Genomic DNA, 57,671 nt, shown 5'->3' on the forward strand with positions numbered 1-57,671 from the left:
TGAGCAGCGACACCGCCATCGTTGATAAAAACGGGGATAAAGTGGACAAAGCTGCACTCGTGAAGGGCGCTAATGTTATCGGTTTTTACGGCCCTGCCTTGACAAAAAGCCTGCCTCCAATCGGCAACGCGTGGAAAGTCATTGTAGCCGCTAAAGAAGAATAGGTCTTAGAGGAGAGAAACCTTCCACGCTTCTGCTGGGAGGTTTCTTTGTTTTTCTTCGTGCATGTTGGCGTATCGCACTGTCCAAATGGACTGATTTTTGATACAATAACTGAAAATTCATTCGAATAAGGGGACTCATATGGAATACATTAGCACACGTGGAAAAGTAGAACCCCTCGGCTTTATCGACGCTATCCTGATGGGATTGGCGAACGACGGCGGTTTGCTTGTACCTAAGAATATCCCGCAGCTCTCCAAGGAGACCTTGCAAAAGTGGCAAAACCTCTCCTACTCGGAGCTTGCGCTAGAAATCTTCTCCTTGTACGTGAACAACGAAATCCCGCGCGATGAACTGAAGCAGCTTGTTGACGATAGCTACGCGACGTTCCGCGACGAAGCGGTAACGCCTGTGAAGCGTCTGAACGACGGTACGTATGTGCTCGAATTGTTCCACGGCCCTACATTCGCTTTCAAAGATATTGCTTTGCAATTCTTAGGCAACCTCTATGCGTATGTATCCCGCAAAACGAACTCCATCATCCACATCCTGGGGGCAACCTCCGGCGATACCGGCGCTTCGGCCATTGAAGGCGTGCGCGGCAAAGAAGGCATTCGCATCTGTATCCTTCATCCGCACCAGAAGGTAAGCCAAGTTCAGGAATTGCAAATGACAACGGTTGACGATGCCAATGTGCTGAATCTATCCGTTGAAGGCACTTTCGATGACTGCCAGCGCATCATCAAAGAGCTTTTTGCCGATGTAGAGTTCAAGCATCGCTATCACCTGCGTGCCATTAACTCGATTAATATCGCGCGCATTTTGGCCCAAACGGTGTACTACTTCTACGCCTACTTCCAATTAGCGAAAAACAATCAAGCCGAGAAGGTCAACTTCAGCGTGCCAACAGGGAATTTCGGTGATATTTTTGCCGGTTATCTGGCCCAGAAGATGGGTCTTCCAATTCATAAGCTCATTCTTGCTACGAATGAAAACAACATTCTTGAGCGCTTCGTCCAAGAAGGCGTCTACCAACCGGGCGCATTCCGCGGCACCTACAGCCCATCCATGGATATTCAAGTGGCCAGCAATTTCGAGCGCTACTTGTTCTATCTCTACGGCGAAGATGCTGAAGCTGTCACTGCGATCATGGAGCAGTTCAAAGCCGAGGGCCGCGTCGTTATCCCTGCCGACAAGCTGCAAGTTGTGCAGTCTGATTTTGCCGCCTATGGCGTGAAGAACGAAGAGTGTCTGGATACGATCAGCGACTACTATGAGAAATATGCGTATCTGCTCGATCCGCATACGGCTTGCGGCGTCGCCGCTGCCGACAAAATTGTGGCAGACGGCGAAGTGACAGTCGCGTTATCGACGGCACATCCGGCGAAATTCGATGAGTCCATCCGTTTACGCAACATTAAACAAACGTACCCTGCGCAGATTCAGGCATTGTTCGATAAGCCCCAATTCCAAACGGTAGTTGGCGGCACGAATGACGAGATCAAGGATCAGCTCGTGAAGTTCTTCTAAAATAGCGAAAAGCCTCTAAGACACGATTGGTCTTGGAGGCTTTTCTTATTTAATCGGCTTAGGTGATTGTTGAGTGGTCCCTTGTAAAAAATCAGTCTTCCGACCGATATCCTTTCTCCCTTGAGTAGGAAGACAGGTGCAAGGCATCATGCTATCCTTAGGGTAGTGGATTACGCGAAAATATGATTAGGAGTTGAATATGTTGAATTTGAGTCGCAGCGCCTTTCTAGGCCCTATCTTGATTCTATTGGGGATTTTTATGTTTCTAAAAGGGGACGTTTCTTTCTCTACCGGAACGATCTTCGAGTATTTCTGGCCAACCCTATTCGTCATTCCCGTCGGCATATTCTTTCATTGGATGTATTTCTTCATCCTTCAGCGCAGAGGCGTAGGGCTCTTGGTCCCTGGCGGGATCGTGCTAACGGCGGGTATCGTTTGCCAAATCTCTACGTTGTTCGACATCTGGCATCTCATGTGGCCTGGATTCATGCTCGCCGTCGCCATCGGACTCTTCGAATTGTATTGGTTCGGCGGCCGCAATAGATGGCTGCTCATTCCGATTAACATTCTAGCTGTCATGTCGTTGTTATTCTTCGCCATTTTCTCCATCGGCTCCATTTTCGGCACTCTGTTCCACAACCAGTCCATCATTGCCATCGTGCTCATAATCGCAGGCGGGTTGATGATGGTTATGCGCAACCGCCAATCCTATTAGGATTTACGTAGCAGCCCCTGCTATGAAGTCACACATCTGCAAATAAGGAAAGAAGAAGCTGCCCATATGCCGAATTTAGTAAGTAAGCGTCGATAGATGTTGGGGTTGATTACTTTTCATGTGGGATGAAGGGGCTTCCTGATCAGGCTTCCTGATCAGTTCAGATCAGCTCAGTTCAGTTCCCCCGAGTGTAAAAGCCTGCAAAAATACAGGAATTCCTGGGCGAATTCGGTTAAAAAGTGGAAATGCCTGCAATTGCGCAGGCATTTTTATCTTTTTCGGCCGCTCATCCCGAAAAAGCCTCAAAAACCTGCACATACGCAGGAATTTAATCGTTGCGGCTATTTTATGAGCGAAAAAGATGTATAATTGCAGTTTAGAGAAAGCAACTCCCAGCTACAGGCCGAGGATGATAGTCTCCAATGTGTGAATGTACCTGTTTCGTCCGTGTACCGGTGCCCCGCAAAGTAACTGTTAGTGCTTTCCATCAATAAGCGGGTTTAGAGTTCCATTTACCAGCTGCTGCTCATTGCAGAGGGAACTACAGTCCGCTATTTGAGCCAAATTGGGGCATTCCGCTTGCCTAGCGGAACTACAGGGTCTTATATCTCCCAAATCTGCGCTTTCCTCGGTGAAACTGATGAAATAGCGGATCGTAGTTCCCTCTGAGGTGCAAAAGAGGCGATTTTGGCACAAATAGGGGAACGTAGTTCCCTTTGAGACGCTGGAGAGACGGTGTTCCGGGGTTCCGGCTCTCCGGGTATCCGCTTTTCCGCGTTTCCGGCTTTTCGGCTCTCCGGGTATCCTGCTCTCCTGCTCCCTGCTCTCCTGCTTCTCCTGCTTCTCCTGCTCTCCTGCTCTCCTGCTTCTCCTGCTTCTCCTGCTCTCCTGCTCTCCTGCTCTTCTGCTCTCCTGCTCTCCTGCTCTCCTGCTCCCTGCTCTCCTGCTTCTCCTGCTTCTCCTGCTTCTCCTGCTCTCCTGCTTCTCCTGCTTCTCCTGCTCTCCTGCTTCTCCTGCTTCTCCTGCTCTCCTGCTTCTCCTGCTTCTCCAGCTTCTCCTGCTATCCTGCTCTCCTGCTCTCCTGCTCTCCGGCTCTCCTGCTCTCCGCGTTTCCGGGCTTTCCGCTGTTCCACCAGCCAATAGCGGATTCTAATCCATCCCGCAACTGCATAAGCTTCATCCCTTATCTCGACACGAACGGGTTGCCCTCCACCCAGAACCGCCAAGGATACGCCTTGGCTTCTCCGCTATTCTCGATGCCGATTCTCGGTCCGGCAGCAATCGTTCCGGCAGCCCTTCCTTCGGCGATGTACAGCGGCTGCTCGCAGAGCAGCGTTCCGTAATCCGCCATCGTAATGCCCATCGCCTTAGTCAGCTTGCCTGGGCCGTTGGTAAGCTCCTTCAGCTTCTTGTCCTTGCCTCGGCGCTCCAACATGCTTTCCACGCCCACACTGGGCTCGACAGCCCTTATCAGCACCGCTTCGGGGCAGCCAGCCTCCCCGCTTACGACATTCACGAGGCAATGCGTGTGCATCGCATACGTGTACGCGTATCCAGGAGGACCGAACATCACTTCCGTTCGCGGCGTTCTGCGATGACCGAAACTGTGCGCTGCCCGGTCCCCTGGCCCGATGTAAGCTTCCGTTTCAACGATCCAACCAGATGCGATGCCAGTGGGGGTTTCCTTCACGAGCAGCATGCCGAGCAGCGCTCTGGCTAATTCAAGTGTGGGCTTCCTGAAAAAAGAAGCCTCCACGGGCTGATATAACACAACCAAACACCTCCTGTCTCATTGAAAAAAGAACCCAATCAGCGCGCTGATGGGTCCCCTATCTCGTCTTGCCAAAATCCCTTAATCCACAATCAACCAACCACTACTTGGCCCTGCCCAAGGTTATCCCCTGAGGATTGTTTAATCTGCTTGCTTCGCAGTTGTCCACAAGCGGCATCAATGTCTGTTCCGTGTTCAAGGCGAACGCTGCAGCTGATGCCTTGCTTTTTCAACGTGTCATAGAAAGCCCGCACAGATTCCCGCTCACTGCGTTGATATTGACTGTGTTCATCCACCGGATTGTAAGGAATTAAATTCACATTCGCCAGCTGCCGGATGTGCTGAATGAGCTCGGCGAGCTGAAGCGCGTGCTCTTTCCCGTCGTTGACATCCTTCAGCAGAATATATTCGAGCGTAATTCTCCGGTTCGTTTTGTCCAAATAATACTCGATCGCCTTCATCAGCTTCTCGATCGGAATCGCTTTGTTGATTTTCATGATTCGTGTACGAAGCTCGTTCGTTGGAGCATGCAAGGAAATCGCTAAATTTACCTTCAAATCCGAGTCGGCAAATTCGATAATTTTGTCAGCAAGACCGCTGGTTGAGACCGTAATATGACGCGCCGCGATATCGAGTCCTTTTTGATCCTTTACGACGCGGATGAAATCCACCATGTTTTTGAAATTGTCGAAAGGTTCACCGATGCCCATGACGACGATGTGACTGACGTGTTCGTTTTCGCCTTTTTTGTCCAAATGAAACTGAACCTTCATAATTTGTTCCACGATTTCGGCGCTGGTCAAATCACGGCTTTTGGCCAATAACCCGCTTGCGCAGAAGCTGCAGCCGATATTGCAGCCGACCTGCGTCGTCACACACACGGACAATCCATATTTGTGCCGCATCAACACGGTCTCGATCAAATTGCCATCATGCAGCTTAAAAAGAAATTTAATCGTGCCATCTGCTGATTCTTGTTTCAAATGTTCGGTCAAGGTTTCGGTGACGAAGTGGGCCTCCAACGTATTTAGGCAGTCCTGCTTCACCTCTGTCATTGCCGCGAAATCCGTGACCCGCTTCCGATATAAGCCGTCCCATACTTGCAGTGCGCGGGATTTTTTATGTCCATGTTCGGCCAGCGATGCGGCCAGCTGATCAAACGTTAATCCATAGATGGATTGTTTATTCATTGGTTTTCCTCTTTTCAAGACTTCCACGTTCAGTCCTAGTCTACTAAGCAGCCGAAGCATACCATCTGTTTATTATTGTGCCAAAAATCAGTCGCGAAAACAAGGGCAGTTCGCTGCCAACTCCTGCTTCCCTAACTCCTTCTCATTTTACCAGCAAGATTGTCAAAAATACGCTCATCTACTAATCTATCAATCCAAACGATCCGCACGTTTATCACATAGGATAAAGAAAAAGGAAGTGAGTACACATGGCATCCCAAACACAAAAAACACCCGTGTATTTCAACAAAAAAGTGACCTATTTAAATAAGCGCCGCTTCATTTCTGCACACATGCCTTTCACAACAGCCTCGTGGCGTATCCTTGCCCATCAGACAAAAGGTATTCTGATTACGAATGTCGCTCGCAGCGGTCTTGTAACCGGAACGGTATTCGGAAATCCGCTTCGCGGCTGGTATGATAAACATTCCGGCAAGATCGTATTTCTGCAATTTGTAAAAGGGAACCCAAGCACTGGCGGGAATCAGCCGTTCTATCAAGGCCAACTTCAAAAATCGCTTGCCGATAATAGTTTCACAATAACAGGAAGCTTGATGCCCGTTGGCGGAGACACCTCTGCCGGGCTCGCAACATGCCAATGGTCCGCTGATGCAATCATCTTATTATAGAAACGACCAAGCCTTTTTTAACCGCAGCAAGCCGCTTTCCATCTCCGCTTCACTAATCCCGCCAAATCCTAAGTAAACCTTGGGATCGCCCGCTGCATCAGCATTCTGATCCATCCATGCGCCGCGCATATCGTAGATGCGAACCCCATGGTCTGCAGCCATTTGAACTAATTGCTCAGCCTTAAGCTGTGTTTTGACACTAATTTGAATATGAAGCCCTGCGCTGTGTCCTGTAATTTCTACCTGATCGGCAAAATGGGCGCTTATCTTTTCCATCAATGTGCTATGCTTCTTCCGGTACGTATTGCGCATTCGCCGAATATGACGAAACCAATGTCCCTGCTCGATAAAAGACTGCATCGCCCACTGCTCGATACGCGAGGGACTGGACAGGAGCGCTTGCAGGCTTTCCATCTTGCGAATTAATGTCATCGGCAGCACCATGTAGTTCATTCGCAAGGCTGGCGTAAAAGCTTTGGAAAACGTTCCGATGTAAATAACTCTGCCCTGATGATCCAAGCTTTGCAGCGAAGGAATAGGCTTGCTGAAATAACGGAACTCACCGTCATAATCGTCTTCTATGATATAAGCTTTCCTTTCACTTGCCCAGTTAAGCAATTGTGCTCGTTCGGCGTATGGAATTACGCTGCCCGTAGGAAACTGATGGGAAGGCGTCACATAGACCAGTTGGGCAGAGCTCTTCTCAAGCTCATCTATCGAAAGCCCCTTATTTCCGATGGAAATCGGGGTGATCGCGAATCGACTTATACCGAAGTGATCCCGAACTTTGGGGAATCCCGGTTCCTCCATCGCTATATGCGGATACTCCGCAAGCAATTTGGTCAGAATACTCATGCTGTAAGAGATCCCCGAACCGATAATGATCTGTTCCGGCGAGCAGACCACCCCTCGTGCTTGTCTGATATAATCAGCGATTACGGCCCGGAAGGCGTACTCGCCTTGCGGGTCGCCGTACTGGCACAGGAGCTCTGCAGAGTTTTCCAGCGCTTCATTCAACATCTTTCTCCAGATGCGGAAAGGAAAGGTTTGAACATCCAAGCTGGTAGGGTTGAAGTCAATGACATGCGGCGCAGATGACATTCGTTGGCTCGATGGCCGCAAGGCTGCATCGATGTTGTGGGTTATAGGAGCTTGCACCAGGGCATGCTCAGGCTTAAACGCATTGATCGCATACAAGCCGGAACGCGGTTTGCTGACAACGTATCCCTCTGACGACAACATTTGATACGCTGTTTCGATGGGCGTTTTACTGATGTGCAGCTGCATTTGCAGCGTTCGGACAGAGGGCATGCGCGCGCCGTTCGCAATGGCTCCGCTTCGAATTTGCTGGCGAATTTGCGTATACAGCTGGAGATATAGGGGATCATGGCTTTGCTCGGACAGCCATATTTCGAACATAAACTCCCTCCTATCTGTCTTCTAAGAAAATCAAAAACTGACCATTTATAAGCGGTCAGTTTTATTATAAAGTTTACCTATAGATCAAACAATATTCACATGATCGAAAGAGGTGAATGCAGACCATGTTAACCAAATCCGAAATTCAAAGTTATTTAAACCGACTAGGCGTGAAAGATATCGAACTTCCGACCAAAGCTTACTTGTTCGAGCTGCATAGAGCTCATGTCGAGAAGATTCCTTGGCAGACTCTGGATACCTTCGCAGGAAAGCCTATGGGCATCGACTTCAAGGATTCCATCCAGTTGATGCTTAGTGGGCGCAGCGGTTACTGCTTTCACCTGAATGGTGCTTTCCTCACCTTGCTTCGTTCTTTGGGATACCGCGTCTCCATGCACCGCGCTGGTGTGCAGCCTCTTGGCGAAGAACCAAGAATCAACTCCTTCCACCTCGGCTTGACCGTGAACCTCGCGGCGGATCAAGAGGAAGAAGATCGCTGGATCATTGATGCCGGGCTTGGCGATATGCCTTATGAGCCGATTCCTCTAAGGCACGGAAGCTATGAGCAATCGTCTTTCCTATATAAGCTAGTAGAATCTCCCGTTGCTTCACGCGGCTGGCGGCTGGAACACGATGTCCTCGGCCCCTATACAGGCGTAGATTACGCTCCTGAAGTGGTTGACGATATCGGCCTATTTAAGCCTCAACATGCGCATTACTCCCTATCGCCGGAATCCCCATGGAGACGTATCTTCCTCCTTCGACAACGACATGCGACCGGAAGCAATGAGCTTCGGGGCTGCGTATGGGTGAAGCGTGAGCTTCAGCAGGTGGAGAAGATCGAGCTTCCAACCAAGTCACAGTGGCTTGAGGTGCTTGCGGATGTATTCGGCGAACATCTCGTCCATTACAGCAGCATTGAGCGCGATGAGCTGTGGCATAGAATCTATGAGGAGCACGAGGACTGGAAGAAACGACAAGATAGCCTTGCATCGGCGAATTAAACATATAAAAAGGATCCTCCTCTGCCGATAGATGGCTGCAGGAAGATCCTTTTTGGATACTCACACTAACGAATTATTTTCTCAAAGGAAGGGATTCGTACCCGCTCGCTGGTTTCCTCAATCGGCGAATCCGACTCATGAAAGTAGCGGTTCAGATACATTTTCTTCAGCTGAACATATAAGTTGGTACTTCGCAAGTAGGTAATGATTCTGCAAATCAGTTGCATATGCTTCGTGTCCTCAATGCCGGAGGAGATGTTGAACAAGGTATTCAAGCTCCCTATTCCTTGGTCCTTGTTGATGGTCCCGCTTTCCAAATCCTTCAAAACCCGTTCAATTTCACGGTCAATAAAAAAGACTGCCCCTATCTTGGTTCTATGATCTACCACTGACGGCACCTCCCAGACGATGTAACCAAATCGTACAACACCTAGCTTGTAATATCTGTCGAAGCAAGGGGTGTGAGATATACGTCTTTTTCAGGAAATACACGGGATCGTGTCACGTTTTGTAAAAGAGTAGACAAGAGGAACCTCCTTGTCCGTCCCTCCGTTCATTTCCTGGGAAAGCTAGGACATCATTTGCTTCACGAGTTCGCGGTTGCGCTGCTTGAAGACGTCATTATGCGATGAAACCATGCCATAACCTTTGGCATCAGGCTGTATATATTGTTTGGCTTTATTGACGGCATTGGCAGCATCTTGGAAAGCTCCGGCGATTAAATGTACTTTGCCTTCGTAGTTCAGAATATCGCCAGCCGCATAAATGCCCGGAATCGAGGATTCGCTGAATACATTTCCTGCGATGTAATAATCATCTTTGATAGCAATGTCCACTTCACTGTTCTCCAGCAAGGTAGTGTCTCGTTCATAGCCGTGATTAATGATCACTTCATCCACCGTTACATAGGAAGTTTCTCCCGTATCCGTGTTTACCAGCTCCACACGTTCAATCGCTTCATGATTGGCACCCGCGATCAGCTTGCTAATAGACGAGTTAAAGAAGCACTCAACCGAGCTCTCCATCAGCTGCCTAGCCTGCGCCTCATGACCAGCCAATCCGTCTTTGCGATACGTTAAATAAACCTTCGATGCAACAGGCTCCAGTTCGTTAGCCCAATCAATCGCCGAATTTCCTCCACCTGAAATAATGACTGTTTTACCTTTAAAATGCTCCAAGGACTTCACCGTATAGTTTAAATTCGAAACCTCGTAGCGCTCTGCGCCTTCGATTTCCAGCTTCTTAGGGTTCAAAATTCCTCCGCCCACGGCAACAATCACGGTTTTGGAATAGTGCTTCTGCCCTGACGATCCCAGCAATTCGAAAATGCCTTCTTCATTCCGTCTGATCGACTCGACCTTCTCATTAAGAACAACCTCAGGCTGGAACGTGAGACCTTGCTCGACCAGCTTCTCAATCAGCTTCGCGCCTGGAATTGGTGTATGACCACCGACATCCCAGATCATTTTCTCCGGATAAACATGGACTTTGCCACCCAATTGATCTTGATACTCAATAATCTTCGTTTTCATTTCTCGTAATCCGCTATAAAAACTGGAATAAAGTCCGGCCGGACCTCCTCCAATAACCGTCACATCGAATAATGCTGATTCATTCATTTCTGTTCACTCCTTATCATTATAGTGAAATTGATTATCATTATCATTTAAATATACGGTTATTTTTTTCATTTTACAACAGAAACCTGTTGACAACTCCTCTACGCTTGCCTTAAAGTGTTTGTGATATGATAATGATTATCAGTATCAAGATATAACGTGGAGGTGTTAACTTGGCTCGCCTATATATAAATGATCTCAACATTGGTTATGGAGAACGCCTGATTGTCAAAAATCTAAGCGTAGCTATTCCCGACCAGCAAATAACGACGATTATTGGGGCTAACGGCTGCGGTAAATCCACGCTTCTCAAAGCAACTACGCGCATTATTTCACATCAATCGGGGTCGATTGTTTTAGATGGAGCGCTGATTTCCAAAGAAAATACGAAAGCACTAGCCAAGAAAATGGCTATTCTTCCTCAAGCTCCAGAAAGCGCAAGTGGATTAACCGTAGGTGAGCTTGTCTCCTATGGCCGTTTTCCGTATCAATCCGGCTTAGGCCGTTTAACGAAAAAAGACTATGACGTCATCGAATGGGCCCTAGAAGTGACAGGCACGACAGATTTTAAATACCGTCCTGTTGATTTATTGTCCGGCGGCCAACGGCAGCGTGTTTGGATCGCAATGGCGCTTGCTCAAGAAACTGACATCATCTTCCTTGATGAGCCTACCACCTACTTGGATCTAGCTCATCAACTAGAGGTTCTCGAGCTGCTCCAAAGGCTCAATAGAGAACAAGGCCGCACGATTGTCATGGTGCTTCATGATTTGAATCAAGCCGCCCGCTTCGCGGACTATTTGATTGCGCTCAAAGATGGTGAAATCGTCAAAGCCGGCAATTGTGAAGAAGTGATGCAGCATGAAGTGCTTAAAGAAGTTTTTCAGATTGACGCTGAGATTGGGCGAGATCCTCGAACCAACAAACCGATGTGCGTAACCTACAATTTATTAAAAGGAGATTCCACCCATGAAAAAGCTACTGCTCCCGTTCCTGCTATGCTTGGTGCTGGCTCTTAGCGCTTGTTCTTCCACTACACCTAAAGAAACGACTTCACCGAAAGCAGCAGCCAATGCCAAAGCGGATACGAAAGCGGACAGCCCATCAGGGACAATCACTTATCAATCCGAAAATGGTCCCATTCAAGTTCCAGCCAACCCACAGCGTGTTATCGTTCTTTCTTCCTTTGCGGGGAATGTAATGGCGCTTAAAGTAAATCTGGTTGGTGTAGATTCCTGGTCCAAAATAAATCCAAACTTCGAGAAAACATTAAAAGATGTGCAAGAGGTTTCCGATGAAAATTTGGAAAAAATCATTGAATTGAAGCCGGATCTGATCATCGGTCTTTCCAATGTCAAAAACGCCGATAAATTAAAACAAATCGCTCCAACGGTTACGTATACATACGGAAAAGTGGACTATTTAAAACAACAATTGGAAATCGGCAAGCTTTTGAATAAAGAAAAAGAAGCTGCGGCTTGGGTAGACGACTTCAAGAAACGTGCAGGGCAAGCAGGTACGGAAATTAAAGCCAAAATCGGTGCTGACAAAACCATCTCGGTTATCGAAAGCTTTGACAAGCAGCTCTATGTCTTCGGCGACAATTGGGGCCGTGGCACGGAAATTCTTTATCAAGAAATGAAGCTGGCTATGCCGCAAAAGGTGAAAGAAATGGCTTTGAAAGAAGGCTACTATGCCTTGTCTGCGGAAGTGCTTCCTCAATACATGGGCGACTATGTCATTTTTAGTAAAAACCCGGATGCCGATAACAGCTTCCAAAAAACAGATACTTACAAAAATACGCCAGCAGCTAAAAATAATCATGTATACGAAGCCAATGCCAAAGAATTCTATTTCAATGATCCATTAACCCTAGAATTCCAATTGAATTTCTTTATCAAGAACCTACTCGGTAAATAATACGGCAAGGAGCGTTCTTGAATGAACCATTCCATTTCATTTGTCTTTAAACTCATTGTCAGTATAGTCGCATTCGTGGGCTGTTTTCTTGTAGCCATGGTATTCGGAGCAGCCGATACGACCGTCAAGGACGTCTGGCAGGCTCTAGCCACTAACTTGAGCGGAGATACGCTTACGATCATTCGCGAACTGCGATTGCCCCGTGAAGTCGCAGCGATCTTCGTTGGAGCGGCTTTGGCTGTCTCCGGCGCCATCATGCAGGGCATTACCCGAAATCCCCTTGCTGACCCTGGCTTGCTTGGGCTAACTGCCGGTGCCAATGCGGCGCTGGCTTTCACCATAGCCTTTATGCCATCTACCAATTACTTTGGTATTATGATTGTTTGTTTCATTGGAGCGGCGATAGGTGCTGTGATGGTTTTTGGGATAGGCGCTATGAAAAAAGGCGGCTTCTCGCCTCTTCGCATCGTATTAGCGGGGGCTGCGGTATCCGCATTCTTATACGCGGTGGCCGAAGGAATCGGTCTTTCCTTCAAAATCTCCAAAGAAGTGTCCATGTGGACGGCAGGCGGACTCGTGGGTACTTCGTGGGGGCAATTGCAAATTATTGTGCCTTTTATCATCGTCGGGACACTGATTGCCCTTTTTTTGTCCAGACAGCTGACTGTACTCAGCTTAAGCGAGGAAGTGGCCTTGGGCCTTGGGCAGAAGACCGTTCAAATCAAAGCCACGCTTTTTATCGTGATCATTTTACTTGCTGGCGCCTCCGTTGCCTTGGTTGGAAACATGGCCTTCATAGGCTTGATGATCCCTCACATTGTTCGGGCGATCGTTGGCACCGACTATCGTTTCATTATTCCGATGTCAGCGATTCTGGGCGCTGCCTTCATGCTCCTGGCGGATACGCTTGGACGCACAATCCACGCTCCTTATGAAACACCTGTGGCCGCGATTGTGGCCATGCTGGGGCTGCCTTTCTTCCTGTTTATCGTACGTAGAGGGGGCAAAGCATTGCCATGATACATCCGGCTGTTCTTAGAAAGCAAAGGCTGCTCATTCTTGGGGGCTTCGTGTTTATTATTCTCACCATCATTATCGGTATGGGGATGGGCTACTCTTCGCTATCGTATAACCGATTAATTCCAACCCTGCTTGGTCATGGAACGTTCAAAGAGGAGTTCGTCCTCTTCTCGATCCGCTTGCCGCGTATTGCGATAACCTTGCTGTCCGGCATGGCCCTTGCCTTATCGGGCTCAATCTTGCAAGGCATTACCCGCAATGACTTGGCAGATCCCGGCATTATTGGCATCAATGCGGGTGCTGGTGTTGCCGTTGCCGTATTCTTTCTTTATTTTCCAATCAAAGCAGGCACCTTTGTCTACCTGCTTCCGCTAGTCGCATTCATTGGCGCTGTCCTTACGGCAGCATGCATTTACGTGCTATCCTATAGCCGAAAAACAGGTCTTCAGCCCGTTCGGTTGGTCCTTATCGGGGTTGGCTTTTCCTTGGCGCTATCAGGCATTATGATTGTCGTAATCTCCTCGGCCGAGCGCTCCAAAGTGGATTTTATCGCCAAATGGCTGGCAGGGAATATTTGGGGAGCTGACTGGCCATTTGTATGGGCGCTGCTCCCATGGCTGATTATTTTGATTCCTTTTACGCTGTATAAAGCGAATCGTTTGAACCTGCTCGGGCTGAACGAACCTGTAGCTGTCGGCGTTGGCGTATCCGTCGAAAAAGAGCGCATTGTGCTGCTTTTGACCGCAGTCGCCCTTGCCGCTTCCGCGGTTTCCGTCACAGGCGGCATCAGCTTTATTGGCTTGATGGCCCCCCACATTGCCAAAGCTTTCGTGGGACCGAGAAACCAATTATTCATTCCGCTCGCTATCCTGATTGGCGGCTGGCTGCTCCTGCTGGCAGATACGATTGGCCGCAATATTATTGGACCTGACGGCATTCCCGCGGGGATTATGGTTGCCCTGATTGGAGCCCCATACTTTATGTATCTGCTGTTGAAAAAGTAAGTGAGTGAGTGAGTGAGCCCTTTCTAGAGGGCTTAGCTTAGATCAACAAACCTCTTAAAAGGCTTCACAGACTGGAAAAGGCGTCCGAATGGGCGCCTTTTTGCAGTTCATATGGGGGGGCTGGCTCTCCCTATAGGGAGAGTTCTTGAATGCTTCCTCCTTAGTCGCTCCGCGGCGAGTCGCATCTTACTTCCCAGGACATCAATATATTGGAGAAGCAGAAGGTCATAACCTGATCCCGCTGCAATTGGAGCAGCGAGGTGGAGCAGCAAGATAACTTGCTCCGCTGTGTGGTCTGCGAAGCAAGGCCCGCTGTAGATGATCGCCAGCTTCTTCTGGACCTCTCGGGAAGCGGTAGTTGTTCTTCTCATTGGAATTTCTCCAATGAATCTTCCTTCAAAAAGCAGAGAGCAAGCTTTCATTGGAAATAATCCAATAGAAATGTCCATTCAAACCTCAAAATGCTGCTTTTGGATTATCCATTGGAGTTTTTCCAATGAAACCGTCCTTCAAGCTCTTCAAACTAGCTTTCATTGGAATTAATCCAATGAAACCAGTTCTTCACTTCATCCCCTTTTCTATCAATGTGAAAAAAGACCAGTTTAGGCATTTGCCTTCCGGTCTTTTTTCGTTCTATTGGCCGTGAATGAACATCGGCGCAATCTGATTCAGCAGAATTTGCACATCGTCTTGGTTGAACTGACCGTCTCCGTTAAGATCACTATTTCCGTAGGGAGCGTTCATGTACGCTACAATTTCGTTGATGTGAATACCATTTCCGTCCGTATCCAATAGATGCAGTCGATATTCCATTTGCTCTAGGGGTGTGCCGTAGTCGATGGTCTGAGTTGCAGCCACATTACTTTTTCCCCCTATACTTGTCACCGCGCCTGCTTGTATCTTGAATTCCAGCTTATCCGTTGGCCTAGGCAACTGGCTGAAGGATAAAATCACCTGAGAGGAGCCAGCGCTGTAGACGATCCCCGTAACAGTCAGCGGGGTTTGGGTCGTTGTATTGTAGACTGTGTAGTACGTCACATCCGTGACGGATTGCAGTAATGGCTCTGAGAAGTTAAGTGTAGCTTGCGCACCTATCATCTTAATTTGCAGTAGCTCCAAAGTAGTCGGATCACTGTTGGGTTTGCGAACCACGATGATCGTATACGTCTTCTTAATACTGGCTTCCTCGGCCTTGACTTCTACCTTAATCAAATTAACTCCGACTTGCAGCGGGATATCTGTCCCTTCACCACTTGATAGCGGCATATACTCGCCATTATTAACATTTATTCGGACACTGGCTCCTGCCGCTGTATCTAATAACATTGGCGTCACTCTTAAGGAGGATGTCGCGTTGCCTAGATCAGCCATCGTATAGTTCAGATTATCGCTGGAGAAGTGCTGTTCAAGGCTGCCTGGGGATACGGCCAGACTTTGTAAGCCGGCTTCCTTGTTCGCTTGACGATTTACTGTAATCGTATACGTCTTCTTAATACTGGCTTCCTCGGCTGTGACTTCTACCTTAATCAAATTAACTCCGACTTGCAGCGGGATATCTGTCCCTTCACCACTTGATAGCGACGACATATACTCGCCATTATTAACATTTATTCGGACACTGGCTCCTGCTGCTGTATCTAATAACGTTGGCGTCACTCTTAAGGAGGATGTCGCGTTGCCTACATCAGCCATCGTATAGTTCAGATTATCGCTGGAGAAGTGCTGTTCAAGGCTGCCTGGGGATACCTCCAGACTTTTTAAGCCGGCTTCCTTATTCGCTTGACGATTTACTGTAATCGTATACGTCTTCTTAATACTGGCTTCCTCGGCTGTGACTTCTACCTTAATCACATTAACTCCGACTTGCAGCGGGATATCTGTCCCTTCACCACTTGATAGCGGCGGCATATACTCGCCATTATTAACATTTATTCGGACACTGGCTCCTGCCGCTGTATCTAATAACATTGGCGTCACTCTTAAAGCGGATGTCGCGTTGTCTACATCAGCCATCGTATAGTTCAGTTTATCGCTCGAGAAGAATGGCTCAAGGCTGCCTGGGGATATCTCCAGACTTTTTAATCCAGCCTCCGTATTCAGTTGACGATTTACTGTAATCGTATACGTCATCTCTACAGCCAAATTACTAGATTTGGTTTGAACCGTAATCACATTGGCTCCCAAGTTCAAAGGGATTTGGCCAGATGGCATACCAGTACTTGCAGCATTTCCGTTAATCTTGAAGGTGGCTGCCGGATCATTGAGCACACCTGTCAGTGAGATACTGCTCGTTGTGTAAGGTACGCTTGCTGAATACGTATACTTATCCGCTTGAAAGGCCGGGCTTATGGTTGTTCCATTCACATATAAGTCTGCCAAACTAGCATCATTCACTTGCGGATAATAAACATGGATCTTATACGTTTTGGTCGTTGTTAAATCTGTTGCCGTTACTTTAATTTGAAATGTATTATTCCCGCGATTCGTCTGAAGAAACCCTGTTGAAACATTATAAGGGATCGTTACCCAATTACTTTCACTATTCATGGAGTATTCCATCGTTGCACTCGGGTTCGAAGGTATTGCAGCCGTATAATATCCTGAAACAGAACTGCTCATTCTTACTGTATACTCCGTTACGGAAGGCGAAAAATTTGGTGACAAAGCCCCCGCTTCTTGATAAATACTACTCAAATCTGCATTGGAATCACCGTTCGCCTGAGCATTCCAGGGAAAAACAGTCATTACCACGAATATCGTCAAACTAAAAAACAACCATTTTGCTATTCTCACAATTCCCCTCCTGTAGTTCTCGATTCCTCGTCGAAAAATGTTATTATTTGTCTATTATTATAGCATATGTACTCAAAATAAAATTGATAAATTTAACAGTTTTATAGAGGACTGTGTGAGTGTTAACCGGTCGTAAGCTCTTTTTTTAGGGCTTGATACAGCTTCAACGATGCCTGCGATAGCGGATATTCCGACGGCTGGGAGAGTATGCCGAAGGTCATATCAATCAGATCGCCGCTCAATGTCCGAACCGTCGTTCCCGCGGGAACTGGCTTCAGTGTAATTTCTGGTACAAGTGCAATACCGAGTCCGCTCTCTACATAAAATTGCAAAGCTGTCATGCTGCCAATTTCCATTGTATCTAATGGATAGCTTCCTGTTTCCTGCAGCACCCTCTCCAGCTTTCTGCGGTAAGGACAGGTTGCGGCCGTTATCAGCAGTCGATGCCCTCGAAGATGCTCCGGTGTGATGAACGGTTGTTGCGAAAGCTCATGGTTTTCGGGCATCAAGACCACAAATGATTCTTTAAATAACGGCTCAAAATAGAGCTCCGAGCTCCAATCAGGTGCAGAACAAAGAGCAAGATCAATGTCTCCTCTATACAGCCGCTCAGCTAGTGTGGGGGTATTGCCAAACTCCACTGAGATCCGAATCTTCGGATGCTCGGACAGAAAGCTGCCCAGAATAGCAGGCAAGCGATAGCTCGCCGTAGGCTCCGTCACCCCTAAGCGAATATCTCCGGCATCGCCCATTTGCAAATCGGATAAATGGGTTTGCAATTGATCCATATGCTTAACGATTTGCAGGCTTTGTTCATGGAACAGCCGACCCGCTTCGGTAAGGCGGAATTTTTTGCCGCGCTCAATCAGCAGAATACCTAATTCAGCTTCCAACTTTTGCATTTGCATGGTCACTGTCGATTGCACATAATTCATTTCCTCCGCCGCGCGGATAAAACTGCCGTATTTCACAATGGTCTGGAACGTTTTTAATGTTTTAAAATCCATTCGATCCCCATCTCTTCATTCAATTATTTTGAACATGATCATCAATTCATTCAATTATACAAATTACTATGAACCTTATACAATTATTTGTATACGAAACCTCAGAGGAGATGACTGATCATGCATTTGGCTAATAAGGCAGCCCTTGTTACAGGCGGAGGAACAGGAATTGGCCGAGCAACCTGCTTGGCACTGGCAGAACGAGGGGTCGCGGTAGCCGTTAACTATTCGCGTTCTCAAGATGAGGCGGAAGAAACTGTCCAAATGATTAGCAAGCGAGGCGGCCAAGCAATGGCCATTCAAGCCGATGTTTCGCAAGACGCGCAGGTTAGGGAGATGTCCGCTTCCGTCGTCCAGCGCTTCGGGACAATCGACTTGCTTGTGAATAACGCCAGTATCACGCGGCACATTCCCTTCGATGATCTGGATGCCGCAACGGAGGAGGTGTGGGATGAACTTTTTGATGTGAATGTAAAAGGGATGTATTTCTGCGCGCGAGCTGTTGCTCCTTTCATGAAAAAGAACCAGCAAGGCGCGATCGTGAATCTCGGCAGCATCGCAGGTCAGACGGGACTTGGCTCGTCGCTTCCCTATGCGGTATCCAAAGCCGCTGTTCACGGTTTGACGAAGTCGCTGGCCCGCGCTTTGGCACCGGATATACGCGTCAACTGCGTGGTACCGGGGGCTGTCTCGACAAGATGGTGGACCGGTCGGGAAGAACAGATGAAGAAGTTAGCCCCTAACCTTCTCTTACAGCGCATTTCCACACCTGAAGACATCGCTGCTTTTATTTGTGCAGCCTTGGAGCAGGAAGCAATGACGGGACAGATGATTACCGTGGACAGCGGTCAAACGCTGTGACAATCAGCCTTTTCGTCAGATAAAAGCAGCGATGTGTGGCGGAAGTGCCACCACCTAGGCTTCGTCCGTCGCCGTCGATTAATGAAATGCCTGCATTAGTGCAGGCTTTTCCGATCAAATCGCGTGAAAATAACAGAAAGCCTGCGATTATGCAGGCTTTCTAAGCTTTTTCGCCCTGGAATCGATCAATGCTCTCAAAAGGATGCATAATCGCAGGCTTTTCACCATTTTCCTTATTCCCAAGGCCAAAAGGATGCATATTTGCAGGAATTATCCCGAAAATACAAACCGAACCTGACTCTGACGCAAACTGCCCAGTAGCTTAGGCAAATCAAGCCACAGGCCCCCTAATCTCAGACTGAAGTAGGCATAAAGAAAGCTGCCCTCAAGTAGATTCATCTACGATTTGGGACAGCCTCTACTCATTAGTCTATACTTACAAGCTCGGCATCTCTAGGATTCAGTTCATTTTCTTCTAATACAGCGAATTTATCCCCATATTCTTTGATAATATGTCTTTCTCCCCAAGCGCACAGGGAATCCAGAATGGACTTCAGACTTTCGCCGTATTCGCTGAGCTCATATTCCACTTTGGGCGGAACTTGATTATAGCTAATCCGATTTACAATCCCATCTTGTTCTAGCTCTCTTAGCTGCTGGGTTAACATTTTTTGCGTAATCCCGGGCATAATACGTTTCAAATCACTGGTACGCCTTTTGCCGTGCGTCAAATGACAGAGGATCACACACTTCCATTTCCCGCCGATCACTTCGAGTGTGGCTTCTACGGAAATATTATATTTCTTTTTCGTCATGACTTTCCCTCCCCTATGAAGAACTATCGCTAGTACATTACTTTTTGGTACCTATAGCACTAAAAAGTGCGTACTGTTCATGAACGTATGAATAGTTCATAATAGCATTTGCCGGCCGGTAAATCCACACAATGGGGGTAACGCGAATGTTATTAGACAAAAAAAGAAGCACGCTAGCACTCCTTGCGTTAGCCATCAGCGCATTTGCCATTGGGACAACAGAGTTCATTAGTGTGGGGCTGCTGCCTCTTATCGCTGATGACTTACAAATATCTGTAACAACCGCAGGACTCACGGTTACTTTATATGCGCTGGGCGTCATGTTCGGCGCGCCGATTCTGACCTCAATGACTTCCCGGGTCTCGCGCAAAACTTTACTGTTCTGGATTATGCTCATTTTCATCGCAGGGAATAGTCTTGCTGCCGCTTCTCACGGGATCGTCCTATTGCTGGTGGCGCGGATCATTTCCTCGCTGTCTCATGGCGTATTCATGTCGATTGGTTCCACCATCGCGGCGGATATTGTGCCAGAGAACCGCAGAGCCAGCGCGATTGCGATTATGTTCTCTGGACTTACCGTGGCTACTGTGACTGGAGTCCCTCTTGGAACTTTGATCGGCCAACAATTCGGGTGGAGAATGGCTTTTATTTTAATCATAGCTATTGGTATACTCGCTCTTATCGCCAATATGATATTGGTGCCGTCCAACTTGCAAAAAGGAGTCAGAACGCCATTTCGCGATCAGCTTAAATTAATCACCAACGGACGCCTGCTGCTTGCTTTCTCCATTACGGCCATTGGGTACGGGGGGACCTTTGTTGTCTTTACTTATTTATCCCCGTTACTTCACGACATAACCGGATTCAAGGAAAAAACCGTTGCCGTCATTCTTCTCGTCTACGGAATCGCCATTGCTATCGGCAATATCATTGGCGGGAAAGCGGCGAATCGCAAGCCAATCAAAGCTCTATTCTACATGTTTGCTCTGCAAGCTATCGTGCTGTTCGTCTTAACGTTTACAGCACCGTTCAAAGTAGCTGGGTTAATCACCATTTTGTTAATGGGACTGCTTGCCTTTATGAACGTTCCCGGCTTACAAGTGTATGTCGTGATGCTGGCTGAACGCTTCGCACCAAAAGCCAAAGACGTCGCTTCAGCCTTCAACATCGCCGCATTTAACGCAGGTATCGCTATTGGAGCCTATCTTGGCGGTATAGTCACAGACTCCATTGGACTTATTCATACAGCATGGGTGGGCGCTTTAATGGTTCTCTTGGCCGTTATTTTGTCCGGCTGGGCGCGTATTTTAGAGAAAAAAGAGAAAACTACCGTATAACATTCTAAGGAGGATTTTATGATGACAACACATTTACAAGACACTACTGCACTGCACAACGGGGTTAAAATGCCATGGTTCGGCCTTGGCGTATTTAAAGTAGAGGAAGGCGCTGAATTAGTGAATGCGGTCAAGTCGGCTATTCGTCACGGTTACCGCAGTATCGATACGGCTGCTATTTATAACAATGAGACTAGCGTAGGGCAAGGTATTCGTGAGGCGCTTGAGGAAACAAAGCTGTCCAGAGAGGACCTCTTCGTGACTTCCAAAGTTTGGAATGCCGATCTGGGGTATGAAGCAACGATTGCCGCTTATGAGACTAGCCTCAGCAAGCTTGGTCTGGATTACCTTGATCTGTATCTGATTCATTGGCCTGTAAAAGGCAAATATAAAGAAGCTTGGAGAGCTCTGGAAACCTTATATAAAGAAGGACGAGTGAAGGCGATCGGCGTTAGCAATTTTCAAATTCATCACTTGGAGGACGTTATCGAGGGTGCTGAAATTAAGCCTATGGTGAACCAGGTTGAATATCATCCGCTTTTATCCCAGAAGCCGCTGCTACAGTTCTGCAAGGAGACAGGCATTCAATTCGAGGCGTGGTCCCCTTTGATGCAAGGCCAGCTGATGGACAATGCGGTGTTGAAAGAAATTGCTGCCAAACATGGCAAATCCGTTGCTCAGGTAATTCTTCGTTGGGATCTGCAGAACGGTGTCGTCACCATTCCCAAGTCCACTAAGGAACATCGCATTATCGAAAATGCCTCCGTGTTTGATTTTGCTTTAACCGAGACAGATATGGCGCATATCGATGGGTTAAACCAAGATCAAAGGGTTGGCCCAGATCCAGACAATTTTGATTTCTAAAATGCTAGAGAGCGAAGACGCTATTTCTTTCTGACGAAAGGAATGGCGTCTTTCTCATTTCTGCATATTTTGTCCTTGAATGGCAAAAAGTACTAGAAGCTAATTGCGAAAGGATGAATATAGTACGCCATGGACAAAGAACAAAGCCAAGATATGACCCTAACTAATCGACAAGGCCACCCCATATCCGATAATCAAAACATCCGAACAATAGGCAGCAGCGGTCCATCGACACTGGAAAATTATCATTATATCGAGAAAATATCGCATTTTGATCGGGAGCGAATTCCCGAACGGGTTGTGCATGCCCGCGGCGCCGGAGCCCACGGCTATTTCGAAGCTTACGGGAAAGTAGGCAATGAGCCTGTTTCCACCTATACGCGAGCGAAGCTGTTTCAGGAACAGGGCAAACGCACGCCGGTCTTTGTCCGCTTCTCTACCGTTGTTCATGGCGGCCACTCTCCCGAAACACTGCGGGACCCTCGAGGCTTCGCCACCAAGTTTTATACGGAAGATGGGAACTGGGATTTGGTCGGAAATAACTTGAAAATCTTCTTCATCCGCGATCCGCTGAAGTTTCCTGACATGGTTCACGCCTTTAAGCCAGATCCCGTTACGAACTTGCAGAACCCGGAGAGAATGTTCGACTTCGTCTCCAACAGCCCGGAAGCTACGCACATGATCACCTTTCTCTTCTCCCCATGGGGCATCCCGGCGAATTACCGGCAGATGCAGGGGTCTGGTGTGAACACCTACAAGTGGGTGAACAAAGAAGGAGCAGCTGTGCTGGTCAAATATCACTGGGAGCCTATCCGTCAAGCGATTAAGAACCTGACACAACAAGAAGCGGAAGCAATCCAAGCGAAGAATACGAGCCACGCGACACAAGACCTGTATGAGGCTATTGCCGGTGGCGACTATCCCGAGTGGGAGCTATGCGTGCAAATCATCAGTGACGATGAGCATCCTGAGCTGGACTTCGATCCGCTGGATCCGACTAAGCTGTGGGACCACGAACAGTTTCCTTTCTTGCCTGTAGGGAAAATGGTGCTGAACCAAAATCCCGAGAATTACTTCGCTGAAGTGGAGCAGGCTGCTTTTGGCACAGGCGTGCTCGTCGATGGCTTGGACTTCTCGGATGACAAGCTGCTGCAGGGACGCACCTTCTCCTACTCCGATACCCAAAGGCACCGTGTAGGAACGAACTATCTGCAATTGCCGATCAACGCGCCCAAAACGCATGTAGCTACGAATCAGCGCGACGGACAGATGGCATTCGTTGTAGATCGCGCACCGGGGCAGAACCCGCACGTCAATTACGAGCCGTCCTCGCTTGGCGGCTTGCAAGAAGCGGTTCCTTCCGGCAAGGAGCATCAGCCAGCCTACAATGCCAAGCTGGTTCGCGAGAAAATCAGCCGTACGAATGATTTCAAGCAAGCGGGAGATACGTACCGGAAATTTGAAGATTGGGAACGCGACGAATTGATTGCCAATCTGGTCGATGCGTTGAAGATTAGCGATCCGATCATCCAGAAGAAAATGATTGAGCATTTCACGATGGCCGATCCGGATTATGGCCGCCGCGTTGCCGAAGGCTTGGCGCAGGCGCAAGTTGACGGCAAGCACATCAGCTCCGACTCCGCCAGAGCTGGCGCGTCGCTTGCCGATCAGTCGGGACAGCGTACGGATGGCTACTAGGAGTTGACTTTCCGCAGAAGCTGCAAGAATTCCTATTACGCAAAGGAAGGGGCCATATGGCCCTTTTTTTATTTACTAACGCAAATCCTTTCCCCTTATTTGTATAACGGCTTCATATTAAGTAGAATTCTTATGTATTCTCCTTACTCCTAAATCAAACATTCCAATATACATACCTCCCTGATCTCTTACCTCTCTCTTACACCTCTTGGCCTTCCAAATACCGAAGATAAGAACGGAGGAATCGAAATTGAACTACAAAGTGTTAGTTGCTGACGACGAACAATCCATCGCTAAAGCGATTGCTTATGCCCTGACACGCGAAGGGTTTACGGTTGATACCGCCGCTGACGGCGAAGAGGTGCTGCGCAAAGCCGAGTTGTTTCAGCCGCATGCGCTTGTACTGGATGTCATGATGCCTAAGCTAAGCGGCTTTGACGTTTGTCGCAAGCTAGCCCCTCGCTCTGACATCGGTATTCTACTGCTAACGGCCAAGGACGACATAGTTGATAAAGTGCTGGGACTTGAGCTCGGAGCCGACGATTACATGACGAAGCCCTTCGATCTTCGCGAGTTGATCGCCCGTATTCATGCCCTGTGTAGAAGGCTTGAAAAAAACGGGGAACGACCAGAAGCATCCCTCCTATCCGTCGGCGAGTTGGTCCTTCAGCTTAACCACCGTTCCGTAACCCAAGGAGATGAATCCCTCACGCTGACCCCCAAGGAATTCGATCTGCTTGCCTTGCTGCTCGCTCATCCTAAGCATGTATTTACACGCGATGAGCTGCTGCAGCAGGTATGGGGAATTGACTACTCAGGCGGTACACGCACCGTAGATATTCATATTCAGCGGCTTCGGTCTAAGCTAAAAGACGATCAGCAGCAGTTGCTGCAGACCGTATATGGCATTGGCTACCGTTCATCGGGGCAGCCATGATGCGCATGAGTTTGAAAGGGAAGTTTTCCTTATTTATCGCCGCCTTGCTGATTTGTACGATCGGCCTGCTCAGCGGCTTTATTTTGAAAGGCGTCTCCGGCTACCAGCGAGAACAATTGGAACAAGAAATGGCCAAACGAACAGAAGCCGCCGCAGCTCGCATAACTCAGCAATATGTAACAGGTACACGGGTAGACTCTCGCACCTTTATTCAGCTGCAGGGCCCGAATCTGGCCATGGAACTAGGTGCAACGACTGGCATCCGCGTCACCTTGTATGATAATGATGGATTGAAGTCAGGTGACTCCATGCCCATGGCCGCCGACGTCAATGCCGCGGATGCCTTGCAGCTTGCTCTTCGGAACAACATTGCTTACGTTACCGAAGGAGATACATTAGATTATTTCGCTCCCCTGCAGGGACCCGATGAACTCATCGGGGTTATTCATTTCCAAACCTCGCTCAGCGCTCAACACGCTTTTTATCGCCATATCGTCATCTTGCTTCTTGTCGTAGGTCTAAGCGTTCTGGCCGTCGGTTTAGCCATCGGATTGTTCTACATGAATCGACAGGCATCTGCGATTACCAAGCTTAAGCTGTCGACAGACCGTATTCGCCAAGGGGATTTCCTGCACAACGCTGATCTTCAAAGGTACGACGAGCTTGGTGAGCTTAGCCAAGGGATTGACGCGATGCGGCTTTCGATACACCTGAACGTGGAAGCCTTGCACAAAGAGAAAGCGAACATGTTCTCTGCTTTGCAGCGCCTTCAGCTGCTTGAACAGCAGCAAAAGCAGTTCATCGGCAACGTCAGCCACGAATTAAAGACCCCTTTAACAACCATTAAAGCCTATGCAGAGCTGCTTTTCCTATATAAAGATGATCCAGCCCTTATCCAGGATTCTTCAGAAATCATCATCAAGGAATCTGACCGGCTGCACGATATGCTTGAAAATATATTGCGGCTCTCGGCCATGGAGAAGTACGAATTCAACCATCAACCGGAACGGGTAGATCTAAAGTTTCTTCTGGCGGACATCAGCACGCGCATGAAAGGAAAAGCGGATAAACTTGGCTTGACTCTCCTTACGGATCTCCAGCCAGCTAATGTTTGGGCCGACCGGGAGAGCTTGGTTCATATTTTCGTCAATCTCCTTGATAATGCATTGAAATATAACCGGCCTAAAGGCTCTGTAACGATATCAACCCGGATCGTTGGCGAAGCCGTAGAAATCGCATTCTGCGATACGGGAGTGGGTATTCCCCTAGAGCTCCGCAGCCGGATCTTCGAGCCTTTTTACACGGTAAATAGAGACCGGGCGAGGCAGTCAGGCGGAAGCGGTCTTGGTCTTGCACTTGTGAAACAGTTTGTAGACAAACAAAACGGCACGATTACAGTGCGAGATAATGGTAAATTCGGTACCTGCTTCGTCGTCACCCTGCCCCTAGCCTAAAAATCGCCGGCCTACTTTGCAGCAGAAGCGATGTCATTGTTTACAAGTTTGAAACAAGTTGAAATCCTCTGGAAATCATCATGGCTTACACTACACGTATGGGAAAAAGAAAGGAGGTGTTCGATCTGACGTCTTCTTGGCTCGCAAGTATGAAGCGAATGACCCTTCTGGGGGGAATCGTCAGCCTCCTGACCTGCACAACCGGTTGTGATGATTCAAACCGTAGAAGAATCACGGTTATTGAACAGCCGTCATCGGCCCCTGCGGACACAATTGTTTTAGATCGAATTGACCGGTTGGACGCGTCTTTTTGTTCCGGTTGGCTGACCAACGAAACCCTGTTATGTACAGCATCCGCGGAAACCTTGCCTACCCATATGCAGATAAGACATATCAAAACATCTCCTACGCTGGATACAAAGCTCCCAGCCGGATCTACCCTCTCGATCGCCCCTGACGGAAAGCATGCGTTCGGTCAAGGGTTCGGCGAGGCTTTCCTAGCTGACCTGACACAGCCAGACAAAGATCCGCACCCTATTCACATTGGCGATTCGGGGATATCCTATCTGAACCCGACCGCGATTGGCGCATGGTTCGATTCACAGACGTTTATCCTGCCGATTGCTGGAGAAAACGCTGGCTTGGCGTTAATAGGTATCGACGGCACAATTACACCTATTGAGCTTAGCGACCAATCCAGGCATATCCAGAAGATTGTAATTGCAGCTGAACGGCTATTCACCCTAGATGTGAACCAGCGCTTGAAATCGTACGACAAGAAGGGCTCAGATGTCAGGTTGGTACGCAATCATGTAGTTGATTTCGCCGTGTCTCCGGATGGTCTTAAGTTGGCAGCCACCATTCAGGCGTCACCCCATCAAGAATCGCTCATCATAGCTGATACATTAGACAGCACTAACGAAAAATCACTTTCTAAGGGCCGCTTGCTTCGGCAGTTAGCTTGGTCTCCCAGCGGAGACAAGCTTGCTTACGCCACCTTCAGCTTGGAACAGGGCGGCAGCGGACTCTATGTCATGAATGCACGTAGTGGGAGTGCGCTCTCCCTCTCTATTCAGCCGAACATCGAGAGTCCCATCGTCTGGAGCCCATCGGGAGACTCCTTATTCGTAGCCGAACACCCTGCCGCTGAATGGGCCGCAGGATTCACCACCTTTTACCGCCTCAAAAAATAGACAGGAAGTGGACAACTTATGAACCGTTTAGGATGCATCATCACGCTAAGTGTACTCGCCATTGGTCTCATGACCGGCTGCACAAGCCCGGATAGGGACTTGACCGTTAAGCAGCCGAGCCTAGCATCACCTTCGCCAACCGCAACAACTAAACCCAATGCAATAACGACGCCATCCGTTAGCAGCAAAGACACGATCATCCAGCAATTCCAGCTCGCTGCAGGCAAAGCCAAGGAAGCCCGCGAGGTTATTCCATTCGTCGATACGAACATCGGCCAACTGGATGCCGCAACAGCCGACCTGCTATTTCATGAATTAGAACAATTTTATGACCAACATATACCGAGCCTGAATGCTAATTTCAAGCAAATGCTCTCGCAGCCGGGTACTTCTGAGAAGCTTAACGATCTAGGCTATCCCATGGACTTTAACAACATCAAAAAGGATGAAACACTGAAGCAATGGCTGCTTCATCAGAAGGAAGGCAAGCTGGCGCTGGATTCGCAGCAGGGCGACTTCTATTGGCGGGTGGATTACGAGGCGCTTCGGAAAACCTACAGCAAATTATTGTCAGTGGAAACACAAGATTATCTCTCCCTTCGAGCGACAGAAGATAATCAACGGTTTAGCAGCGATGGCAGTTTAAAAATTACACGTACAGAATTAGGTGAACGGATAATAGCTGCGGAAAGCTATCTAACGAAATACACCAAAGGTGTTCATAAACCAGTAGTAACAACTTTGTATCAGGATTATATGAAAGAGTATGTACAGAACTATCGCTACGATGCAATCGATGAAACGACCATGAAGCTGCTGCCGGAAGTTAAGAAAAGCTACGAGCAATTCGTTAAACAGCACGCGGCAACGAAGTCAGGGAAGCTCGTTCAGGACTATCTGACGCTTATCAATCAAAACAAAGATGTGATTTACAATCCCGGCAAAAAAGGCGAAAGCTTGATCGGCAACCCCAAAGACAATATCTCTGCCTTCTGGGAGAGTCTGAACAGCCGAATCAGCCAGCAATTTCAATAGTCAAAAGGGCGCCTGCATCAGGCGCCCTTTTGACCTACTTAATCGCAATAAAAATCTGTATCTGCGTCTGCGCAGGATCCGAATTTCTGGCATCATACAGCTCGTAGTCCCCCGTATATGTCCTTACTTCCTCTGATTCCTTGAAATATGCCCAAATGTTTCCCCACGCCTGTGCGACCACTTCATAGACAGGGCCCTTTTCTGTCGTAAATACCATGAATTTGCTCGCTGGTACTTGAACAGTATGGAACTTGCCCTCATCTTGCGGCGTATCGCCGGCCACTTCGTGTCCAATCAGAGTGGTGTATGCGCCAGTAGCATCACTTTCATAATCTGTATAAAGCGAATAGATCAGATGGGAATTGATAGTCGGGGCTTGCGATGTAATTTGGCTTTGAAAATAGGTTTCCCACAGCTGCGGCAGCCGCCGATTCGGACCTGCTTCCTCTGCGTTGGTTGTTCGTACATGAACACCTGTTAAGGTTATTGCTGGTTGCTCCGTTATATATGTATGCATAGCTTCGTCCTCATCTCCTTGTATTTATCATTAGTATACAGGGACAAAGTGGACACCTATCTGTCCAGTTTCTTATACCGCTCCATAATTTTTTGTGCCCGATTCACCATTTCTTCAGCTACGTGGATCGGTTCTTCGACTTTGACATGTTCACCGTAACTCAGCAGCATGCCGTACAGCCATTCATCTTCGGTGAAGGGTCCTTTTACCTGCAAAGAACCATCCTCCTGTACGGTAACATGCTGCGGATCGAAGGTATCTCCAACGCGGTGCCGAACTCTCGAATGGAACAGAAATGTCATCTCTTGCAAGTTGGCATTCGACCAATCCGACTCCCAGGCGTAGCCCTCTAGCGAAGGGGCTTGTTTCCTTACAAAGGATTGCTCCAACACCCGCAGCTCCTGTATACGCGATAATCGAAACACTCGAAATTCGCTTCGAAGGGTGCAATAAGCCTGCAAATACCATAGATATCCTTTTAGAATTAAAGCGGCAGGCTCGACGACTCTCTCGCTCTCCGTACCGTTCATGTTCAAGTATTTGAAGCTAACTTTGCTTGTATGCTCAATCGCCTGTCTCAGGCTGTTCACTTTATCCCGCGCAGCAGGTCCTTGCCCCCACGGATTGAAATCGAAAACAATGCCCGCTCCCTGCTGCTCCATTTGCAGCCGATCTACTCGACTGAGCAGCGCCTTTACTTTATCCAGCAGCGTGCCGAACACGCGGTCATCTACGGCGGTATGTATCCCTTTGACCGCCGCGACGATCGCTTCAATTTCACTGAGCGTTAAGAATTGCCGCGCCATGGTGTAAGGCTCCATGATTTCAAATCCGCCGGAGATGCCCTGATGAGCCACAATCGGTATGCCCGATTGATTCAAAGTCTCCATATCCCGATAAATCGTCTTTGTCGAAACTTCAAAACGGTCAGCCAATTCTTTGGCACTGACACGCCCGCGATTCAACAGCAGCACCGTCATTGCCAGCAAGCGGTCAATTTTCATCTTCGTAGTTGATCAGATCCGCGCAGCGTTCATTTGTTGAATAGCTGTGTCTAGAACCTGAATCACTTGATCACACCACTGATCAAATTCGTGATCCTCTTTTTGCAGCTCAGGGTGGGCTAGCAGGTTGGCGACGGTTTGCTTGATTCCTTGGTCGAATCGCGTTGTTGCGACGAATTCAGGAACCAGTCTTTTCAGCTTGGCATTGTCGAATACGACGGAGTTTGCTTTATCCCCCAGCAAGCCGCCTCTGAAATCCTCTTTGCTGCAGGCATCTAAGAATTCCGAGGATACATGAACGGCTTGCAGCTTCACGCCAAGCGCAGCCGCAATAGCTTCATAAATTTGGTTCCAAGTCAGCGTTTCATCAGACGTGATATGAACGGACTCGCCAATGGCATGCAGATTGCCCATTAGCCCAATAAAACCTTTGGCAAAATCCGTATTATGCGTCATCGTCCATAGAGAAGTCCCATCCCCATGGATAATAACCGGCTTATTCTCCAGCATACGCTTAGCAACCTGCCAGGAGCCTTTGCTTCCATGGACGCCTAGCGGAATGGAGCGCTCATCATAGGTATGACTCGGTCTTACAATCGTAATCGGGAAGCCATGTTCCCGGTACTGCTTGATTAAGTACTCTTCACAGGCAATTTTATTTCTGGAATACGCCCAATATGGATTAGATAAAGGCGTTCCCTCGGTAATCCGATAATCAGATAATGGCGTTTGGTAAGCTGAAGCCGAGCTAATAAACAGGAATTGCTTCGTTTTATCCTTGAATAAACGATAATCTCGTTCCAATTGGGCCGGTTCGAATGCGATGAAATCAGCCACAACATCAAACGTTAAATCCGCGATCAAACTAGCTACTTTGCTCTCGTCATTAATGTCTGCTTGAAGAATCTTGGCACCGACGGGCAAAGCCTCATTGCGTGTACCTCGGTTCAACAAATATAACTCGCATCCCTGCTCTAACAGCTGCTTGGTAATAGCCGAACTAATCGTCCCTGTTCCCCCAATGAATAGCGCTCTCATACATCCACCTCCGTTACGAATACCTTAACCATAGCATGCGTGCATTAGGATGACAATCTTCTGAAATAGCGGTAAATTTGGTTTAGTTTCTGCTCCTGCTTCCCCTTCGGACTCTCCATATTCCCGAATTCAAAAAACTTCACCTTATTGATCCCCACGTATTGAAATAATGCTTTCTTCATCAATACTTTATGCGCATTATGCAGCCAGAACAGCGGGTACAAGGCAGGCCCTTTCATGCTTGAAATACACACGACTGACCTACCCTTTAGAAGACCTTCGGGCAATAAACCTCCCTTATCCCGGTAAGCGAAATTTGAAGCAAACATTTGATCAATATACCCCAACAGCATAGCCGGAGGACGTCCCCACCAAATTGGATAAATAAAAACAATTTTCTCAGCCCATAGAAGCTGATGCCGATATTTCTCCAGCTTCGGGTCAGCATGCATATCCCTTCTGCGTTTCTCCTTATTGAAAACAAGGATCGGATCAAATCCCTCCTCATACAAATCGAGCACCTTGATCTCCGATATTTCGGGATTCTCTGTACTGCCTTGAATGACTTTTTGCAAAAAGGCAAAGCTTAAACTTTGATGATTAGGATGTGTATAAATAATTAATGTTTTCATCGAGCCACCTCTTACTTATCATTTGATAATAAAATCGTATCATGACTTCTTTTTGTTGTCAAATGATAATTGTTTTTTGATAATGTATTGGGTATGATCAATATGAGGTGGTTCCTTTGGACAATAAAGCATTTTTCCATAAACTTGTGCTCTTTACCTCTGGGGTTCTTCAAGTTAAGCATGATTTCACAAAAGATATTAAACCGGATACGATCACTCCTGTTCAATACGGCATCCTAGAGTATCTTGCGGTTAGTCAACCGGCAACGCTTAGTCAAATTAGTGATTGTCAGCATATGTCCATGCCCAATACGAGTCGTGAACTGAAAAAACTAACCGAAAAAAAGCTATGCGAAAAGACAATCGACCCGAGCGACCAACGCAAGCATTATATTCGGCTATCTCCCGAAGGACAAGCGATGATGAACAACGCCTTCCAAATCGTTGAAGCCCGCTTCCTGGAACGGGTCCAAGCGGCCACGGAAGAAGAGCGGGAAGCCATTGAGCGTGCGCTGGAGGTGCTTCACTCTAAGGTGTTCTACTAAGGCGCAGCCTCCATTGGCATGCAAATAAGGGCCGTTCCGAGTAGATAAATCTACTTGAGAACAGCCCTTTCTTCGTGCAGGGGGAACCTCAGTATCCCGAGAGGATGCCTTACACCTTTTTGACAAACTCCGATTTCAGCTTCATTTCTCCGAAACCATCAATTTTACAATCAATATCGTGATCGCCATCCACTAGACGAATGTTCTTTACCTTTGTCCCTATTTTCAAAACGGAGGAGCTCCCTTTTACTTTCAGATCCTTGATGACCGTTACCGAATCGCCGTCGTTAAGGACATTGCCATTGGCATCCTTGACCACTTTGGTCTCTTCCTTATGATCCGAGTCTGAGGCTAACGACCACTCGTGAGCACATTCCGGGCAAATCAATAAACTCCCGTCCTCGTAGGTGTATGCGGAACTACATTTGGGGCAACTAGGTAACTCTGTCATGATTTCATTTCTCCATTCGATGATATCTGTAGGTTTCTTATCTGCTTGTATTCTGTCACAATCTTGGTCGATTGACAAAGTTTTTTTGGGGAATAACTTTTTGCAGATATCTATGAATAAATCTTGTATTGCAATTACTATTTTTATATACTTAGGATGTTGTCGTTTTTTGCCATTTTCTGACGGAATTTAATGACAACCCAGTTTTATGCAAAGTGTAAGATTGATTTTACGGCATCATAGATGCCTGTAAATAAATAAAGCATCAGAGGTGTATGTAATGATTATGCAAAGAAGCTTAGGACTGGCCATTGTTTTATCCTTAATTACTTGTGGTATTTATGCAATTTACTGGTTTATTGTTCTAACCAACGATGTCGGCAAGCTGAGTGGAGACTCATCGTTTACTGGGGGTAAGCATTTCCTGCTGACATTAGTCACTTGCGGTATTTGGAGCTTCGTCTGGGCTTATCAAGTCGGTAAACAAATCGCAGAAGTGCAGCATCAACGCGGCTATCTGGTAACTGATAATTCCATTCTTTATCTTGTGCTTAACTTCTTCGGATTAAGCATCGTAACCTATGCATTGGTACAATCGGATGTTAATAAACTGGTATAAACTTAGTACCGTAAGGAATTCCAAACTTGTTTGGGGTTCCTTCTTTCTCGTTGGAGGTTTGGTATATCTTGAGATAGGAATACCGGTGATACATATCGAGATTCCCTGTATATTTCATGCGGTGACAGGACTGTATTGTCCGGGATGCGGAATTACGAGGGTTGCTCTTTCTTTGTTAAAATGGGATTTCTATCAGGCCTTTCGATTTAATCCCTTGGTATTTGTACTTCTTCCTTTGTATCTAACTTATATGATGGCGAATAAAAGAGGAATGTCACGGACAAGCCGTATTATCATGACTGTCATGTTGATAGCAACCATTAGCTTCGGATTATTGCGAAATATTCCTGCCTTTGATTGGCTCGCACCAACCATAGTTGATTATAAGTCATTGTGACTGAATTTGCCTCAGAGCTAAATTGAATAAAGAAAAGGGGGAAGTCTCTAAGATCGATCTGATCTTAAAGGCTTCCCTATTTGAGTTAATTAATTACCCAATATTTGGTTAATAAATTTAGCGTATTGCAGCAATCTCTTCAGCATAACAACAGCTTGAGCACGACTAGCATTAACGGAAGCTACGAACGTTGTATCTGTCATGCCCGAGATAATACCAGCTTTGACGGATTGGGCAACAGAAGCTTTCGCCCAATCGCTGATTTGCGAGTTATCTGTAAACTTGTTCAATAGCTCATCACGGCTATCAACAGTCAGGCCTGCAGCGCTTAGCGCCTTGGCTACCATGACGGCCATTTGTTCACGGGTAATCTGCGCATTAGGTTTGAACGTACCGTCTTCATAGCCGCTCACCAGCTTGCTTTTCACAGCAGCACCAATGGAGCCAGCATACCAATCTGTAGCTTGGACGTCCTTGAAGGAAGCTGCGGATGCATCAGCACTCAAAGCCAACGCACGTACGAGCAAGGATGCAAACTCAGCACGTGTGATCGCATGGTCTGGTGCAAAATCTTTATCGGTTGCACCGCTGACGACCAATTTGGAAGCTAATAGTTCGATGTCAGATTTGGCCCAATGTCCTTGGATATCATCAAAGGTTTTGGTGGATGAAACAACCCCATAGATACTATTGCCGTTTCGTTTAATCGTCACTTGTTGCTTGCCAGCAGCATTATCTCCGAACACACTTGGAACGAAGGAAATATCATGGCTAGTTGGATCATACAGAACGCCAGTCGACGTTCTTGGATCTACAGTTTCCGATAAGCCGATACTTCGATTCACATAGTTCGTCCCGAAGTCCTTCAGCTCTTTCGTTTGACCATTCCCTTCAGCAACTATGCTGAAATCAACCGAGTGTCCGAGGCTGGTCGCTCCTTTTTTGCCCGCACTTTCTTGGATTTGCTTCTCAAGATCGGTGCTTGCAACCGAGATATTCAAGTGAAGGGTTACTTTCGAGCTGTCTGTACCTAATGAACGAGCAATTTCATCGAAATTCAGCACATTCAAGGGCAGGGAGTACGACTCCTTATCGGAATAAATGCGAATTACGGCATTCGAGTTCTTCAACCCTTCCAGAAGGACAGACACTGGGAGGGAAACATTGGTAGTACTGTTTGCGTCGATATTGCCTACTTTAATAGCAATGACAGGCGTTTGATCTGTCTTGCCTTGATCCTTAAGTTGAACAAAAGCATCGCTCAGAAACTTGTTGTCAATGGAAACAGCCGTTGTCACTTTGCCATCAGGGCCAGTCACTTTGTTGGAAGTGATTGCGCTTGGGCTGATTTCCACATTGGCTGGAGTTACGGTGTTGGTGGGTTGGGTGCCTCCACCTCCTCCTCCTCCACTTGGTGGTTGCGGTGTCGGCGTTACTGGTGTTGATGCCTTAACCACTAATTCACGCGTTGCAACAGAGTCTGCTTGTCCAGCAGTAACCGCGTATGTCCCAGCTGTTTCATTGCTGGCTAGCGTGAATGAACTAGAAAACTGTCCGTCTTTTACCTTAACAATATCGTAGAACATCGTGCTATTCGCTGGCCGAATCACCTGAATAATCACTTCATCCAGTGTTGACGTCCCCGAAACGGTAACAGAACCACCAGGCTGAATAGCTGATATTGGATTCAATGTCACTGTTGCTGCACTAGCTGCGAATACGGCAGCCGGCAGGAGTGATAAACAAAGCGTTAAAATTAAAAGAATACTTAACTTGCGTATTTTCACTTTTGCATTCCTCACTTTCGCTTTAACCATTTTTTTCTAAAAATCAATCTTCTTCATTATTATTGTTATTCCCGTTAAGCAAGGCTTGATCTAGCTCAAACTGCGTTTTTACTGTTGCTAAATTTAATCCGATATTGGTTGAACTATTGCTATACTGGCTAACGACAAATGCTTTTACGGTATAATTCGTATTCGTCCCGGCATCCGCAACATTAAAATTAGCTGAGTATGTTCCTGTACCGATTTTTAAATTAGACGCAACAATACTTACTGGACTTGATCCGTTAAATAACTCAAAAATAACCGTTTGGTTCCCATTGCTACTACTTTTATTGGCATTATTTACTAAATTAATTTTTGCAGTAATTCCGTTTTCTGCCGTGACTGCCGGTGCAGTCATATAGAATATTTCAGATGACTTATAGGCGAAGCCCCAAAAATATTGGGTGCTGTAACCATCAGCATCGATATAAACTTGATAGGATTGCCCCTCTTGGAAAACACCCTTAGTAATAGTAAGTTTACCTGCCGAAAGGGAATACTCAGAACTAGTCAATTCTCTATACCTTCCCACTTTTTCATCGAATACATTAACCGCTCTAACTTTGGTTCTCCATGCATCATTATCTGCAAATACAAACTCACTTGCTGTATTGCTTAATAAATAGCCTGTAATTTCAGGAGTTCTAGAGGCAATCAGTTCATCTAATGCTTCATTGCGATACGTATCATATGGATTGCTAACCACCTCCGCCTCAACTTTGACTTTGATAGAGCCTTGCTTTATCGCATTGTGAAAGAAGATATTTATTTTATTACCTTGAACAGAAACAATATCTAGCGGATTCAAAGCTGTGTAAGTTAACCCATTATCTAATGAAACTGCAATCTTTCCATGTAATTGACTTATTCCGCCCACAATCGTTTGATCCACTAGATTAATATCTACATTATTTTGCTTAAACGCTAAACTTAACCAACGACCTTCTTGTGAAAAGTAACTTTCGCGAAGAGCTAAATTTGGTGTATCTGTATAAAACCAGTTGGTTTCAGTATATCCAGTTAATATGTTACCTGAAGCATCTTTAAAATGACCGGGATAAAAACTAAAATAGAATTGAGACCCTGTCAATGGAACTGCAAAATGAATGACTGCCTTATGGCCCGAGAACGTTACCGTTGTATTAGTAGGAAGAGTGAACAACCAACCATTTTCATACCACTGGACATTTTGCAAAAAACCAGGAATATCATTTTTAGCATTGAAGACATCTTCATCGAAAACAAGCGTTAAATCTTGAAAATTCGGAAAAGTAGCATATAAAAATTTAGGCATTGTAGTATCTTTCGGGTTAGGGTCTACACCCCCAGCATTCTCTTGGAATACAGCCGTTAATCTATCGTCACCTTGTGTATTTCCATAAGAATCTCTAAGCGTATTTCCACCTATCGAAATTTGATTGCTTGCACCTGTGAGAGCCTCTGTAAAATCAATAATTAGTTTATTACTAGTGATGGATACTGTATCCGTAGCAACTAATCCTTTACCATTTGAGCCGTCGCCTTTATATAAATAAATTCTATTCTTCAAATTGGATCCATTTGTGTTCTCATAAATATCCTTATCAAAGGTAATCGTTACTTTATGATTGTCACTACTAACTTCTGTACTTTGAATGACTGGAGGGCTAACCGGTAGCTTCATTTCTTGGTTGATATTACCTTCTGCATCTCTTATAGTGCCACTAGCAATTTTGACAATTGTGTTGGCACCTAAAATAATCTTTATGTTATTAGGATATTCTAAATGAATGACTCTTGAATTATTTTTACGTGCTATACCTGTTTCTAAGAAAGGAGAGAAATTCACGCCATCTGTTGAAACACTCAAATTACTTTTTAAGAATGTTTGAATTTGGTCATTGTTTGAGTCGTCTGGGGCATTAATAAAGAGATCTTCATCAAAATTCAAATCTACGTTTCTGCCTTGATTACCAGAAGTCGAACCAATGAATACAGGCGCAGTAATATCACGCGCGGAAATATTGGAGACGACCACGTCGGTGTTTGAGGCAATTCCATCTCTATTCATTAAAGAGCCTGTTTTAACATTAATGGCATTTGTTGTGCCTGTTAAGGCAGTGCCTAAAGTAATGAACAATGTCCCATCTACCATATTAATATTGTTATTGGCATTATCCGCTGAAAGATCAACGAATGAGTTGGCGCCGGAACGCCCAATTTGGATCTTTGATTTTAAATCTACTAAATCGGTAGTCGGAGTCGCATACGTATTAAATGTAACTGTTACCGTTGTGTTATTATTACTTACAACTGCTGATGCCGAAGTAATTGCCGTAGGCATTGTTGCATAACTTCCTGTAGGTGAAACCGTGATAACCGTCATGACGGCTAATACAATCGCCATCATTTTTGATAAAACACCTAGAAATCCTGACCTGTTTATTCCACTATTACTTCCCATCTGATTTCCTCACTCCTAAATATAGTTGTTTGTTATTTCTTCCCTCTAAAACCAAGTATACCCGACCCCAATGACCAGAAAATGACAAACTTCGACAACAAAAAGAGCCCCCATGATTCTGGGGCCCTATATATGATTTTCCCTTCTATTTCAAACCAACTCCGAAAGCAATTGCGTATATAACTCCGCAGCCTCACGAGATGGCTTTAAGCCTATTTCTTTATCCAAGTTTCCTGCATATTGCATGTAGTGCCGAGTCAACGCTTCTTTATTCTCCTGCTGAGCCAAAGCCTTCATTAGCAATATGAAAGAACCTTCATCTAATTCATTCCGTGTCATGAGCTTGGAGAGCAATCGGATGGCAACCTGCGTATCCCCTTTTTCCAACAAGGCGGCACTTAAGCGCTGGGTAAAAGAGGTATACAAGTGCGCTAGGCGTTCAACTTCGTTCAGTGCCCAAGCAAAGGCAGTATCTCCGAATAAGTCGCCCGCATACAGCTGTTCAATCTCTAAGGCTTGTTCCATATTAGACTCGTCCACCACAGACATTTGCCTACAGCCTTCTTCAAATCTCAAAAGATCAACCTTCACTTGATTCAGGCTTAGTGCATAATGATTGCTATCGGAATGCAAGATTTCCTTTAAGCCAAAGGCGTCCAACACCTTGCGGAGCTTATAGACCGTCGTATTTAAATACATTTCCGCATTCTTCTGCGGCATGTCGCCAAACATATCGTCAATGAGCCTCGCGCGGGATACAAGCCTCTCTTTTTGAACCAGCAAATATCCAAAAAGCTCTGTGCTTTTACTTGATTTCCACTTGGCCCGCATCCCTTGTGTACTTTGAATGTCAATTTCGCCTAAGCAATTGAACTTAATTTCATTGAAGATGGGCTCTCGTTCCGTCCGTACAAGGGGGGCTGGTTGCTTTTTGGCCATCGCTCTTTCCATCGTTTTGCGCAGTCTTTCTTGCACAACGGGTTTTACAATATAATCGAAAGCATGGACATCGAAGGCAAACAAGGCATATTCCTTATGAGAGGTTATAAAGACGATCTTCACTTCATTGCCGCTCTCCCGCAATCGCTCGGCAAATTCCAGTCCATTCTCCTTCGGCATGCTAATATCTACAAAGATAAGGTCCACATCATGATTCATCAAATAAGAATAAGCTGCTGCCGTATCCATGAAGCTGCCTACAAGTTCGACCTCCTTCACTTTGGAGAGCATACGCTTCATAATTAAATGCATCGCTTTCTCATCATCAATACAAATGACCTTCATGCCCGTCCACCTCTTAAGCTGTCTGATTGTTTAGATGAAGCTTCCGAAAGCGTAGGGATAGAGAAGTAGAAGGTGCTTCCTTGTGCAGGTGTACTATCAAACCAGATTTCTCCCCCATTTAAGTGAACGAACTCTCTGCATAACGTAAGTCCTAATCCAACCCCCTTCTCTCCGGCTGTTCCCGTTGAAGAAACCGGGTAGTCCTCCTGCAGCAACATACTGGCTTGATCCGAGGTGATTCCATCCCCTGTATCGCTTACTGAAACGACCACTTTATGATCGCTGCGATCTGCTCTTAAGCGGATAGTGCCTCCGAAATTTGTAAATTTAATTGCATTGGACAGCAGGTTTCGAACAATCAAATCAAGCATTTCTTTATCGGCATAAACGAACGTATCCTTCGGTATTTCGGAAATAATGTGGATCTGCTTATTCTCAATGCGCACGAGCAATAATCGTATATTGATTTGAATGGTTTGCGCCAAGTCTCTTTCCACTGGCTTGAAAATCATGCCTCCGCTCTGGCTCCGGAACCATTCCAGCAAACTTTCTACCAATGTAAAGGTATTATGAATTTGCTGTCCCATTTCGTTCACGATTTCTTGCTGATCCTCCCCATAGGTCTGCATTTCCTCTTCCATTAGCTCCATCAGATTGACTAGTACAGCCAAAGGATCACGAATATCATGGGCCACTACACTAAACATCTTATCCTTAAACGTATTGAGTTCCCGCAGCTGTCTCGCATTCTCCAGCAGGGTGATCTCGGAGCGTACCATGTCTGTTACATCGCTTAACAAAAGCATTTTACCAACAGGTCTTTGATTTTTATCATTAATAAAGGACACATGGACGTTATAAAATTGCTCATCTGCATGGCCTGCAAGTTGGACCTTGCCTTCCATAAAGGGGCCTTGCTTTATTTTCTCCAGCAGCACAGGATACTGGCTAAATACTTGGACCGCAGGCTGTCCGATCCACTTATTGTTGATTCCGGCAATAACGCGGTTGGCAGACTGATTAAAGCTAGTCAGACTATTATCCAAATCGAATACGATAACCGCGTCCTGCATGGAAGCAAACACCTTCTGCAAAGCCAAAGGAGCTAATCGCAGCATATTAAATTGATAAATGCCCCACATATAGAACACGCCTGAGATAATAAATCCGAACGGTGAAATATCAATAGGCATATAGATAACACCGCTCAAATAAACCAGCGTAAAGCCGTATGGTCCCCATGAGCCAATAATCATTAGAGCAACTTGTTTCTTCATTCGCAGCTTTTCTTTGATAAACATTTGAATCATCAAAACCATGCCTACTACAAAGAAAGAATAGGAATAATAGACATGAAGCTTGTATAAAGGTCCTTTGACCAAAGTGACTAGCGGGAATCCCTCTGAATAATTAAGTGTCATACTTTTATAGAAGAGATGATGCCATTCATTCGTATGATGTGAAACGAACGTAATGGTAGGTACAATCATAAGCGTAGCTACAAGCCATTTTCGAACAAGCGCTTGGCGTCCTGTATATTGCAAGACCATGATAAACCATAAGACTGTCCCGAAAGGTATACCCATGTATTCAATCCGCAGCCAGAAGCGTATGTGTTCCAAGGAGGTACTGACAATTTCGAAGGCATATCCGAACGTATAGAAGGCACCGGTCAGCATTCCCAAACCATAGCTGATCGCAATGGGAAGCTCTCTTCTTTTCCAGCAAAGATATGAAATAGCCAGTGAGCAGCAGGTTGCTGCCATTAGAAGTGCAGATAAATACATATTGTAGCTCATTGATGCTAGCCCCCGCGCCGGATGTAAACAGATATTCTAAGGCTTCTATGTTAGCAGAAACATGCTGGATTCGTTTAGAGTAATATTCTGTTTTCTAAAATGTTTTTCAAACAAATATGAGATTTGGAAGGACCGATCTTTACAAGTGAATCTTGAAACTCGGCAACCTCCTCTATGGAAGCCGTTTGAACCTTGATCAGATAGTTGAATTCCCCACTAATGCGAAATAAATCGGTGACCTCCTTAGCCGCTTCGCAAAACTCAACAAGCTCTTGACAATGCTCGGTCTTAATCAAAATAAACGTGCTTGTGCCTCGATTCAGATCCCGTAGATTAAATACGGTGCTGTATCCGGATATAATCTTTTTATCCTCTAGCTTTAATATCCTTTCTTTCACAGATGGCTGCGACATCGCGATTTCTTTGCTGATCTGAGAGATAGGAATTCGTGCATTATGCTGAAGCAATTTCATAATCTTTCTATCAATATCATCAATCTGATGATTCATAGCTATATAACGCCTCCAAGATTCAACTTATAAAATAAGATATTACATCTTAAATAAGTTATTTAATTAACTATTTTACTATAAAACCCTTATCTTTCATATGTATTCCTTATAGTCAAATGCCTATAATGAAAATCATAACTTATGTACAAGGAGAGATTTGAGATGAGCGTAAGAGGCCTTGCCCATGTGGCGATACAAGCGAATGATTATCAAGGAACTATTCGGTTTTATACCGAAGTCTTAGGGTTTACAAGAGGCCATCATTGGAGTTTGCCTTCTTTTCAAATCAAAGAAGCCTGTATGCTGGTTTCTGCTGATCGACGAACCTGCATAGAGATCTTTGACCGTGAGGCTGTCATCCCTGCTCAAGGAAAGAAAGCTGCATCGGAAGAAGAGATTGCTCATGGGGCATTATTGCATTTGGCCTTTTATGTGGATGATGCAGAAGAAGTGTACCATAAAGCCCTTGCTCACGGGGCAAAAATTTGCGCAGAGCCAACCCGGCTTTCTCTCGGAGAACCGCCGCTTATCGTGAACAATGCTCTTATTTATAGTCCTAATGGCGAGGTTATTGAATTCATAGAGGAAGTTGATTTTAATGTCTCCTCGCTATAATGAAAGAGCACCCTTAGGAAGGGTGCCTTTCCTCGTTAAACACGGAAATGTCAGACTTTCCTTATTTTTTGATAAGCTTCAGGGTGAGAGCTTGCTCCTCTGTCAAAATGAATTCCTCCTTAGACCAGAAGTCCTCATCCTTGTCTCTGCCGAATAGACGAAGTATGTCATTCCAAACGCCTTTTTCCATAGCTTCTGAAGCTGAAATCATAATTTTCAAAGCGAACACCTCCTGTCCCCACTATAGGCGATGGACGACTCCTAAATCAAATTCCTCCTATAAATTACTTTACAAAATAAGGGATTTATTATACATATGAGATAAGTAAACAATTGGAGAAAATCGTAGGATAGCTCCGAATGGGAGGTAGCAAATCATGGGTAACCTGCTCTTTGGCTTAATCTTTGCTTCCGCGTTAGGTTCCGGCTTAATGGCTGGATTGTTTTTCGCCTTTTCGACTTCCGTCATGGCAGCTCTCTCTCGCCTTCCGGCCGAACAAGGGATTGCCACGATGCAATCCATCAACATCATCATACTCAATCCGTTATTTAGCTTGATCTTTATGGGAACAAGTTTACTGTGCATCATTATTGGGATTTATTCATTGTTCAAATGGGGCACACCAAGCGCCACCTATCTGCTCGCTGGCAGCATCCTTTATTTCGTCGGTGTCTTCCTAGTGACCGTCATATTCAACGTGCCGCTTAACGACACCTTAGCCGCAGTGGCACCTGGCAGCTCAGAAGGAGCTAAACTCTGGACTCAATATTTGGCTAGCTGGGTGCCGTGGAATCATGTGCGGACATTAGCTTCACTCGTGTCATTGGGGGCTTTTGTCATCGGACTGCGCAAGTGGTGAACGACAATAATGGTACCTGCAATTATGCATCTTTTTTGCTCTTGGAATAGCCGCAGCTACTAAATTCCTGCATTTGTGCAGGCTTTTGAGGCTTTTTCTGGATGAACGGCCGAAAAAGATAAAAATGCCTGCACAATTGCAGGCATTTCCACTTTTTAACCGAATTTGCTCGGAAATTCCTGTATTTTCGCAGGCTTTTACGGACTATTTGACTTTCGTCGATAAGGAGCCGATGATTTTAACCTCAACCATACTTTTGTGGGCCTCACATTAGTTAGTACGTAACTACCCCTCTTTCTTTCTCAAACTTTTCCTAAAGATCATGTATCCTAACAAGCCCCCGCTAACATTTAAAATGAGATCATCCACATCGAAGCTTCCAATCGACAAAACGAGCTGTGAGCATTCCAAGCATAAGCTTAGGCCCAAAGCTCGCAAGAACACACCTGGAAGTGATATTTGATGTTTTTGATCCATCCATACAAGAAATATCCCATACGGCATGAATATCGCAATATTCCCAAATAAGTTTATCAGATCATGGTTTGAGAGACTCTGAATATTGCTGGATATAGATGCGAAGGGAACCACATTGGCCGTTTCCCAACGATCCTTGATGTAGCCAAGGTTGCCCAAGTTTCTCAGCAGCTGATGCCAGAGGAAGGGGATATCTATAGAGCTGAACTTAAATAAAATAATTTTGAATACGGCATACATATATACGGCATATAGAGCTGGCACTATGCTGTCTTTCACTCGTATCGCTGCTTTCATTCTGTATCCTCACCTTCTTGATCATCTTGTCTGCCATCATGGAAGCCGTGTCACAATGACGCCATCTATATTGTTGCCGGATATCTCATAACGTTGATTGCTAGGCACATGGATGGTCGTACTCTTGGAAACAGGATAATACGTAATCTCGTATTTCTGGCCTTTCACTGTCGTCGAGAAGGTCTTCTGCTCTTTGATGAAATCCAGGTACTGTTCCAAGGTAAAATCCTTTTGCTGCATAATCAGGCTGTGCGGCAAACCTACGTAGCGGAAATGCCAAGGTTCATACTGAATGCCCGTGATGGCCGTTTTGTCCTTGGGATAGCGCAAAATAAACCCATAGGTCCAAGCATTCTTTTTCAACCATTTCCCTTCAGGCGCTTGGTCCATTTCCTTCTGTGTAGATCCGATATCAAGAGCTAGTCCTAGATTATGCTCGCTATAGCCCGCTGGCAAAGCGTAGTCCGATCCCATTTGTTTATATAGCTGACCTTGCTCCTTCTTATCTCGATAACCGCTATTGATCATAAAATGATCAACACCCTCTTTGTCAGCTGCCTGGATCATCTTCGTAAAGGGCTGCATCACACTCTGTGATAGTCGAATCGTATCGTCCAGCAAGCCGAATCCCTTTATGAACTCTTTATGCTGAAAGAGATTAACCACATCCGTTAATGTGCCTGCTGGATGGACCGGGTAATCCTTATTAATTAATACTAGATTTCCTTGATAAATCTGATCTTGTGTTACCTTTATCGTTAGATCGCTCCCTTGGGAGGTCACCGCTTGTGCCTCAATGTTTGTCTTGCCTGAATCCCCATTTATGACAACCTCCGCTTTCTGTTGCACAGCTTCATAGCCCAAAAGCAAGCAGATAACAAGCCAAAAAACCCATTTCTTCATTTTTCGTTTCCTCCCTAACCTTGCTTCAATCAGGATAAGGAAAACTTTTTAAAAAGAAGTGGGCTAATCTTAAAATTTTTCTTAAATTTTTTGCGGTAAACGTACTTCAAAGAGGGTTCGAATCACGCTGCTTTGCACGGAAATCGTTCCGTTATGCTGCTCTACAATATTTTTCGCTATAAATAATCCCAGACCTGTACTTCCCCCTTGATGCGTGCGAGCCTGGTCTCCGGTATAGAACATATCAAAGAGATGAGGCAGCTCCTCTTCGGGGATACAATTCCCGTAATTGATGACTTGAACGACTACATCCCCTGCATCCAAATGGCCGTTAATCTCTACGAATTGACCGTCTTTCCCATACCGGTTGGCATTCGTAAGCAGATTTTCAAATACACGCGCCAACAGCTCTCCGTCCCCCCAGATAGTCATAAGCGGCGTTATATGCAATCTCGCGATCAAATGATTATTCTCGAAAACGGGATACAACTCCTCATTTAATTGAATGAGAAGCTCGCTTAGATCAATTGGTTTCTTATCAATAGTCAGCATGCCATAGTTCATTCTAGTGATTTCAAATAGTTCATCAATCAACTTTTCGAGGCGTCGAGACTTGGTGAAAGCAATCGTCGTATAATGCTTCACTTGCTCTTTCGTTAATTGATCGTCTTGAAGAATAAAATCCAGATACCCAAGTACAGATGTCAGCGGCGTACGCAAATCATGGGCTAAATTCAAGACCAGCTGATCCTTGCTGCTTTCTGCAAAGTCTCCTCGTTCTACCGCCTTTTGCAGCTTCTCGCTTGCCATGTTGATGTCCTCGGCAATATCCTTGAACTCGTCATTGGACGAAATTTGCACACGACTTTGGAAATCGCCATTGGCAAGACGATGAATTCCCCTCGATATCTCATTAAAATACGCCGCATAAGGCTTAGTCAGGAAAAAGAAAAATAAAATTGCAAGCGGGATAAAAACAATCATAAAAAAGTTGAAATCCCCGATGTTGTTTATCACTTGGCGTACTTTGGCTAATGGATTTTCTAGCCGAACGCCTGCATAATAGAGCTGCAAAACCTTATAAATGATAAAAGTGACGCCGCCTGACAACAGCATGCTTAAACCTAATAATGCGATCATTTTAGATCGAAAGCTGCGCATCATGTTAACCATTGAACGTATATCCCACCCCCCAAACAGTTTTGATTAATTTATTTTTATTCGTATCCTCACCTAATTTCTTGCGAAGAGTACGGATATGCACCATCACCGTGTTCCCGCTCTCGTAATAAGCTTCGCCCCACACTTGCTGGAAAATATGCTCCGCACTAAACACTTTCTTGGAATGACTAACTAGCAGGTACAGAATATCAAATTCTTTGGGCGTTAACTCGATGTTAGCGCCATACAGAGTAACGGTCCGCTGATCGGCGTCCAGACTCAATCCCCCTGCTTCCAATACAGCCTTATTGCCTGTCGTTGATTGGTTCAATTGCATGGACCGCCGCAGCTGAGCATTCACCCTGGCGACAAGCTCCATGGGGTTAAACGGTTTGGTCATGTAATCATCCGCCCCCATCACCAAGCCCGTTATCTTGTCCAAATCTGACGATTTCGCACTCAAAAAAATAATCGGCAAATGATAGTGCTCGCGAATTTGCCGAGTCACTTCATGTCCATCCAGCTTGGGCATCATAATATCTAGAATCGCCAAATCGATGGGATGCGATCGAATCGCATGAACAGCCTCTTGGCCGTCCGCGACCTTAATCAGATGGTAACCCTCTTTCTCCAAATGCAATGCTATCAAATCTGCGATCTCCGGCTCATCATCAGCGATCAGTATCGTCGTACGCTTCATTCAAATCCCGCTCCTGTATATGTAGTCTGACCTATCTTATAGGGGTTTCATTCTTATTCTACCCGATTCTATCTTCGGAGAGTACCCTCTGCACCGTTTGGCGAAGTCGATCCGGCTCAACAATGATGGCAAAATGACAGATTTGGAGCTTGCTTCGCGAGCGGAGAGAGCGTTTTTTGCTGTCTCAGAGCGGGGGAGTGCTTGGCTTCCGCTGAGACTGCCTCCGATAATGAAGCAAGCCAAACATCCTTTAGGGCAAATCACCTAAAGAACGTTTGGCTCGCTTGCATGAACATAGTCCTGATGCTTTCTGCCCCAGCCGCACATGCTGTCAAGAACGGCGGTCAGCGTTTTGCCATGCTCCGAAATACTGTATTCGACTTTGGGCGGGATGTCGGGATAAACAACGCGATCAATGAGCCGCGCATCCTCAAGCTCCCGCAATTGCTTCGCAAGCGTTCCTTGGGAGACATCCGGAATGAGCCGCCGCAGCTCGCCGAATCGTTTGGTTCCATCTATCAATAAAATAAACAAGATAAGCGGCTTCCATTTCCCTCCGATCATGTCCAGCGTCGTTAGGACTCCTCTAAGTCGCGGTTCCATTAAATCCATCGTCTTCTTCTCACCTCTACTATTATCATACCTGCTCACCTGTCTCTTACCTACCAATGAGTACGAAATTTCGTACCAAGTACGAATGAAGTGCGTACTTGGCAGCCTTCCATTTATACCGAATAATATAGACACAAAGCCTATCCAGTATGAAAGGGGACTACATCCATGTCCACAATTTCTTTGAAAAACCAACGTATCGTTATTATCGGGGGGAGCTCCGGGATTGGTCTAGCGACGGCCCAACAGGCCATTGAACAAGGAGCCGCCGTCGTCCTGGCAGGCCGCTCGAAAGAGAAACTGCTCCAAGCTCAGCAGTACCTAGGAAGCGATGCTATCGAGATTTATCCATTAGACAATCGCGATGAACAGCAGCTTCAAGCATTTTTTGAGCATGTGGGCAGCTTCGACCATTTATTTACGCCGGGAGCCTCCTATGTCAGAGGTCCAATCTCATCTTCCTCCGAGATCGCGCACAGCTGCTTCAATGCCAAGTTCTGGCCGCAATATAATGCGGTTAAATATGCATCTCCCTACATCAACCCGACTGGTTCGATAGTGCTTATGTCCGGTGCCTTTGGGCAGCGCCCTTTGGCGGATGGAGCCTCCTATGCGGCTTGCAACGGAGCTATTGAGAGCCTCGGCAAGGCACTGGCCGTAGAACTGTCCCCGATTCGGGTCAATGTGATTTCCCCAGGGACCATACGTACTTCTTTCAACTGGGAAGGTGCAAAGCAGGAAGTCAGAGACGAGTCATATGATCATTATACCAAAATCAATATTGTCGGTAGAGTGGGTACAGCCGCCGAAGCCGCGCATACGACTATTTATTTGATGACCAACAACTACACAACCGGAAGCACCTTGTTTCCTGATGGCGGTTATATATTGAGGTAGTGATTTATTTTAAAAGCTAGTGATGGATTCTAAATCGTAAAAATTCCAACCTCACGCTTCAATACCGTGGATAGCTGACGCAGCTCTCTCAGCTTAGTTGTCATTTCATCGAATGTCGCCAACTGTTCCTCCGTGGAAGCTGCTGCTTCCTGTGATGCGGATGCAGATTCATCAATGAGCTTCGAAGACTGCATGAGCGCTTTCAGGGAGTTATGGGACATGGTCGACAGCTCGTTGAATATGCTTTGAATGCGCAAGGTGCTTTCGGCGGTTAAGTCCACCTTCTGTACGATCAGCTCAAGCGATTCTTGGCCTTGTATCACCAAATCATTTTGCAAGATGACCACCTCTTGGCTTGCTTTCATCGTCTTAACAGCTGTATTCGTCTCAGCTTGAATCTTGCGGACGAGCTCTGAAATCTGCTCAGCCGTTCGGCCCGATCCTTCAGCAAGCTTACGGATCTCGCTTGCGACTACTGCAAAGCCTTTCCCTTCTTCCCCAGCGCGAGCCGCTTCAATCGCCGCATTCAACGCGAGCAAATGAGTCTGGTTGGCTAACTCGGAAATTATGGTACTCATTTCACCGATTTCGTTGGATCGGCTGTTCAGTTGTACCATGGCTGAGGTTGAGCTTTGGATCGAGCTAACCATTTCCCCCAAATTATCAACAGAGGCTCTATTGGCTTTCTGCCCAGATTGCACAGCTTCGATTAAAAGATGGGAATCCAGCACCGTTTTCACCGTTTCCAACTTCACTTCCTCGGAGATTTCCCCTGTCCGTTCCATCATCGCAAGGACTTGCCGAACATGCTCGGCTTGTTGTGCCGACCGATCGGCCATATCCGTAATTATCGTTGTGATCTGCTTCGATGATTCATTCGTTTGCTCTGCCGCCGCCTGCAGCATGCCTGCATGGCTATTCAGTTGGTTAGCTTCCATAGTAACATTGCCTACAATTGCCCTTAAGTTGTCTAGAAACTGATTCATAGAAGAAGCTAATCTGCCAATTTCGTCATTGCGTTTCATGTGCAGCTTCTGCGTCAAATCACCGCCATGCGCAACCAGCTCCTCCACATGGTTGTTGATCACACGCAAAGGCCGGACAATACGCCGAGTTAACAAAATAAAGAGCAAAAACGTAAAGATAACCATAGCGATGATAAAACCGCCTATAATTAAATAGAGATTTTTCTTCATAGGGCTATTAATCTGGTTGAAAGTCGTCGCCAAAACCAGCTTATATCCTGTATCACCAATCATCGTGAAGGCATAAATGTTCTCCATGTCCCCCGTCCCGCTAGTTTCCCTCTTTTGCATGATAAGCTGACCTGCTTGCTGCAACTGGGAATCCGAATCCTCCAGCATAGATTTCCCTATAACGAATTTAGGATTCTCACTTGCCGCATACCGACCTTCTTTATCTAAAATAAAGTAATATTCGCCCGCGTTTTCTTTTGCTTTTGCGAACACCTCATGGAATTCTTTACTTTGCAGTACTTGCTGGGTATCGCTGTTATTCAAAAGTAAATTGTTTAATTTCGCGGAGGCAAGCTCCACTTTGTAATTTAATTTTTGTTCCACTTCATGACTAATAATTTCATTAAATCTCGAAAATGTATATTGACATAGACCTGCGAAAATAAACACCATGTACACTACAACAGTAATCATGACGATTGTTCGAACTGATTTTTTCTTTTGCATGAATGCCTTTCCTTCCAATCCGGTATGAGATATCTTCTAGTCGTTCTGCGCTTATGCAATCTAATCTCATTGACTGTTGTAAGCTTAAGAATGAATTTGGCCAGGATGCTTGGCTCCTGCTCCACCTGCTCCAACCTCTCTCCTGCAACGGACTTCCTTGTTCAGCAGTTCATCGGCTCGCAAGCAATCCAAGCCCTTGCTGCGAATTTCTTGCAGAACTTCCTTCAATCCGGTTATCATGTGCCGCGGCGCCTCTTCATCTGCTCCAAGAGTATCGCCGCTATCGTGAAGAACGATGATGGACCCGGGTTTAATTCTTTTCAACAACGCTCGTTTCAATTGTTCCACGCTGACCGCTGGCTTCCAATCTCCAACCATGACCGACCACAGCACGATCCGATAAGATTTTCTCATCACAAGGAGGTCTCCTAGATTAAGAAGCCCCCACGGAGGTCGGTAAAAGATGGGCCGCTCTCCCGTAATCCGCTCGACAATATCAGCAGTGCGATCGGCTTGCTCCCTCCTATTCGTCCATGGGAACAAGAGCCAATTAGAGATATGAACATAGTTATGAATACCAATTTGGTGCCCTTCCCGGTGCATTCGCTGAATCAGCTCCGGGTATTTCTCGGCCTTGCTGCCCAGTACGAAGAAGGTGCCCTTTACTCCCTGTTCTTTTAATAAATCCAACACCTCAGGTGTATAATTAGGATGAGGCCCATCATCGAAAGTAAAGGCAATTCCTTTGGCTGCTTTTCCTTTGGAGAGGACACCCCATCCACATATTCGTGTAAGGATAAAAGGAACAATCATATATAGGATCATCACATCCATGGATAAAATCATTAACATTCGTATCATGAAATCGCCTCTTTCTTCCTTCGATTATGCCGAGCTTCTTGCAAGTCATGGTCCCGCAACGCAAAACGCTCCTTCAAAGACTGCTTGCTGATCACCAGCATCAAGGGAGCCAGCTTCTCGCTGCTGTATTGGACTCGTTCTTTCCCCTCCGGATGCAGAATACGCAGGAGGAGGCGAAGATACGCCGCATAGAATCGTTGCTGCCATCTAGACGCAATAGGATGCTGCTCAAAGCCTATTCCATGAATGATTCCCCGGTGAAGCAGCGTAATTCCTGTGATCGCTCGGACTTCCAACAGGTCGGAGTTGCTGTCCAGCTCCTTGCTAATTTGCTTCATGGCATCGCGAAGCATGCGGACTGTCTTCAACCCGGCACGGTCTGCCCCGAACGTACGCGAAAGACTCATGACCTGCCGATTATCCAGATGAAGCTCGCCCACCCAGTCTCCGGCCTGTATGCCATGTCCATCCTGACAAGCAATTCTCTTTCCGTGATGCTGCCTGACGACTAATTTACATATCCCATATCTCAACACAGACTTGCTTCGGAATCTAGTGATGAGATCAAACACGTTCTCCCACATCATCCAAAGGGACTGCAAAGGTAATTTCATAAGTGATGCTCCCATGTCATCTATTCCCACTCTCTATTTGATTTGAAACATCGTATCGTTAGAAACTCCGGGTTTCTCATACTTTGTCAGTTAAACCTTTAGCCATAAAGCGTGTATAGCCACCTATCATTTTTACTAAGCCATTGCCCAAATAATGACCAATCCCCATAAGTATTACGCCTACAAGCATAATGAGGAGTGCTTCTTTCAAGGTTTGAATGGTCATCCCCATAATGGTTACGTCAATATACTTGTATAACAATGGCGTTACCATGAACATCAGAGGTGCCACATAGAACAGAACGGCACAAAGGATACTGACAAGTCCGATCACGAATTTCAACATCAACCAGCATATCGTTCTCCAATTACGCACATCCGACAGTTCCGCTTTCACCTGCTCCCATAAGCTTCCTTCACCCCTTCGGCTTGAGATCATGGCAATAGAGATATCGGTGTAGACCTTGGTTTGCGTCCGTTCATACTGCACGAATGCCCGGGTAGAACGCAGCACATAATGGAGGATCGGAAGCCCCACTAAGGTGAAAGCCATCCCGATACCGAAGGTGATTCCCACCAAATAAAAGCAAAAGTAAAAAAGTCCTGTCACAAAAGTAAGCAATAGAAATCTGAAGTTTCTCATGTACTTGCTGATGATTTGATTCATATCGTCTCTTCCTCTCAACTTGAATGATTCATGCACCCTTATAACTGCTATGCTAATGCTTATCCTGTCAAAACAGCTAGTGCCATAATGTCATGTGACATGAACTTTCGATAAAATAGGGCCATTTCAGGCTGCTCCCCTAGCAAAAAACACCCTATCGTCCACTTCCGGGAAGGAAGGTAGAAGACAGGGTGCTTGTGGGGTGGTCTTGCTTGATATTCGGTTATAGGTACGGCTATTCCTCAGGTCCAAGTACTTTCTGTACCGCCTCTTCACGATTGCGTACGCCCAGTTTCGCGTAAATCGTAGAGGCATAATTTCTTACAGTGCCGTCGGATAAATATAATTTGGCTGCAATTGACTTGTAGCGCAATCCTTTCGAGAGGCATTCCAGAATTTCGATTTCCCGCGGATTAAGACCATATTCGTTATTCTTTTCTTTGGGTACCTGCGAAATTGCCTGAATGTCATAGTTATCAATCAATACATTCGTAATATCTGGTGTAATTACTTTGGCGCCGCGATGCACGAGGCGTATCGTTTCGAATAGCTCCTGCGGCTCCGTAGATTTAAGCAAATAGCCATCTGCTCCGTTGCGCAAAGTTTCGACGGCCCTCTCCGTTTCTTGGAACGTTGTCAGGATCAATACGCGGACATCCGGCCACCTTGTCTTCATTTGTTTGGTTGCCTCCACACCATCCATATTGGGCATATGGAGGTCCATCAGCACCACATGAGGTTGAATCTGCTCGCAGATATCGAGGGCATCGACACCGTCTTCAGCCATGCCGACAATTTCGAAATCCTTTTCTCTTTCCAAAATAATTCGAAGACTCTCCCGGATATAGGGCTGATCGTCAACCAGCAATATACGAACCTTGCCCTCCGGAATTTCCACAAGCCGTGGCAAAACACACGTCACCATCGTTCCTTCTCCAGGCTTCGAATAAATATGAACCTGCCCTTGCAGGTTGGAAGCCCGCTCCTTCATGGCACTTACGCCAAAGCCTGCTTGCAAGTCTTCTTTGCCTAATCCATTATCCTGCACTTCCAGCCTAATCTGCTTCTCCTCATAGTGCAGGTTCACCATAATGTCACTCGCTTGCCCATGACGCACAGCATTGGTTAATGACTCCTGCAAGCACCTGTATAAGGTCATCTGCGTTTGCTTCGAAACCGAATACGTTTCCCCAAACGTTCTGATGCGAACCTTCACCTTAGAGAGCGCTTGGAACTCATCCACTAATTTCCCCAATGACTGTATAAGGGGCAATGTATCCTGAGGTGCGCCTACTTGATGCAGATATCGACGGACTTCCTCTAGGCTATTGCGGGTTAACGTTAGCAAGGCGCCTACCTTGTGCTCGCCTTCAGGTGTCTTCACCTCGGAGCGCAGCGTTTCCAGCCCCATCATAATGGAAGTAAATGAATGGCCCATCGTATCGTGCAGATCTTTGGATAAACGATTCCGCTCTTCTAGCAGTGTCATTTGCTCCATTTGGGAGATATACTGCTCTAAGACAGCGTATTGATCTCTAATAATGTTATTTTGCCGATGATTCACCATTAATAAATGAAAAGCAAACCCCAGCACGTAAGCCAAACCAAAATCCAGGATCAAATTCACGGCATACTCTTGCTGCGACAACTCAGCTAATAAGAATGGAATCAAAACAATCGTGATAGGACCAGCCCAACGATAAGACTTCTGAGCGCTATTACTGGCAATTATAAAAGCAGGTGCCATAAAAACGAGATAAGACTCCGGAAACAAATAAGCCAAATACAAGCAAAGACCTCCGGTAAGAAGCATCTCTGCGATGAGGTAATACATGTAATGCAGCTGCAAACAGATCCAGGGAGCTGAGAAAGCGATAATCCCCCATGCCATAATGGCCCAGAAGGTTATAGTGATATGCTCCGACACCAATCCCACGGTAACGAGTATAGAAGCAAAGAATAAAATACGAATCAGAAACAACAACCAATCATACCAAAACCAATTCTTAACAAGGTTAAACAATCCATTTCCCCCTAAACCCTTTGCTGACTTATCCCTTATTATATGGCAAGCCTTTGAAGGCTACTAGTTACAAAAAGTCATAATAAGGGGTGACATTTATGCTTACGGCCTCATTTTTGTATTTATTGCTATGAAGTCGTTCCTTCTCCTATCATTTTAACCTTATCCCCATTTTGTAATTTGTTCATGAATACGGTTTTGGAACCTTCTTTACTGCTTAAATTGTCCATTGCTGCTTGTGCGGTTTCGTCTGTGAACAGTGAGGGTATCGTTCTGTTTTCTGTCTTCACAATTTTGAGTTTAGTGTCAGGAAGGTATAATGAAATGGCTTTAACAACCGTATAGTTGACATAATACCTGTATCCTCCATAACCAATGAAAGTTACTACGAGTATGCCCAAGATGAGTAGTGTTTTTTGGTGTTTCAAAATTCAACTCTCCTAGAAAAAATAGAATGTTTCTTACAGCTGCACTTTCAATTCATCCTCTACTCTTTTCAAAAAAGAAAGAACAGCCGCATTCATTTGCTTTAGCCCTGGTTGTTCAATCGGGAAGTGCCCGGCCCCCTCTAGCATTACACATTCTTTTTCACCTTTTAGGCTGTCAAAAAACGGCTCACTAAACCTATATGGGGTCATAGGATCTATTTCTGGATGAACGAGCAAAACCGGACAAATGTCAAAGTTCTCAGGTTGGATGATCGGTTTCATGTTTAAAAATGTTCTTAATAAACGTAAAGGGACCTTCGTGCCTGCCGCATGAGCATCATTCCTAATAAGCTGGGTCAATTCATCGTTATTCGTAATTAATGTCATGCGAGACACAGCATTGACAGAAATCTGCAAGGAATCTAATAAAACCGGGAATGTGTCCATAAGCCATTTCCCAAATCTACTAATCAGTAAGTTAGGAGCTAGCTGATCACGAACCTTCTGATCACTCGTATCAACGAATGTTGTTGCAATTACCCCTTTGACCTGTTTACTCTGCACAGCGGCGTGATAAGCTAACATGCCTCCTATACTGCTGCCCAGCAAAACAATAGGTTTGCCGTCCCGCTTCAATTCTTGATCAATCAATTCAGCAAGGATGTCAATCCAAAGCTGATAATCCAATAATCGTCCCGAACCCGAATAACTTAAGCCATAAGGTGGCAAATCTGGCGACACTACTTCATAACCGCATTGTTGCAGCATCCGTGCATAGGGAGCTAGCAATCTACCATTACCGCCAGCACCATGAATGAATATTACTTTTAACTTAGCATCCAGAACTGGCATACGATCGAGATGAACATGCACATTGTTCCACGCCATCCATTCTTCTGCTGGTAAATTATTTTCAGTTATCCGCATGTTTTCAGGAAAAAACTTCTGATACTGTTTCCAGTAATCTATGGATGTATTATAGGTTGAAAACATAGATATCTCCTTGTATAGGTCAAATTGTAGTAGCCTAATGATTTGGCGTCTTTAATAAATTTTATTTTGACCAAAAAGTCATTGGTATAGATCCGGTACCCATTTGCTACCCGCTGGGGAGCAGGCAGGACGCCACTCACTCTGCTCATAGTAGCGGATCGTTGCCATGCTTAAGTCTGTTCGCTTCGCCAGCTCTCCCGCGGGTCATCTCTTCCATGCCTGTCCCCACTGCCATGAATTAAGCGCATCCCACTGGCTTGTACTTACACATTAAAATAGCTGACGAAGGCCCGAGCATCCGCAGATTGGGCAACTGTTGTTTGGTAAACCTGCAATTGTGCATCTTTTTTCATGATAAAATGACCTCTAGCATTGAATTCCTGCGATTGTGCAGGCTTTCCCAGCCAAATCCTGATTTCAGGGCGGAAATGCTTCGAAAGCCTGCATAATCGCAGGCTTTTCTACTTTTTGCACGATTTCGTTGAAAAAGCCTGCATTTTCGCAGGCTTCTATAGATTCTCTGACTCAGCAAGCAATAAGAGTAAGTCTTGGTAAAGACAAGCCAGCCCATTATCCCAACCCACGCGGAGCACCAATAACTTGTAGATATGCGGCTTTATGAATACAATGCCAGCAGCTCATGAAGCCTCTTCCGAATCGCTTCTTTCAATTCCGCCGGTCCTTCCAGGACGACTTCGTCTCCTAGTCCAATCATAAACTCCGTATAGAAAGGGATGTCACTGCGTGACACATCCCAATCAATCCACCCGCTTCCGTCTTCGCGCACATGCAGCATAGGAGCAAGCCACAGCTCAGCTTCGCAGCGCTGGATGCCGCCTCGGCTTAGCTCTGCGCGCAGCCGAACGGGCTCTCTCGGCTCCGCAGCCTCGCGCCGGCTGAGGCGCACGTCGCCTAGATCGAGCGGCTCCGTGCCGGACGGATCATCTACCGCCCCGCGAATCCGGTCGCATCGGAAAACACGAAAGCCCTGACGCAGGAAGCAGTAGGCCGTGCAATACCAAAAACCGTTGTTTGCGTATAGGCAAACAGGCTGAATTCGGCGGCTGCCCGCCCCCTCCTCCTTCGACTCGTAGTCCACGACGAGCACCTTCTGATGTACGGCCGCATCGAGAAGAATGGCCAAACAAGGGGCATCGCCCCGCCTTGTTGGTGTAATGAAGTCGACCCGGTCCTTCATACCGTCGATCCGATCCCGGATATCACCGGGCATATGAAGGTAGAACTTGTTCAGCGCCGCAGCAGATTCCGTCTCGAACGGCAGTGAGGAGTAATGGCGCAGGGCGTGCACCGCAAAGAACATCGCTACGGCCTCTTCCTCCGTGAATGCGATGGGAGGCAGAACCCTCTCCCTGATGACCTGATAGCCTCCGTGCGGACCCACCTCAGAGTATAGCGGCACACCCAGCTCACTCAGCTCCTGCAAATCCCTTAAAATCGTACGTGTAGAGACCCCGAATTCGTCGGCAAGCTCCTGAACCTTGAACCGCCTCTTCCGGTTCACAGTCATCATCAATTCCATCAATCTTTTGGACTTGGGCATCCGGATCAGCCCCTTTTATCGGAATATTTAAGTTTATGACAAGTTTTGTCACTATTATAGCTTACGATAGAAAACGTAAGCAACATTAAACCAAGGAGTGGTCCACCATGCGTAAATATACCGTTCTGTTCTTCCTCATCATGTTCATGATTGGAACGGATACGTTCCTCATCTCTCCCTTGCTGCCGACGCTGCAGGTGCAATTCGGCGTGTCGACAGCAATTGCCGGATGGATGCTAGGCGCCTACACATTCGGCTCGGCCGTTTTCGCCTTGATCGCAGGGCCTCTGTCCGACGGCTGGAACCGAAGAACCGTTCTGCTGAGCGGCCTGCTCGGATTCTCCGTCTCGACGATCATGTGCGGCTTCGCGGACAGCTTCTGGACGATGTGCCTGTTCCGCCTCCTTGCCGGCATTAGCGCCGCGTTCACGGCTCCGCAGGTATGGGCATCCATTCCTGCCGTCATGCCTGCACCCAAAATATCGAAGACAATGGGCATCGCCTTCGCAGGGCTTGCTGCTGCTCAAGCGCTTGGCGTGCCGATCGGAAGCTGGCTTGCGACCGCCCACTGGTCGGTTCCGTTTTGGACAATTGGCATTACTTCGCTGCTGCTAGCCCCTGTTGCCTTCTACTTGCTGCCCGATATCAAGCCTGCCGCACGCTTGGGTGGTGAGCAGGTGTCCATCCTCCGCCGCTACATCCCTCTTATTCGGAGCGGCAAGGCAAGAAGCGGCTTCCTCGCCTACCTGCTCCTTCACTTGGGGAGCGGTACCGCTTTTGCTTTCGCCGGCAAATGGATGTATGACCGCTTCGGGCTTCCAATCGGGCAGATCGGCACCGTAATGATGTTCCTTGGATTCGGCAGTCTCTTGGGAAGCATGATTAGCTCCCATGCAGCCCGAAAGCTAGGGAATGTGAACACGGTTGCGCTTGGCATGGCGATGCTCATGGTGCTATATGCGGTTATGCCCCATTTGCCAGGCCTCCCTGTTGTAACAATGGTCTATCTGGTCATTTTCGCCACGCTTGGCGTGATCTTCCCGATTGTTATGGGGGCACTTACCTCCCTGAACGCCTCGATTCGAGGGACGATCTCCAGCCTAGCCAACTCGACAATGAACGGCGCGAACACGCTTGGTGCGTGGATTGCCGGCATGCTCTATGTCCAGTTCAACGGATATGCCTCAATCGGCATTTTCTCAGCAGTCTGCCT

At 46.4% G+C, this 57,671-nt stretch carries 57 protein-coding genes and 2 pseudogenes (2 of these 59 cut by a window edge); 24 read left to right on the forward strand and 35 right to left on the reverse strand.

Features of this window, described 5'->3' with window-relative positions; all coding sequences use genetic code 11:
- The 3 genes from BC351_RS23625 to BC351_RS23635 form a co-directional block, all read left to right on the forward strand.
- Positions 1-164, forward strand: the final stretch of a protein-coding gene (locus tag BC351_RS23625) for a copper amine oxidase N-terminal domain-containing protein (RefSeq protein WP_079415539.1). It extends 874 nt beyond the left edge of the window; only the last 164 of its 1,038 coding nucleotides appear in the window; its start codon lies off the left edge, out of view; it ends in the stop codon at positions 162-164.
- A gap of 139 nt (positions 165-303) precedes the next feature.
- Entirely contained in the window at positions 304-1,692 is a 1,389-nt protein-coding gene (thrC, locus tag BC351_RS23630) for a threonine synthase (protein WP_079415541.1), read from the forward strand.
- A gap of 208 nt (positions 1,693-1,900) precedes the next feature.
- Complete coding sequence (locus BC351_RS23635; RefSeq protein WP_079415905.1) at positions 1,901-2,407, forward strand: hypothetical protein; 507 nt, start codon at positions 1,901-1,903, stop codon at positions 2,405-2,407.
- A gap of 602 nt (positions 2,408-3,009) precedes the next feature.
- Here the strand turns inward: BC351_RS23635 and BC351_RS42400 are convergent.
- The 3 genes from BC351_RS42400 to rlmN all read right to left on the reverse strand — a co-directional run bounded on the left by BC351_RS42400 (position 3,010) and on the right by rlmN (position 5,368).
- Positions 3,010-3,633: a hypothetical protein gene (locus BC351_RS42400; RefSeq protein WP_079415542.1), complete on the reverse strand. Its 624-nt coding sequence runs from the start codon at positions 3,631-3,633 to the stop codon at positions 3,010-3,012.
- On the reverse strand, positions 3,591-4,178 hold the full coding sequence (locus BC351_RS23645; protein WP_079415544.1) for a DNA-3-methyladenine glycosylase: 588 nt from the start codon (positions 4,176-4,178) through the stop codon (positions 3,591-3,593). The genes BC351_RS42400 and BC351_RS23645 overlap by 43 nt, the downstream gene beginning before the upstream one ends.
- A gap of 92 nt (positions 4,179-4,270) precedes the next feature.
- The gene (rlmN, locus tag BC351_RS23650) at positions 4,271-5,368 is read right to left on the reverse strand and encodes a dual-specificity RNA methyltransferase RlmN (RefSeq protein ID WP_079415546.1); all 1,098 of its coding nucleotides are present in this window, start codon (positions 5,366-5,368) and stop codon (positions 4,271-4,273) included.
- A gap of 248 nt (positions 5,369-5,616) precedes the next feature.
- Here rlmN and BC351_RS23655 point away from each other — a divergent pair, with 248 nt between their 5' ends.
- Positions 5,617-6,036 (forward strand): hypothetical protein, encoded by a 420-nt coding sequence (locus BC351_RS23655; RefSeq protein ID WP_079415548.1) that lies wholly within the window; start codon positions 5,617-5,619, stop codon positions 6,034-6,036.
- Here BC351_RS23655 and pdxR read toward each other — a convergent pair.
- The gene (gene pdxR, locus BC351_RS23660) at positions 6,031-7,455 is read right to left on the reverse strand and encodes a MocR-like pyridoxine biosynthesis transcription factor PdxR (RefSeq protein ID WP_079415549.1); all 1,425 of its coding nucleotides are present in this window, start codon (positions 7,453-7,455) and stop codon (positions 6,031-6,033) included. The genes BC351_RS23655 and pdxR overlap by 6 nt on opposite strands.
- A gap of 116 nt (positions 7,456-7,571) precedes the next feature.
- Here pdxR and BC351_RS23665 point away from each other — a divergent pair, with 116 nt between their 5' ends.
- Entirely contained in the window at positions 7,572-8,459 is an 888-nt protein-coding gene (locus BC351_RS23665; protein WP_079415551.1) for an arylamine N-acetyltransferase family protein, read from the forward strand.
- Positions 8,460-8,524: 65 nt separating this feature from the next.
- On the opposite strand, the gene BC351_RS23670 is transcribed toward BC351_RS23665, so the two are convergent.
- Together BC351_RS23670 and BC351_RS23675 are read right to left on the reverse strand one after the other, a co-directional pair.
- Positions 8,525-8,848: a hypothetical protein gene (locus BC351_RS23670; RefSeq protein WP_079415553.1), complete on the reverse strand. Its 324-nt coding sequence runs from the start codon at positions 8,846-8,848 to the stop codon at positions 8,525-8,527.
- A gap of 180 nt (positions 8,849-9,028) precedes the next feature.
- Positions 9,029-10,078, reverse strand: coding sequence for an NAD(P)/FAD-dependent oxidoreductase (locus BC351_RS23675; RefSeq protein ID WP_079415555.1), 1,050 nt, complete (start codon positions 10,076-10,078; stop codon positions 9,029-9,031).
- 173 nt (positions 10,079-10,251) lie between these two features.
- On the opposite strand from BC351_RS23675, the gene BC351_RS23680 reads away from it, so the two are divergent.
- From BC351_RS23680 to BC351_RS23695, 4 genes are read left to right on the forward strand one after another with little or no spacing between them, the layout of a single operon-like run.
- Positions 10,252-11,097: an ABC transporter ATP-binding protein gene (locus tag BC351_RS23680; RefSeq protein WP_079415557.1), complete on the forward strand. Its 846-nt coding sequence runs from the start codon at positions 10,252-10,254 to the stop codon at positions 11,095-11,097.
- Entirely contained in the window at positions 11,048-11,998 is a 951-nt protein-coding gene (locus BC351_RS23685; RefSeq protein ID WP_079415559.1) for an iron-hydroxamate ABC transporter substrate-binding protein, read from the forward strand. Before BC351_RS23680 ends, BC351_RS23685 begins: the two co-directional genes overlap by 50 nt.
- 21 nt (positions 11,999-12,019) lie before the next feature.
- Complete coding sequence (locus BC351_RS23690) at positions 12,020-13,018, forward strand: FecCD family ABC transporter permease (RefSeq protein WP_079415561.1); 999 nt, start codon at positions 12,020-12,022, stop codon at positions 13,016-13,018.
- Positions 13,015-14,022: a FecCD family ABC transporter permease gene (locus BC351_RS23695; RefSeq protein ID WP_079415563.1), complete on the forward strand. Its 1,008-nt coding sequence runs from the start codon at positions 13,015-13,017 to the stop codon at positions 14,020-14,022. Before BC351_RS23690 ends, BC351_RS23695 begins: the two co-directional genes overlap by 4 nt.
- Positions 14,023-14,129: 107 nt before the next feature.
- Here the strand turns inward: BC351_RS23695 and BC351_RS23700 are convergent, their stop codons facing one another.
- The 3 genes from BC351_RS23700 to BC351_RS23710 form a co-directional block, all read right to left on the reverse strand.
- Positions 14,130-14,393 (reverse strand): hypothetical protein, encoded by a 264-nt coding sequence (locus tag BC351_RS23700; protein WP_144028504.1) that lies wholly within the window; start codon positions 14,391-14,393, stop codon positions 14,130-14,132.
- A 262-nt stretch (positions 14,394-14,655) separates the two neighbouring features.
- Positions 14,656-16,815: a cadherin-like beta sandwich domain-containing protein gene (locus tag BC351_RS23705; RefSeq protein WP_079415567.1), complete on the reverse strand. Its 2,160-nt coding sequence runs from the start codon at positions 16,813-16,815 to the stop codon at positions 14,656-14,658.
- Between the two features lie 122 nt (positions 16,816-16,937).
- Positions 16,938-17,822 (reverse strand): LysR family transcriptional regulator, encoded by an 885-nt coding sequence (locus BC351_RS23710; RefSeq protein ID WP_079415569.1) that lies wholly within the window; start codon positions 17,820-17,822, stop codon positions 16,938-16,940.
- Positions 17,823-17,942: 120 nt separating this feature from the next.
- Here BC351_RS23710 and BC351_RS23715 point away from each other — a divergent pair, with 120 nt between their 5' ends.
- On the forward strand, positions 17,943-18,683 hold the full coding sequence (locus BC351_RS23715; RefSeq protein ID WP_079415571.1) for an SDR family NAD(P)-dependent oxidoreductase: 741 nt from the start codon (positions 17,943-17,945) through the stop codon (positions 18,681-18,683).
- Between the two features lie 425 nt (positions 18,684-19,108).
- Here the strand turns inward: BC351_RS23715 and BC351_RS23720 are convergent, their stop codons facing one another.
- Positions 19,109-19,498 carry a winged helix-turn-helix transcriptional regulator gene (locus BC351_RS23720; protein ID WP_079415573.1) on the reverse strand — a complete coding sequence of 130 codons (390 nt, stop codon included), beginning with the start codon at positions 19,496-19,498 and terminating at the stop codon, positions 19,109-19,111.
- A gap of 146 nt (positions 19,499-19,644) precedes the next feature.
- Here BC351_RS23720 and BC351_RS23725 point away from each other — a divergent pair, with 146 nt between their 5' ends.
- From BC351_RS23725 to BC351_RS23755, 7 genes and pseudogenes are all read left to right on the forward strand, one after another.
- Positions 19,645-20,835, forward strand: coding sequence for an MFS transporter (locus BC351_RS23725; RefSeq protein ID WP_079415575.1), 1,191 nt, complete (start codon positions 19,645-19,647; stop codon positions 20,833-20,835).
- A 21-nt stretch (positions 20,836-20,856) separates the two neighbouring features.
- Positions 20,857-21,699, forward strand: coding sequence for an aldo/keto reductase (locus BC351_RS23730; RefSeq protein WP_079415577.1), 843 nt, complete (start codon positions 20,857-20,859; stop codon positions 21,697-21,699).
- A 135-nt stretch (positions 21,700-21,834) separates the two neighbouring features.
- Positions 21,835-23,397 (forward strand): annotated as a pseudogene (locus BC351_RS23735) (catalase); the annotation flags it as partial.
- Positions 23,398-23,647: 250 nt separating this feature from the next.
- Positions 23,648-24,334 (forward strand): response regulator transcription factor, encoded by a 687-nt coding sequence (locus BC351_RS23740; protein ID WP_079415581.1) that lies wholly within the window; start codon positions 23,648-23,650, stop codon positions 24,332-24,334.
- A 5-nt stretch (positions 24,335-24,339) separates the two neighbouring features.
- Complete coding sequence (locus BC351_RS23745; RefSeq protein WP_158082207.1) at positions 24,340-25,788, forward strand: sensor histidine kinase; 1,449 nt, start codon at positions 24,340-24,342, stop codon at positions 25,786-25,788.
- Positions 25,789-25,904: 116 nt separating this feature from the next.
- On the forward strand, positions 25,905-26,981 hold the full coding sequence (locus BC351_RS23750) for a TolB family protein (RefSeq protein ID WP_144028506.1): 1,077 nt from the start codon (positions 25,905-25,907) through the stop codon (positions 26,979-26,981).
- 18 nt (positions 26,982-26,999) lie between these two features.
- On the forward strand, positions 27,000-28,016 hold the full coding sequence (locus BC351_RS23755; protein WP_079415587.1) for a hypothetical protein: 1,017 nt from the start codon (positions 27,000-27,002) through the stop codon (positions 28,014-28,016).
- 34 nt (positions 28,017-28,050) lie between these two features.
- Here the strand turns inward: BC351_RS23755 and BC351_RS23760 are convergent, their stop codons facing one another.
- The 4 genes from BC351_RS23760 to BC351_RS23775 are packed head-to-tail and all read right to left on the reverse strand — an operon-like array spanning position 28,051 to position 31,207.
- Complete coding sequence (locus BC351_RS23760) at positions 28,051-28,533, reverse strand: GyrI-like domain-containing protein (RefSeq protein WP_079415589.1); 483 nt, start codon at positions 28,531-28,533, stop codon at positions 28,051-28,053.
- Positions 28,534-28,589: 56 nt separating this feature from the next.
- Complete coding sequence (locus tag BC351_RS23765; RefSeq protein ID WP_079415591.1) at positions 28,590-29,537, reverse strand: helix-turn-helix transcriptional regulator; 948 nt, start codon at positions 29,535-29,537, stop codon at positions 28,590-28,592.
- A 12-nt stretch (positions 29,538-29,549) separates the two neighbouring features.
- On the reverse strand, positions 29,550-30,575 hold the full coding sequence (locus BC351_RS23770; RefSeq protein ID WP_079415593.1) for an SDR family oxidoreductase: 1,026 nt from the start codon (positions 30,573-30,575) through the stop codon (positions 29,550-29,552).
- Positions 30,576-30,619: 44 nt separating this feature from the next.
- Positions 30,620-31,207 (reverse strand): NAD(P)H-dependent oxidoreductase, encoded by a 588-nt coding sequence (locus tag BC351_RS23775; protein WP_079415595.1) that lies wholly within the window; start codon positions 31,205-31,207, stop codon positions 30,620-30,622.
- Between the two features lie 116 nt (positions 31,208-31,323).
- Here BC351_RS23775 and BC351_RS23780 point away from each other — a divergent pair, with 116 nt between their 5' ends.
- On the forward strand, positions 31,324-31,752 hold the full coding sequence (locus BC351_RS23780) for a MarR family winged helix-turn-helix transcriptional regulator (RefSeq protein ID WP_079415597.1): 429 nt from the start codon (positions 31,324-31,326) through the stop codon (positions 31,750-31,752).
- 109 nt (positions 31,753-31,861) lie between these two features.
- Here BC351_RS23780 and BC351_RS23785 read toward each other — a convergent pair whose 3' ends face one another.
- A complete protein-coding gene (locus tag BC351_RS23785; protein ID WP_079415599.1) occupies positions 31,862-32,203 on the reverse strand; it encodes a zinc ribbon domain-containing protein YjdM in 342 nt (113 codons plus the stop codon).
- A 280-nt stretch (positions 32,204-32,483) separates the two neighbouring features.
- Between BC351_RS23785 and BC351_RS23790 the strand changes: the two genes are divergently transcribed.
- Both BC351_RS23790 and BC351_RS23795 read left to right on the forward strand, forming a co-directional pair.
- Positions 32,484-32,822, forward strand: coding sequence for a DUF4234 domain-containing protein (locus BC351_RS23790; protein WP_079415601.1), 339 nt, complete (start codon positions 32,484-32,486; stop codon positions 32,820-32,822).
- Positions 32,803-33,219: a DUF2752 domain-containing protein gene (locus tag BC351_RS23795; RefSeq protein ID WP_079415603.1), complete on the forward strand. Its 417-nt coding sequence runs from the start codon at positions 32,803-32,805 to the stop codon at positions 33,217-33,219. The genes BC351_RS23790 and BC351_RS23795 overlap by 20 nt, the downstream gene beginning before the upstream one ends.
- 89 nt (positions 33,220-33,308) lie before the next feature.
- On the opposite strand, the gene BC351_RS23800 is transcribed toward BC351_RS23795, so the two are convergent.
- The 5 genes from BC351_RS23800 to BC351_RS23820 all read right to left on the reverse strand — a co-directional run bounded on the left by BC351_RS23800 (position 33,309) and on the right by BC351_RS23820 (position 41,083).
- Positions 33,309-35,006 (reverse strand): S-layer homology domain-containing protein, encoded by a 1,698-nt coding sequence (locus tag BC351_RS23800; protein WP_158082208.1) that lies wholly within the window; start codon positions 35,004-35,006, stop codon positions 33,309-33,311.
- A 43-nt stretch (positions 35,007-35,049) separates the two neighbouring features.
- Positions 35,050-37,491 (reverse strand): hemoblobin-interacting domain-containing protein, encoded by a 2,442-nt coding sequence (locus BC351_RS23805; protein ID WP_079415609.1) that lies wholly within the window; start codon positions 37,489-37,491, stop codon positions 35,050-35,052.
- A 150-nt stretch (positions 37,492-37,641) separates the two neighbouring features.
- On the reverse strand, positions 37,642-38,775 hold the full coding sequence (locus BC351_RS23810; RefSeq protein WP_079415613.1) for a response regulator: 1,134 nt from the start codon (positions 38,773-38,775) through the stop codon (positions 37,642-37,644).
- Positions 38,772-40,574 carry a sensor histidine kinase gene (locus BC351_RS23815; RefSeq protein ID WP_079415615.1) on the reverse strand — a complete coding sequence of 601 codons (1,803 nt, stop codon included), beginning with the start codon at positions 40,572-40,574 and terminating at the stop codon, positions 38,772-38,774. Before BC351_RS23815 ends, BC351_RS23810 begins: the two co-directional genes overlap by 4 nt.
- A gap of 74 nt (positions 40,575-40,648) precedes the next feature.
- The gene (locus BC351_RS23820; protein WP_079415619.1) at positions 40,649-41,083 is read right to left on the reverse strand and encodes an Lrp/AsnC family transcriptional regulator; all 435 of its coding nucleotides are present in this window, start codon (positions 41,081-41,083) and stop codon (positions 40,649-40,651) included.
- Between the two features lie 165 nt (positions 41,084-41,248).
- Between BC351_RS23820 and BC351_RS23825 the strand changes: the two genes are divergently transcribed.
- On the forward strand, positions 41,249-41,701 hold the full coding sequence (locus BC351_RS23825) for a VOC family protein (RefSeq protein WP_079415621.1): 453 nt from the start codon (positions 41,249-41,251) through the stop codon (positions 41,699-41,701).
- Between the two features lie 61 nt (positions 41,702-41,762).
- Here BC351_RS23825 and BC351_RS42795 read toward each other — a convergent pair whose 3' ends face one another.
- Entirely contained in the window at positions 41,763-41,921 is a 159-nt protein-coding gene (locus BC351_RS42795) for a hypothetical protein (protein WP_167388042.1), read from the reverse strand.
- Between the two features lie 157 nt (positions 41,922-42,078).
- Between BC351_RS42795 and BC351_RS23830 the strand changes: the two genes are divergently transcribed.
- Positions 42,079-42,561, forward strand: coding sequence for an anthrone oxygenase family protein (locus BC351_RS23830; protein WP_208629841.1), 483 nt, complete (start codon positions 42,079-42,081; stop codon positions 42,559-42,561).
- 285 nt (positions 42,562-42,846) lie between these two features.
- Here the strand turns inward: BC351_RS23830 and BC351_RS23835 are convergent, their stop codons facing one another.
- The 5 genes from BC351_RS23835 to BC351_RS23855 all read right to left on the reverse strand — a co-directional run bounded on the left by BC351_RS23835 (position 42,847) and on the right by BC351_RS23855 (position 46,711).
- On the reverse strand, positions 42,847-43,335 hold the full coding sequence (locus BC351_RS23835) for a VanZ family protein (protein ID WP_079415626.1): 489 nt from the start codon (positions 43,333-43,335) through the stop codon (positions 42,847-42,849).
- A 36-nt stretch (positions 43,336-43,371) separates the two neighbouring features.
- The gene (gene vanY / locus BC351_RS23840) at positions 43,372-44,238 is read right to left on the reverse strand and encodes a VanY-A/VanY-F/VanY-M family D-Ala-D-Ala carboxypeptidase (protein WP_079415629.1); all 867 of its coding nucleotides are present in this window, start codon (positions 44,236-44,238) and stop codon (positions 43,372-43,374) included.
- A gap of 81 nt (positions 44,239-44,319) precedes the next feature.
- Positions 44,320-45,411 carry a HAMP domain-containing sensor histidine kinase gene (locus BC351_RS23845; protein ID WP_079415633.1) on the reverse strand — a complete coding sequence of 364 codons (1,092 nt, stop codon included), beginning with the start codon at positions 45,409-45,411 and terminating at the stop codon, positions 44,320-44,322.
- Complete coding sequence (locus BC351_RS23850; protein ID WP_079415637.1) at positions 45,404-46,099, reverse strand: response regulator transcription factor; 696 nt, start codon at positions 46,097-46,099, stop codon at positions 45,404-45,406. Before BC351_RS23850 ends, BC351_RS23845 begins: the two co-directional genes overlap by 8 nt.
- Before the next feature lie 264 nt (positions 46,100-46,363).
- Positions 46,364-46,711, reverse strand: coding sequence for a winged helix-turn-helix transcriptional regulator (locus BC351_RS23855; RefSeq protein ID WP_079415640.1), 348 nt, complete (start codon positions 46,709-46,711; stop codon positions 46,364-46,366).
- Positions 46,712-46,879: 168 nt separating this feature from the next.
- On the opposite strand from BC351_RS23855, the gene BC351_RS23860 reads away from it, so the two are divergent.
- On the forward strand, positions 46,880-47,608 hold the full coding sequence (locus BC351_RS23860) for an SDR family oxidoreductase (RefSeq protein ID WP_079415644.1): 729 nt from the start codon (positions 46,880-46,882) through the stop codon (positions 47,606-47,608).
- A gap of 29 nt (positions 47,609-47,637) precedes the next feature.
- Here BC351_RS23860 and BC351_RS23865 read toward each other — a convergent pair whose 3' ends face one another.
- From BC351_RS23865 to BC351_RS23900, 9 genes and pseudogenes are all read right to left on the reverse strand, one after another.
- Positions 47,638-49,311 (reverse strand): methyl-accepting chemotaxis protein, encoded by a 1,674-nt coding sequence (locus BC351_RS23865; protein WP_079415652.1) that lies wholly within the window; start codon positions 49,309-49,311, stop codon positions 47,638-47,640.
- An 84-nt stretch (positions 49,312-49,395) separates the two neighbouring features.
- Entirely contained in the window at positions 49,396-50,172 is a 777-nt protein-coding gene (locus BC351_RS23870) for a polysaccharide deacetylase family protein (protein ID WP_079415654.1), read from the reverse strand.
- Entirely contained in the window at positions 50,169-50,786 is a 618-nt protein-coding gene (locus BC351_RS23875) for a YkoP family protein (protein ID WP_244209156.1), read from the reverse strand. Before BC351_RS23875 ends, BC351_RS23870 begins: the two co-directional genes overlap by 4 nt.
- A gap of 76 nt (positions 50,787-50,862) precedes the next feature.
- Entirely contained in the window at positions 50,863-51,453 is a 591-nt protein-coding gene (locus tag BC351_RS23880) for a sensor domain-containing protein (protein WP_079415658.1), read from the reverse strand.
- A gap of 235 nt (positions 51,454-51,688) precedes the next feature.
- On the reverse strand, positions 51,689-53,476 hold the full coding sequence (locus tag BC351_RS23885; protein WP_079415662.1) for a helix-turn-helix transcriptional regulator: 1,788 nt from the start codon (positions 53,474-53,476) through the stop codon (positions 51,689-51,691).
- Positions 53,477-53,604: 128 nt separating this feature from the next.
- Positions 53,605-53,904, reverse strand: coding sequence for a hypothetical protein (locus tag BC351_RS23890; protein ID WP_079415666.1), 300 nt, complete (start codon positions 53,902-53,904; stop codon positions 53,605-53,607).
- Positions 53,905-53,937: 33 nt separating this feature from the next.
- Entirely contained in the window at positions 53,938-54,897 is a 960-nt protein-coding gene (locus tag BC351_RS23895; protein WP_244209157.1) for an alpha/beta hydrolase, read from the reverse strand.
- 29 nt (positions 54,898-54,926) lie between these two features.
- Positions 54,927-55,114 (reverse strand): annotated as a pseudogene (locus BC351_RS42965) (MerR family DNA-binding transcriptional regulator); the annotation flags it as partial.
- Positions 55,115-55,513: 399 nt separating this feature from the next.
- On the reverse strand, positions 55,514-56,458 hold the full coding sequence (locus tag BC351_RS23900) for a helix-turn-helix transcriptional regulator (protein ID WP_079415673.1): 945 nt from the start codon (positions 56,456-56,458) through the stop codon (positions 55,514-55,516).
- A 107-nt stretch (positions 56,459-56,565) separates the two neighbouring features.
- Between BC351_RS23900 and BC351_RS23905 the strand changes: the two genes are divergently transcribed.
- On the forward strand, positions 56,566-57,671 hold the 5' portion of the coding sequence (locus BC351_RS23905) for an MFS transporter (protein ID WP_079415675.1). It continues 88 nt past the right edge of the window; only the first 1,106 of its 1,194 coding nucleotides appear in the window; it begins with the start codon at positions 56,566-56,568; its stop codon lies off the right edge, out of view.

It is taken from the genome of Paenibacillus ferrarius (assembly GCF_002027705.1).
Classification (GTDB): Bacteria; Bacillota; Bacilli; order Paenibacillales; family NBRC-103111; genus Paenibacillus_E; species Paenibacillus_E ferrarius.

Bases quoted from the DNA above. Each gene is read 5' to 3' on its own strand.
- thrC (WP_079415541.1), top strand. From the start codon at position 304: ATGGAATACATTAGCACACGTGGAAAAGTAGAACCCCTCGGCTTTATC.
- rlmN (WP_079415546.1), bottom strand. From the start codon at position 5,368: ATGAATAAACAATCCATCTATGGATTAACGTTTGATCAGCTGGCCGCA.
- BC351_RS23655 (WP_079415548.1), top strand. From the start codon at position 5,617: ATGGCATCCCAAACACAAAAAACACCCGTGTATTTCAACAAAAAAGTG.
- pdxR (WP_079415549.1), bottom strand. From the start codon at position 7,455: ATGTTCGAAATATGGCTGTCCGAGCAAAGCCATGATCCCCTATATCTC.
- BC351_RS23665 (WP_079415551.1), top strand. From the start codon at position 7,572: ATGCAGACCATGTTAACCAAATCCGAAATTCAAAGTTATTTAAACCGA.
- BC351_RS23675 (WP_079415555.1), bottom strand. From the start codon at position 10,078: ATGAATGAATCAGCATTATTCGATGTGACGGTTATTGGAGGAGGTCCG.
- BC351_RS23685 (WP_079415559.1), top strand. From the start codon at position 11,048: ATGAAAAAGCTACTGCTCCCGTTCCTGCTATGCTTGGTGCTGGCTCTT.
- BC351_RS23690 (WP_079415561.1), top strand. From the start codon at position 12,020: ATGAACCATTCCATTTCATTTGTCTTTAAACTCATTGTCAGTATAGTC.
- BC351_RS23695 (WP_079415563.1), top strand. From the start codon at position 13,015: ATGATACATCCGGCTGTTCTTAGAAAGCAAAGGCTGCTCATTCTTGGG.
- BC351_RS23700 (WP_144028504.1), bottom strand. From the start codon at position 14,393: ATGAGAAGAACAACTACCGCTTCCCGAGAGGTCCAGAAGAAGCTGGCG.
- BC351_RS23710 (WP_079415569.1), bottom strand. From the start codon at position 17,822: ATGGATTTTAAAACATTAAAAACGTTCCAGACCATTGTGAAATACGGC.
- BC351_RS23715 (WP_079415571.1), top strand. From the start codon at position 17,943: ATGCATTTGGCTAATAAGGCAGCCCTTGTTACAGGCGGAGGAACAGGA.
- BC351_RS23720 (WP_079415573.1), bottom strand. From the start codon at position 19,498: ATGACGAAAAAGAAATATAATATTTCCGTAGAAGCCACACTCGAAGTG.
- BC351_RS23725 (WP_079415575.1), top strand. From the start codon at position 19,645: ATGTTATTAGACAAAAAAAGAAGCACGCTAGCACTCCTTGCGTTAGCC.
- BC351_RS23730 (WP_079415577.1), top strand. From the start codon at position 20,857: ATGACAACACATTTACAAGACACTACTGCACTGCACAACGGGGTTAAA.
- BC351_RS23745 (WP_158082207.1), top strand. From the start codon at position 24,340: ATGAGTTTGAAAGGGAAGTTTTCCTTATTTATCGCCGCCTTGCTGATT.
- BC351_RS23755 (WP_079415587.1), top strand. From the start codon at position 27,000: ATGAACCGTTTAGGATGCATCATCACGCTAAGTGTACTCGCCATTGGT.
- BC351_RS23760 (WP_079415589.1), bottom strand. From the start codon at position 28,533: ATGCATACATATATAACGGAGCAACCAGCAATAACCTTAACAGGTGTT.
- BC351_RS23765 (WP_079415591.1), bottom strand. From the start codon at position 29,537: ATGAAAATTGACCGCTTGCTGGCAATGACGGTGCTGCTGTTGAATCGC.
- BC351_RS23770 (WP_079415593.1), bottom strand. From the start codon at position 30,575: ATGAGAGCGCTATTCATTGGGGGAACAGGGACGATTAGTTCGGCTATT.
- BC351_RS23775 (WP_079415595.1), bottom strand. From the start codon at position 31,207: ATGAAAACATTAATTATTTATACACATCCTAATCATCAAAGTTTAAGC.
- BC351_RS23785 (WP_079415599.1), bottom strand. From the start codon at position 32,203: ATGACAGAGTTACCTAGTTGCCCCAAATGTAGTTCCGCATACACCTAC.
- BC351_RS23790 (WP_079415601.1), top strand. From the start codon at position 32,484: ATGATTATGCAAAGAAGCTTAGGACTGGCCATTGTTTTATCCTTAATT.
- BC351_RS23795 (WP_079415603.1), top strand. From the start codon at position 32,803: ATGTTAATAAACTGGTATAAACTTAGTACCGTAAGGAATTCCAAACTT.
- BC351_RS23805 (WP_079415609.1), bottom strand. From the start codon at position 37,491: ATGGGAAGTAATAGTGGAATAAACAGGTCAGGATTTCTAGGTGTTTTA.
- BC351_RS23810 (WP_079415613.1), bottom strand. From the start codon at position 38,775: ATGAAGGTCATTTGTATTGATGATGAGAAAGCGATGCATTTAATTATG.
- BC351_RS23815 (WP_079415615.1), bottom strand. From the start codon at position 40,574: ATGAGCTACAATATGTATTTATCTGCACTTCTAATGGCAGCAACCTGC.
- BC351_RS23820 (WP_079415619.1), bottom strand. From the start codon at position 41,083: ATGAATCATCAGATTGATGATATTGATAGAAAGATTATGAAATTGCTT.
- BC351_RS23825 (WP_079415621.1), top strand. From the start codon at position 41,249: ATGAGCGTAAGAGGCCTTGCCCATGTGGCGATACAAGCGAATGATTAT.
- BC351_RS23830 (WP_208629841.1), top strand. From the start codon at position 42,079: ATGGGTAACCTGCTCTTTGGCTTAATCTTTGCTTCCGCGTTAGGTTCC.
- BC351_RS23835 (WP_079415626.1), bottom strand. From the start codon at position 43,335: ATGAAAGCAGCGATACGAGTGAAAGACAGCATAGTGCCAGCTCTATAT.
- vanY (WP_079415629.1), bottom strand. From the start codon at position 44,238: ATGAAGAAATGGGTTTTTTGGCTTGTTATCTGCTTGCTTTTGGGCTAT.
- BC351_RS23845 (WP_079415633.1), bottom strand. From the start codon at position 45,411: ATGGTTAACATGATGCGCAGCTTTCGATCTAAAATGATCGCATTATTA.
- BC351_RS23850 (WP_079415637.1), bottom strand. From the start codon at position 46,099: ATGAAGCGTACGACGATACTGATCGCTGATGATGAGCCGGAGATCGCA.
- BC351_RS23855 (WP_079415640.1), bottom strand. From the start codon at position 46,711: ATGGATTTAATGGAACCGCGACTTAGAGGAGTCCTAACGACGCTGGAC.
- BC351_RS23860 (WP_079415644.1), top strand. From the start codon at position 46,880: ATGTCCACAATTTCTTTGAAAAACCAACGTATCGTTATTATCGGGGGG.
- BC351_RS23865 (WP_079415652.1), bottom strand. From the start codon at position 49,311: ATGCAAAAGAAAAAATCAGTTCGAACAATCGTCATGATTACTGTTGTA.
- BC351_RS23870 (WP_079415654.1), bottom strand. From the start codon at position 50,172: ATGATACGAATGTTAATGATTTTATCCATGGATGTGATGATCCTATAT.
- BC351_RS23875 (WP_244209156.1), bottom strand. From the start codon at position 50,786: ATGAAATTACCTTTGCAGTCCCTTTGGATGATGTGGGAGAACGTGTTT.
- BC351_RS23880 (WP_079415658.1), bottom strand. From the start codon at position 51,453: ATGAATCAAATCATCAGCAAGTACATGAGAAACTTCAGATTTCTATTG.
- BC351_RS23895 (WP_244209157.1), bottom strand. From the start codon at position 54,897: ATGTTTTCAACCTATAATACATCCATAGATTACTGGAAACAGTATCAG.
- BC351_RS23900 (WP_079415673.1), bottom strand. From the start codon at position 56,458: ATGCCCAAGTCCAAAAGATTGATGGAATTGATGATGACTGTGAACCGG.